The organism is Mycobacterium sp. NPDC003449 (genome assembly GCF_053588415.1).
The window spans coordinates 1-47,448 of the sequence record NZ_JBSFPX010000032.1; the positions used below are offsets into that span (position 1 = coordinate 1).

General features: G+C 68.5%; 44 protein-coding genes. 18 read left to right on the top strand and 26 right to left on the bottom strand.

The window, feature by feature from the left end; all coding sequences use genetic code 11:
* Positions 1–226: 226 nt before the first annotated feature.
* Genes urtE through urtA form a run of 5 tightly spaced genes read right to left on the bottom strand, consistent with a single transcriptional unit; the run spans position 227 to position 4,973 of the window.
* The gene (gene urtE, locus ACWDTP_RS11420; RefSeq protein WP_450019614.1) at positions 227–919 is read right to left on the bottom strand and encodes an urea ABC transporter ATP-binding subunit UrtE; all 693 of its coding nucleotides are present in this window, start codon (positions 917–919) and stop codon (positions 227–229) included.
* Positions 919–1,713, bottom strand: a complete 795-nt coding sequence (gene urtD, locus ACWDTP_RS11425; protein ID WP_450019616.1) for an urea ABC transporter ATP-binding protein UrtD — start codon at positions 1,711–1,713, stop codon at positions 919–921. Before urtD ends, urtE begins: the two co-directional genes overlap by 1 nt.
* Positions 1,710–2,810 carry an urea ABC transporter permease subunit UrtC gene (gene urtC, locus ACWDTP_RS11430; RefSeq protein WP_450019618.1) on the bottom strand — a complete coding sequence of 367 codons (1,101 nt, stop codon included), beginning with the start codon at positions 2,808–2,810 and terminating at the stop codon, positions 1,710–1,712. The genes urtD and urtC overlap by 4 nt, the downstream gene beginning before the upstream one ends.
* Complete coding sequence (gene urtB, locus ACWDTP_RS11435; protein ID WP_450019620.1) at positions 2,807–3,691, bottom strand: urea ABC transporter permease subunit UrtB; 885 nt, start codon at positions 3,689–3,691, stop codon at positions 2,807–2,809. Before urtB ends, urtC begins: the two co-directional genes overlap by 4 nt.
* Before the next feature lie 13 nt (positions 3,692–3,704).
* Entirely contained in the window at positions 3,705–4,973 is a 1,269-nt protein-coding gene (gene urtA, locus ACWDTP_RS11440) for an urea ABC transporter substrate-binding protein (RefSeq protein WP_450019622.1), read from the bottom strand.
* Between the two features lie 245 nt (positions 4,974–5,218).
* Between urtA and ACWDTP_RS11445 the strand changes: the two genes are divergently transcribed.
* Entirely contained in the window at positions 5,219–5,650 is a 432-nt protein-coding gene (locus ACWDTP_RS11445) for a hypothetical protein (protein ID WP_450019693.1), read from the top strand.
* Positions 5,651–5,665: 15 nt separating this feature from the next.
* Here ACWDTP_RS11445 and ACWDTP_RS11450 read toward each other — a convergent pair whose 3' ends face one another.
* On the bottom strand, positions 5,666–7,081 hold the full coding sequence (locus ACWDTP_RS11450) for a hypothetical protein (protein WP_450019624.1): 1,416 nt from the start codon (positions 7,079–7,081) through the stop codon (positions 5,666–5,668).
* A 55-nt stretch (positions 7,082–7,136) separates the two neighbouring features.
* Here ACWDTP_RS11450 and ACWDTP_RS11455 point away from each other — a divergent pair, with 55 nt between their 5' ends.
* Positions 7,137–8,240 carry a hypothetical protein gene (locus ACWDTP_RS11455; RefSeq protein WP_450019626.1) on the top strand — a complete coding sequence of 368 codons (1,104 nt, stop codon included), beginning with the start codon at positions 7,137–7,139 and terminating at the stop codon, positions 8,238–8,240.
* A gap of 141 nt (positions 8,241–8,381) precedes the next feature.
* Here ACWDTP_RS11455 and ACWDTP_RS11460 read toward each other — a convergent pair whose 3' ends face one another.
* Genes ACWDTP_RS11460 through ACWDTP_RS11470 form a run of 3 tightly spaced genes read right to left on the bottom strand, consistent with a single transcriptional unit; the run spans position 8,382 to position 12,316 of the window.
* Complete coding sequence (locus ACWDTP_RS11460; protein WP_450019694.1) at positions 8,382–9,995, bottom strand: FumA C-terminus/TtdB family hydratase beta subunit; 1,614 nt, start codon at positions 9,993–9,995, stop codon at positions 8,382–8,384.
* Positions 9,996–10,008: 13 nt separating this feature from the next.
* Complete coding sequence (locus ACWDTP_RS11465) at positions 10,009–11,355, bottom strand: amidase (RefSeq protein ID WP_450019628.1); 1,347 nt, start codon at positions 11,353–11,355, stop codon at positions 10,009–10,011.
* 49 nt (positions 11,356–11,404) lie between these two features.
* Positions 11,405–12,316, bottom strand: coding sequence for a nitrilase family protein (locus tag ACWDTP_RS11470; RefSeq protein WP_450019629.1), 912 nt, complete (start codon positions 12,314–12,316; stop codon positions 11,405–11,407).
* Positions 12,317–12,471: 155 nt separating this feature from the next.
* Here ACWDTP_RS11470 and ACWDTP_RS11475 point away from each other — a divergent pair, with 155 nt between their 5' ends.
* Positions 12,472–13,506, top strand: a complete 1,035-nt coding sequence (locus ACWDTP_RS11475; RefSeq protein ID WP_450019631.1) for a LacI family DNA-binding transcriptional regulator — start codon at positions 12,472–12,474, stop codon at positions 13,504–13,506.
* A 57-nt stretch (positions 13,507–13,563) separates the two neighbouring features.
* Positions 13,564–14,574: an Rv2578c family radical SAM protein gene (locus tag ACWDTP_RS11480; protein WP_450019633.1), complete on the top strand. Its 1,011-nt coding sequence runs from the start codon at positions 13,564–13,566 to the stop codon at positions 14,572–14,574.
* On the opposite strand, the gene ACWDTP_RS11485 is transcribed toward ACWDTP_RS11480, so the two are convergent.
* From ACWDTP_RS11485 to ACWDTP_RS11495, 3 genes are read right to left on the bottom strand one after another with little or no spacing between them, the layout of a single operon-like run.
* Positions 14,571–15,839 (bottom strand): acyl-CoA dehydrogenase family protein, encoded by a 1,269-nt coding sequence (locus tag ACWDTP_RS11485; protein WP_450019635.1) that lies wholly within the window; start codon positions 15,837–15,839, stop codon positions 14,571–14,573. The genes ACWDTP_RS11480 and ACWDTP_RS11485 overlap by 4 nt on opposite strands.
* Positions 15,836–16,984: an acyl-CoA dehydrogenase family protein gene (locus tag ACWDTP_RS11490; protein WP_450019637.1), complete on the bottom strand. Its 1,149-nt coding sequence runs from the start codon at positions 16,982–16,984 to the stop codon at positions 15,836–15,838. The genes ACWDTP_RS11485 and ACWDTP_RS11490 overlap by 4 nt, the downstream gene beginning before the upstream one ends.
* A complete protein-coding gene (locus tag ACWDTP_RS11495; protein WP_450019639.1) occupies positions 16,984–18,213 on the bottom strand; it encodes an amidohydrolase family protein in 1,230 nt (409 codons plus the stop codon). Before ACWDTP_RS11495 ends, ACWDTP_RS11490 begins: the two co-directional genes overlap by 1 nt.
* Before the next feature lie 76 nt (positions 18,214–18,289).
* Between ACWDTP_RS11495 and ACWDTP_RS11500 the strand changes: the two genes are divergently transcribed.
* On the top strand, positions 18,290–19,126 hold the full coding sequence (locus tag ACWDTP_RS11500; RefSeq protein WP_450019641.1) for an LLM class flavin-dependent oxidoreductase: 837 nt from the start codon (positions 18,290–18,292) through the stop codon (positions 19,124–19,126).
* A gap of 2 nt (positions 19,127–19,128) precedes the next feature.
* Complete coding sequence (locus ACWDTP_RS11505) at positions 19,129–20,013, top strand: acyl-CoA thioesterase (protein ID WP_450019643.1); 885 nt, start codon at positions 19,129–19,131, stop codon at positions 20,011–20,013.
* Here the strand turns inward: ACWDTP_RS11505 and ACWDTP_RS11510 are convergent.
* From ACWDTP_RS11510 to ypfJ, 4 genes are read right to left on the bottom strand one after another with little or no spacing between them, the layout of a single operon-like run.
* Complete coding sequence (locus ACWDTP_RS11510; protein WP_450019645.1) at positions 19,969–20,451, bottom strand: SRPBCC family protein; 483 nt, start codon at positions 20,449–20,451, stop codon at positions 19,969–19,971. The two genes, ACWDTP_RS11505 and ACWDTP_RS11510, sit on opposite strands and share 45 nt — an antisense overlap.
* Positions 20,451–21,359, bottom strand: a complete 909-nt coding sequence (locus ACWDTP_RS11515; protein ID WP_450019647.1) for an RNA polymerase sigma-70 factor — start codon at positions 21,357–21,359, stop codon at positions 20,451–20,453. The genes ACWDTP_RS11510 and ACWDTP_RS11515 overlap by 1 nt, the downstream gene beginning before the upstream one ends.
* A 55-nt stretch (positions 21,360–21,414) precedes the next feature.
* Positions 21,415–21,951, bottom strand: a complete 537-nt coding sequence (locus tag ACWDTP_RS11520; RefSeq protein ID WP_450019649.1) for a DinB family protein — start codon at positions 21,949–21,951, stop codon at positions 21,415–21,417.
* The gene (ypfJ, locus tag ACWDTP_RS11525) at positions 21,938–22,828 is read right to left on the bottom strand and encodes a KPN_02809 family neutral zinc metallopeptidase (protein WP_450019651.1); all 891 of its coding nucleotides are present in this window, start codon (positions 22,826–22,828) and stop codon (positions 21,938–21,940) included. Before ypfJ ends, ACWDTP_RS11520 begins: the two co-directional genes overlap by 14 nt.
* Before the next feature lie 73 nt (positions 22,829–22,901).
* Between ypfJ and ACWDTP_RS11530 the strand changes: the two genes are divergently transcribed.
* Positions 22,902–24,377 carry a carboxylesterase/lipase family protein gene (locus tag ACWDTP_RS11530; RefSeq protein WP_450019653.1) on the top strand — a complete coding sequence of 492 codons (1,476 nt, stop codon included), beginning with the start codon at positions 22,902–22,904 and terminating at the stop codon, positions 24,375–24,377.
* Here ACWDTP_RS11530 and ACWDTP_RS11535 read toward each other — a convergent pair.
* From ACWDTP_RS11535 to ACWDTP_RS11550, 4 genes are read right to left on the bottom strand one after another with little or no spacing between them, the layout of a single operon-like run.
* The gene (locus ACWDTP_RS11535) at positions 24,371–24,877 is read right to left on the bottom strand and encodes an SRPBCC family protein (RefSeq protein WP_450019655.1); all 507 of its coding nucleotides are present in this window, start codon (positions 24,875–24,877) and stop codon (positions 24,371–24,373) included. The genes ACWDTP_RS11530 and ACWDTP_RS11535 overlap by 7 nt on opposite strands.
* Before the next feature lie 36 nt (positions 24,878–24,913).
* Positions 24,914–25,801, bottom strand: coding sequence for an oxidoreductase (locus ACWDTP_RS11540; RefSeq protein ID WP_450019656.1), 888 nt, complete (start codon positions 25,799–25,801; stop codon positions 24,914–24,916).
* Positions 25,802–25,833: 32 nt separating this feature from the next.
* Positions 25,834–26,250, bottom strand: a complete 417-nt coding sequence (locus ACWDTP_RS11545; RefSeq protein WP_450019658.1) for a hypothetical protein — start codon at positions 26,248–26,250, stop codon at positions 25,834–25,836.
* Positions 26,247–26,753, bottom strand: coding sequence for a nucleotidyltransferase domain-containing protein (locus ACWDTP_RS11550; RefSeq protein WP_450019660.1), 507 nt, complete (start codon positions 26,751–26,753; stop codon positions 26,247–26,249). Before ACWDTP_RS11550 ends, ACWDTP_RS11545 begins: the two co-directional genes overlap by 4 nt.
* A gap of 308 nt (positions 26,754–27,061) precedes the next feature.
* On the opposite strand from ACWDTP_RS11550, the gene aspS reads away from it, so the two are divergent.
* The 3 genes from aspS (at position 27,062) to ACWDTP_RS11565 (ending at position 30,884) form a co-directional block, all read left to right on the top strand.
* The gene (aspS, locus tag ACWDTP_RS11555) at positions 27,062–28,837 is read left to right on the top strand and encodes an aspartate--tRNA ligase (protein ID WP_450019662.1); all 1,776 of its coding nucleotides are present in this window, start codon (positions 27,062–27,064) and stop codon (positions 28,835–28,837) included.
* Positions 28,834–29,280 (top strand): nitroreductase family deazaflavin-dependent oxidoreductase, encoded by a 447-nt coding sequence (locus ACWDTP_RS11560; RefSeq protein ID WP_450019664.1) that lies wholly within the window; start codon positions 28,834–28,836, stop codon positions 29,278–29,280. The genes aspS and ACWDTP_RS11560 overlap by 4 nt, the downstream gene beginning before the upstream one ends.
* A gap of 101 nt (positions 29,281–29,381) precedes the next feature.
* Positions 29,382–30,884, top strand: a complete 1,503-nt coding sequence (locus ACWDTP_RS11565; RefSeq protein ID WP_450019666.1) for a DUF222 domain-containing protein — start codon at positions 29,382–29,384, stop codon at positions 30,882–30,884.
* 6 nt (positions 30,885–30,890) lie between these two features.
* On the opposite strand, the gene ACWDTP_RS11570 is transcribed toward ACWDTP_RS11565, so the two are convergent.
* Positions 30,891–32,078 (bottom strand): thiolase family protein, encoded by a 1,188-nt coding sequence (locus ACWDTP_RS11570; protein ID WP_450019668.1) that lies wholly within the window; start codon positions 32,076–32,078, stop codon positions 30,891–30,893.
* A gap of 95 nt (positions 32,079–32,173) precedes the next feature.
* On the opposite strand from ACWDTP_RS11570, the gene ACWDTP_RS11575 reads away from it, so the two are divergent.
* A complete protein-coding gene (locus ACWDTP_RS11575) occupies positions 32,174–32,644 on the top strand; it encodes a winged helix-turn-helix transcriptional regulator (RefSeq protein ID WP_450019670.1) in 471 nt (156 codons plus the stop codon).
* Between the two features lies 1 nt (position 32,645).
* Here the strand turns inward: ACWDTP_RS11575 and ACWDTP_RS11580 are convergent, their stop codons facing one another.
* Complete coding sequence (locus tag ACWDTP_RS11580) at positions 32,646–33,035, bottom strand: MmcQ/YjbR family DNA-binding protein (RefSeq protein ID WP_450019671.1); 390 nt, start codon at positions 33,033–33,035, stop codon at positions 32,646–32,648.
* Positions 33,036–33,058: 23 nt separating this feature from the next.
* Between ACWDTP_RS11580 and ACWDTP_RS11585 the strand changes: the two genes are divergently transcribed.
* On the top strand, positions 33,059–33,973 hold the full coding sequence (locus ACWDTP_RS11585; RefSeq protein ID WP_450019673.1) for a DUF389 domain-containing protein: 915 nt from the start codon (positions 33,059–33,061) through the stop codon (positions 33,971–33,973).
* 4 nt (positions 33,974–33,977) lie between these two features.
* Here ACWDTP_RS11585 and ACWDTP_RS11590 read toward each other — a convergent pair whose 3' ends face one another.
* A complete protein-coding gene (locus ACWDTP_RS11590) occupies positions 33,978–34,721 on the bottom strand; it encodes a GAP family protein (protein WP_450019675.1) in 744 nt (247 codons plus the stop codon).
* Positions 34,722–34,822: 101 nt separating this feature from the next.
* Here ACWDTP_RS11590 and ACWDTP_RS11595 point away from each other — a divergent pair, with 101 nt between their 5' ends.
* The 6 genes from ACWDTP_RS11595 to ACWDTP_RS11620 all read left to right on the top strand — a co-directional run bounded on the left by ACWDTP_RS11595 (position 34,823) and on the right by ACWDTP_RS11620 (position 44,589).
* Positions 34,823–37,477 carry a circularly permuted type 2 ATP-grasp protein gene (locus ACWDTP_RS11595; protein ID WP_450019677.1) on the top strand — a complete coding sequence of 885 codons (2,655 nt, stop codon included), beginning with the start codon at positions 34,823–34,825 and terminating at the stop codon, positions 37,475–37,477.
* A complete protein-coding gene (locus ACWDTP_RS11600) occupies positions 37,474–38,394 on the top strand; it encodes a transglutaminase family protein (protein ID WP_450019679.1) in 921 nt (306 codons plus the stop codon). Before ACWDTP_RS11595 ends, ACWDTP_RS11600 begins: the two co-directional genes overlap by 4 nt.
* Entirely contained in the window at positions 38,387–39,364 is a 978-nt protein-coding gene (locus tag ACWDTP_RS11605; protein ID WP_450019681.1) for a zinc-binding metallopeptidase family protein, read from the top strand. The genes ACWDTP_RS11600 and ACWDTP_RS11605 overlap by 8 nt, the downstream gene beginning before the upstream one ends.
* 64 nt (positions 39,365–39,428) lie before the next feature.
* Complete coding sequence (locus ACWDTP_RS11610) at positions 39,429–40,259, top strand: DUF3097 domain-containing protein (protein WP_450019682.1); 831 nt, start codon at positions 39,429–39,431, stop codon at positions 40,257–40,259.
* A gap of 33 nt (positions 40,260–40,292) precedes the next feature.
* On the top strand, positions 40,293–41,636 hold the full coding sequence (locus ACWDTP_RS11615; protein ID WP_450019684.1) for a replication-associated recombination protein A: 1,344 nt from the start codon (positions 40,293–40,295) through the stop codon (positions 41,634–41,636).
* A gap of 193 nt (positions 41,637–41,829) precedes the next feature.
* Positions 41,830–44,589, top strand: coding sequence for an ATP-binding protein (locus ACWDTP_RS11620; RefSeq protein ID WP_450019686.1), 2,760 nt, complete (start codon positions 41,830–41,832; stop codon positions 44,587–44,589).
* Here the strand turns inward: ACWDTP_RS11620 and ACWDTP_RS11625 are convergent, their stop codons facing one another.
* The 3 genes from ACWDTP_RS11625 to ACWDTP_RS11635 are packed head-to-tail and all read right to left on the bottom strand — an operon-like array spanning position 44,590 to position 47,178.
* A complete protein-coding gene (locus ACWDTP_RS11625) occupies positions 44,590–46,140 on the bottom strand; it encodes a UbiD family decarboxylase (RefSeq protein WP_450019688.1) in 1,551 nt (516 codons plus the stop codon).
* A gap of 9 nt (positions 46,141–46,149) precedes the next feature.
* Entirely contained in the window at positions 46,150–46,743 is a 594-nt protein-coding gene (locus ACWDTP_RS11630) for a UbiX family flavin prenyltransferase (RefSeq protein WP_450019690.1), read from the bottom strand.
* A 12-nt stretch (positions 46,744–46,755) separates the two neighbouring features.
* Positions 46,756–47,178, bottom strand: a complete 423-nt coding sequence (locus ACWDTP_RS11635; protein WP_450019692.1) for a hydrogenase — start codon at positions 47,176–47,178, stop codon at positions 46,756–46,758.
* Between the last annotated feature and the right edge of the window lie 270 nt (positions 47,179–47,448).

Sequence of the window (47,448 nt, forward strand, 5' to 3'; positions counted from 1 at the left end):
TAGAGTAATACAAGATGGACGCCCACGGCCGGGGCGGCCGCCCGCCCTCCAGCGCGCCGCGGTCCCAACACCGATGAGGTGCTGACCGAGGCCGGGTTCTCCGCTGCGGAGATCGCGTCGCTGCGGGACAGCCAGGCGATCTGATGTGCACCGCGAGCGACCGCAAAGTGCCGGGGTTTCACGGCGTGTCGGCGGACAAACACGGTCGCTCGCAATGCAAAAGGGATCAGATGGCCATGGCGGCGCGGACGTCGGCCTCCGAGGCGGAACCGCCGGCACCGGTTGCGGTGATCCGGCCCGATTCCAGGATGTAGTAGCGCTGCGCGGACTCCAGCGCGAACCCGATGTGCTGCTCGACAAGCAGCACACCCAGGTCACCGCGCCGGGTCAGGGCGGTGATGGCCGCCTCGATCTCGGCCACCACCGACGGCTGGATGCCCTCGGTCGGCTCGTCGAGGATCAGCGCCCTCGGGCCGGTGATGAGCGCGCGGGCGATCGCCAGCTGCTGACGCTGCCCGCCCGAGAGCAGACCGGCCCGCCGCGTCAGCAGTTCCCGCAGCGCCGGGAACAGGTCGAGCTGCTCGTCGATCAGCGCTTTGCCGTTGCGCCGGCCGTCGGCGACCACCTGCAGATTCTCGGCCGTGGTCAGCTGACCGAACGACTGCTGGCCCTGCGGCACGTAGGCCAGCCCGCGAGCCACCCTGGCGCTGGGCCGCAGCCCGGTGATGTCCTCGCCGTCGAAAAGCACCTTCCCGCCGGTGCATTTGAGCAGTCCGACCGCCGCTCGCAGCAGCGTGGTCTTACCGGCGCCGTTGTGCCCCATCACCGCGGCGACCCCGTCGGACGGCACCTCGATTCCCGCGCCGTGGATCACCTCGGAGCGGCCGTAACCGGTACGGACGTCGATGAGTTCGAGCATCAGCAGACTCCTTCGGCACCGGCGGCCGCGGTGCCCAGATAGACCTCTTGCACCCTCGGATCGGCCTGCACCTCGGCCACCGAGCCCTCGGCGATCACCCGGCCCCTGGCCAGCACCGTCACCGAGGTGGCGAATGCCCGCATGAAGTCCATATCGTGCTCGACGACCACGACGGTGCGGGCTCCGCCGATGCGGCGCAACAGGTTTCCGGTCTCCTCGCGTTCCTCGTGGCTCATCCCGGCCACCGGTTCGTCGAGCAGCAGCACATCGGCGTTCTGCACCAGCAGCATGCCGATCTCCAGCCACTGCTTCTGGCCGTGGGCCAGCACGCCTGCCGGTTTGTCGGCCAGCGCGGTCAGGCCGACGGTTTCCAGGGCCTCTTCGATCGACGGCAGGATGCCCCGCCTGCGCCGGAGCAGTGTCCAGGGTGAGCGGCCCGCGCCCGCGGCGATGTCGAGGTTCTGCAGCACGGTGAGCTGTTCGAAGACGCTGGCGGTCTGGAAGGTGCGCCCCACGCCGTGTCGGGCGATCCGATGCACCTTCCTGCCGAGCAGTTCGACACCGGACTTGTTCACCGAACCCGTCGCGGGCACCAGCCCGGTGATGGCATCGATCACCGTCGTCTTACCGGCCCCGTTCGGGCCGATGAGGAAACGCAGGTCACCCTGGAACAACGTCAGGTCGACATCGTCGACGGCTTTGAAACCGTCGAAATCCACAGTGAGACCTCGGACTTCGAGATACTCCGTGCCCATCCCGGCGTTCCCGCCGGGAACGGGGTCGCGGTCTGTCATGTGCTGGCTCCCACCTTGGCTTCGGGTTCGTTCGCCATCTCCTCCTGCGCCGGGGCCCCGGCCTTCCGCCGCCGCGCGAACAGCACCCCGAGACCGGCGAGGCCGGCCGGGAAGAATCCGACGACGACGATGAACAGCAGACCCTGCGCATAGGTCCACTCGGACGGAAAGCGTTCGGAGAACAGGGTTTGTGCCCAGGCGACGCCGATCGCGCCGAGCACCGGCCCCAGCAGGGTGGTGCGGCCGCCGATGGCCACCCCGATCAGGAAGGCGATCGACGGCACGATGCCCACCTGAGACGGCGCGATGAATCCGACGATCGGGGCGAACAGGGCGCCGGCGATGCCGGCGAACAGCGCCGCCAAGGTGTAGGCCACCACCTTGATGTTGGCCGGGTCGTAGCCCAGGAACCGGACGCGTTCCTCGCCGTCGCGGACCGCGACCAGCAACTCGCCGTAGCGGCTGTACATCAGCTGGCGCACGACGGCCACGATGATCAGCAGCGTGGCGGCCGCGATGAAATACAGCATCCGCTTGTTGACCGGATCGTTGAGGTTGAATCCGAAGAATGTGCGGAAGTTGGTCAGACCGTTGCTGCCGCCGACGCTGGTCTGGCCGACCAGCAGGACAGCCAGGGCCGCGGCCAGCGCCTGCGACAGGATTGCGAAATAGGCACCCTTGACCCGTCGTTTGAACACGCCGAACCCCAGCAGTGCGGCGATCCCGGCCGGAATCACCAGGATGGCCAGCAGGGTGAAGGTGGGGGAGGCGAACGGCGCCCAGTAGCCGGGCAGCTCGCGCACCCCCTGGATCTGCATGAAGTCGGGCACGGCGTGGTGACGGATCTGAGCGTCGGCGATCTTGAGGTGCATACCCATCATGTAGCCGCCGAGCCCGAAGAACACGCCCTGGCCCAGCACCAGCATTCCGCCTCGGCCCCATGCCAATCCGATGCCCACGGCCACGATCGCGAAGCACAGGAACTTGCCCAGCAGGCTGAGCCGGAAATCCGAGAGCACTGCGGGCGCGACCCCGAAGAGCAACACCGCAGCGACGCCGAACCCGGCCCAGCTCTGCCAGCGTCCAAGGACGGTCATACGAGACTCCTTGTCCGAACCGTGAACAGGCCCTGCGGGCGCACCTGCAGGAAGATGACGATCAGCACGAACACGATGACCTTGGCCAGCGACGCCGTGGTGCTGTACTCGATGAACGAGTTCAGGAAGCCCAGCGCCAGGGCCGCGATGACGGTGCCCTTGATCTGCCCCAGGCCGCCGATGACGACCACCAGGAATGCGTCGATCAGGAAGCTCTGCCCGATGGTCGGGCTGGTGGACCCGATCAGGGTCAGCGCCACCCCGGCCACCGAGGCCAGACCCGAGCCGATGAAGAACGTGGTGATGTCGGTCCTGCGGGAGGAGATTCCGCTGGTTTCGGCCAGATCCCGGTTGGCCACCACGGCCCGGATCCGCCGGCCCATCGGGGTGGTCTTGAGCACCGTGGCCAGGACCGCGACGCACAGGATCGCCAGGACCAGGATGAAGATCCGGGTCTTGGGGACGACGGCGCCGAGGATCTCGACGCCGCCGGACAGCCACGCCGGGGCCACCACGTTGACCGCGGGGGCGCCGAAGACGTCGCGGGCGATCTGCTGCAGGATCAGGCCGACCCCGAACGTCACCAGCAGGGTGTCCAGCGGCCGGTCGTACATCCGCTGGATCAGGGTGATTTCGAGCAGCGCGCCCATCGCGCCGCCGACCACGAACCCCACCACCAGCGAGATCAGCAGGGAGGCACCGGCGCTGGTGATGATCTGTTGCACCACATAGGCGGTGTAGCAGCCGGCCATGATGAACTCGCCGTGCGCCATGTTGATCACGCCCATCTGACCGAAGGTCAGCGACAGGCCGAGTGCGGCCAGCAACAGGATCGAGCCGAGGCTCAATCCCGTTGCCAGCTGCCCGATGAGGATGTCCACGCCGTGTCCCGGGTCAGCCGGACAGCCCGGAAGCCCACCGGTAGGACTTCAGGTACGGATCCGGCTCGATCGGTCCCTTCGACTCCCAGATGGTGTAGATCAGGCCGTCGGGATGGATCTCACCGATGCGGGCGGTCTTGGTGATGTGGTGGTTGTCGCCGTCGATGGTCACCGTGCCCTCGGGGGCCTCGAAGCTCACCCCGTCGGCGTTGTCCTGAATCGCCTTGACGTCGAACGACTTAGCCTTCTCGACGGTGTTCTTCCACAGGTACACCGACGCGTAGGCGGCTTCCATCGGGTCCGAGGTCGGCTTCTTGGGATCCTTGACGAAGTCCTGATAGGCCTTGACGAACGCCTTGTTGACCGGGGTGTCGATGGTTTCGTAGTAGTTCCATGCGGTGAGCTGACCGGCGACGTTCTGCACGCCGATACCGCCGACCTCTTCCTCGGCGATGGACACCGAGACCACCGGCATCTCCTGCGGCGTCAGACCCACATTCTTGTATTCGCGGAAGAACGCCACGTTGGAGTCGCCGTTGAGGGTGTTGAACACCGCGTCGGCGTTCGCGGCGCGCACCTTGTTGACGATGGTGGAGAAGTCGGTGGATCCGAGCGGCGTGTAATCCTCGCCCTTGATCTCGATGCCGTTGTCGTTGGCGTAGGCCTTGATGATGCGGTTGGCGGTCTGCGGGAACACGTAGTCGCTGCCCACCAGGTACAGGGATTTGACGCCCTTCTCCTTCAGGTAGTCGAGCGCGGGCACGATCTGCTGATTGGTGGTGGCCCCGGTGTAGAAGATGTTCTTGCTGGACTCCAGGCCCTCGTACTGCACCGGGTAGTACAGCAACGAGTTGGCGCTCTCGAAGACCGGCAGCATCGCCTTGCGGCTCGACGAGGTCCATCCGCCGAACACCGCCGCGACGCAGTCGGCACTGATCAGCTTCTCGGCCTTCTCGGCGAAGACCGTGGGCTCCGACGCGCCGTCCTCGCCGATGAGCTCGATCTGCTTGCCCAGCACACCGCCCTCGGCGTTGATCTCCCCGACGGCGAGTTTGATGGCGTCGCGGACCGTGACCTCGGAGATGGCCATGGTGCCCGACAGCGAGTTCAGCGAGCCCACCTTGATCGAGGGACCCGCCGTGTCCACGCAGGATTGAGCATTTGCTGTTTCGGTATCGCTTGCCCGGCTTCCGCATCCGGTCAGCAGCAACCCGGCCACCGCGATCACGCTTGTGGTGGCCAACGCCGATCTGCGGAACGTGGCCCGCCGTGAAACTCGCATGAACAGCCCTTCCCTTTAATTGCAGCGCTTTTCGACCGATGTCGGTAGGCAGCGGCGCAAGAGGTTAAAGACACTGTGCTGGTGTCGAATCGGGACGTTAGAGGGCCGGTGTTACTGCGAAATGTCTATGTGTGACGAACAAATTAACCTCAAGCTAGACCGAGTTGGTTTGCCGTTGGAATGGTGCGGCGTCACGTGTTAGTCGCAGCTGTAACAGGGCGGTAGCCTGCCTCGATATGACGAACATGCGAAACGTGACAACCAAGGTCGGTGCGGCGCTCGTGGTGGCGGCCGCGGGGATGGCGGTCTCCAACGCAACGTCGTCGGCCGAGCCGGCGCCTGCGGCAGGAGGCCATCAGGTCCGCTACACGCTCACGACCGGGGCGCCCTACGACTTCGACCTCTACTACCTCGACGCCCAGCCGGAGAGCATGGAGGCCTACAACGCCGATGCGTACCGCTACCTGAAGAAGGCCGAAGTCAACGTGGCGCCCGAGGCGCCGTGGGTTTTCGAGGCCACCCTGCAGGACCCGCAGTGGGCCATCTTCACCGTATCCAGCACCACGCACGGCGGCCGGGGCGCGCCGAACGCGCACTGTGAGATCGCGGTCGATGGCCAGGTGGTTGTGCAGAACGACCATCCGTACAGCCCGCGGTGCCAGCTCGGGCGTTGGTGAGCTGAACCCGCCACGCTATCCGGCGAGATATTCGCCGGATAGCGAGTAGACCGCGGCTCCGCCGTGGGCGTCGTTGTAGTCCACCTCGATCACCACCTCGTCCTCCCGGTCACCACCCTCGCTGCCCCATTCGCCGATGGTGATGTCGGCCTTGCCGCGATCGACCGGGTCGACGTCGTAGCGGCGCATCGCATCGTCACGCGCGGCGGAAAGGACATCGGCCGAGACGTCGGCGAACCGGAAACGGGAGAACTCGCCTTCCCCGATCAGATCGTCGGCGCTGGCGAACCTGCCGGCGTGGGCCCTGGTCCGGTAGTACGGGACGCCCCGGTAGAAGTCGAGGGTGAAGTCGTGGTCGGCGGAGAGATCGACCTCCTTGATCACCGCGGCATCGGTGGCTATCCCTCTGGCGGCCAAGGCGGCCTCGACCTGGTGGAGGCCGGCCGCGACGTCGTCCTGTGGCCACCACGCTGCGATGGTGCCGTCCATTTTTCCGTCCATCGGGATGCTCGGGTCGCCGAACCTGCCTTCGGCCAGGACCGGACGCTCGACGCCGAAAATGTCGTCGGTTTTGCGCTCGATCTCCAATCGGGAGGCCTCCCGATGGTCAGGGGGCAGCATCGTGGCCGCCCCGGCCAGGAAATCCCGCGCGGAGAACTCCTGCAGGTCGGCGATGGTGAACGTGTCCCGGCTGCGCGACGGGGTTGTCGTCTCGCTGGTTTCCCAGCCGTCGGCGTCGCCGGCGTACACCCGCATCCGGTCGGCGCCGAGGTACACCTCGACGTCCACGTCGGTGTCGGTGACATCGAGGCTGAGGAGCGCGTTCTGCGCTTCGGGTGATTCGGCCCGCAGGTGGGCGATGGCCTCGTCGTACCACTGCCACAGCGGCCGCGCGTCGGGATCGGCGGCGGCGACCTCGGGGACCGCCGCCGACACACTGCTGGTGAGCGGGTTGAGGTCCCAGACATGGCTCGGCGGCACCAGCATGGTCGCCCACATCGCGGCCACGGCGGTCAGTGCCGCCGGGGCGCGGGTCCGCATCGTCCGGTGCTCGGTGACCGCCGCGTCGCCCGGCGTGCCGAGCGCATCGACGGGCAATTCGCCCCGCCCGTCGCCCACGATGTGGGCGACCTGGGCGGGGGCGAGGTTGGCGTGGGTGTGAAACCGGAACGGTGCGTCGCCGTCGGGACGGGCTTCGCCGGCGACGATGGTCGATCGCGGTGCGGACCGGTCGATCAGGTCGACCGTCACGGGTACGAGTTCCCCGGTGGGGCCGGGCGCGGGCGAGCGGATGAGTGCGCCGGCGACGATCCCGATGCCGATCGCCCCGAGCGCCACGGCGAGCAGGAGGAACCAGCCGCCGGAGTAGGCGCCGATGGCGATTCCGCTGCCGACGCACACGCCGCCCACGACTGAGCGGACCTCGGGCATGGACCAACCATACGCAGCAACCACTGGTCAATGGCAGCGCGGTAGGGTATGCGGCGTGCCGCCCGACCAGGATCTGGCGCTGGTCGCCCGCGCCGAGTATCCCGACGCCGCGGTCCGCATTCGTCGAACCGTCTGCACCGCGCTGCTGCTCGGGTCGGTGCCGTTGCTGCTCATTCTGGTGGCCGCCGGGGTCGCACCGCAGCTGGTGTTGTTCCTGGTCGGTGGCCTGGTCACCGGCTCGTTCACGGTGGGCTTCGTCGGACCGCGGGCCGGGCGGCGGACGGCCGTGCGATTGGGGCTGGTCGACGGGCAGATCCTGATCGGCACCGAGGGAACCGAGGACACCGTCCGGCCGCTGGCTGACCTCACCGACGTCGTGTTGTCCGCCGGACCGTCCGAGGACACCCGCATCTCACCGGGCGGCGAGGACCTCCGGGTCGAGGGCCTGCGCTGGGTGCACCTGACCTTCACCGACGGCGTGGGCTACCGGGTCGCGGTGGTGGAGACCGATCCGGTCGGGGCCGAGATCCTGCGGCGCCTGGAACGCGCGGTCCCGGCGAAGCCAAAGGCGGAGCCGGTCGGGCGGCCCGAGCCCGAGCCCCGGGTTTCGGCTTCCCCGGCGGCCGATGTCCGGTTGTGGGAGGCCGCCCGCGCCGTCCACCGCCGGGTGTTGTCCGAATACGGCGCCTACGAACTCGACCCCGCGCTCTACCTTCGCTACCCCGGAGTCACCGATATCACGCGCGATCCGGTGATGGACTTCCACACGGCGCTGGAGGAGGCGCAGGCGTTGGCGACCGACACCTATCCGGGCGACGGCGCCTATGCCGGCCGCTACCGCAAGGCTGCCGATGTGCTGCGCCGTCAGTGGGCCCGGTGCGAGCGCGAGGGCAAGGCCACCGGCACCAGCTATCTGGTCGAGGCCGACCGCGCCGACCTCGACACCGCCGCCAAGCTCTACAACCATGCTCAGGCCACCGACCAGGCCGGGGAGAAGACGTCCTACCTGCGCAAGGTGCAGCAGATCGTCGTCGATCTCGACGGCAGGGGCCGGGTGCACCTGCCCCGGCCGGTCGTCGCCGCGATCGAATCCCAGGTGCGTCTGGCCCTCGAACCGGGCAGCCGCGCGGGTGATCCCACGGGTTGGGACGGGCCTTGACTACAGGTATCGAACGGGTGTTCGATACCTGTATGCGTTTCGGACGGTTCCGCTGCCGGCCCGATCCGCATTGACTGGGCGAATTGCCCACGGCGGGCGCCGGTGCCGTACCCGAAACCGCGGCATCGGCGCACCCGCGCACTATCCGATCGTCAGTAGCGTGCGGTTGTCGCGATGGTAGAAGTCGTTGCCCTTGTCGTCGATCACGATGAACGCCGGAAAGTCCTCGACGCGGATTTTCAGCACCGCCTCCATGCCGAGTTCGCCGTATTCGAGCGTCTCGACCGAGGTGATGCAATCGGAGGCCAGCCGGGCCGCGGGTCCACCGATCGAACCCAGATAGAACCCGCCGTGCGATCGGCAGGACCGCCGCACGGACTCCGACCGGTTGCCCTTGGCGAGCGTCACCAACGCCCCACCGGCGGCCTGGAACTGCTCGATGTAGGAATCCATTCGCCCGGCGGTCGTCGGCCCGAACGATCCGGAGATGTAGCCCTCGGGTGTCTTCGCCGGTCCGGCGTAGTACACCGGATAGCGGCGCAGGTAGTCGGGCAGCGGTTCCCCGGCGTCGAGCCGGTCGCGGATCTTGGCGTGGGCCAGATCCCGTGCCACCACCATCGTCCCGGTCAACGACACCCGGGTGCCGACCGGATGGGCCGACAATTGAGCTCGGGTATGGGCCAGGGATTCGCCGAGGTCGATCCGTACGGCGGGCTCGATGTGGTCGGATTCGTCGGCGACGTCGGGCAGGAATCGCGCCGGATCGGTCTCGAGCTGCTCGAGGTATACGCCATCGCGGGTGATCTTGCCGAGGATATGACGGTCGGCTGCGCACGACACCGCCACCGCGATGGGAAGCGAGCCGCCGTGCCGCGGCAACCGAACCACCCGCACGTCGTGGCAGAAGTGCTTGCCGCCGAACTGCGCACCGATTCCGAGTCGCTGTGTGGCGGTGAGGATCTGCTGCTCGAAGTCGCGATCGCGGAACCCGTGTCCGGTGACCGAGCCGGAGGTGGGGAGCGTGTCGAGATGATGGGCGGAGGCGAGTTTCGCGGTCCTGAGGGCGAATTCGGCGCTGGTGCCTCCGACCACGACGGCAAGATGATAGGGCGGGCAGGCCGAGGTGCCGATCTCGGCAGCCCTGGCGACGACGAAATCCAGCAGTCGGGCCGGGTTGAGCAGTGCCGGTGTCTGCTGGAACAGGAAGCTCTTGTTGGCGCTGCCGCAGCCTTTCGCGATGAACAGGAAGCGGTAGCTGTCGTCGTTCTCGGCGAGGATCTCGATCTGGGCGGGCAGGTTCGTCCCGGTGTTGCGCTCGTCGAACATCGACAGCGGTGCCAGCTGTGAGTAACGCAGGTTCAGCGTCGAGTAAGCGCGGGCGATACCCCGCGAAAGGTGCTCGGCGTCGCGCCCGTCGGTGAGGACATGCCGGCCGCGCCACGCGTGCACGATGGCCGTTCCGGTGTCCTGACACATGGGCAGCACACCGCCCGCGGCCACGTTGGCGTTGCGCAGCAACTCGGTGGCGACATAGCGGTCGTTCGCCGACGATTCCGGGTCGTCGAGGATCGCCGCGACCTGACGGAGGTGGCTGGTGCGCAACAGATGTGACACATCGCGGTAGGCCTCGAAGGCCAACCGCTCGAGGGCGTCGGGAGAGACGTCGAGAAATTCGCGGCCCGCGGCTCGTACGGTGTGCACCGGGCCTGCCTCGACCCCGCGGTAGTCGGTGCTGTCGGGCCCGCTGGGCAGCAGGGGGGGTAGGCGGTCACGACCGTTCGATCCGCCGGGCCAGGTCGAAGATCAGGTGTTCGTTGCCCGGCGTGGTGATCAACTGCAGGCCGACGGGCAGCTGCGAGACCGTGCCGGCCGGGACGCTCAGGGCCGGATGTCCGGTGAGGTTCCACGGACAGGTCAGGGACAGCAGTGCCGACCGCACCTCGACGGATCGGCCGTCGATGTCGTGGGCCCGCTGGTCGATCCGGGTCGCCACGGTCGGAACGGCAGGCATCGCGAGCACGTCGAACCGGCCGAACAGGTCGGCGGCCGCGGCGCGCAGCCCGTCCCGCCGGCGCTCGGCGTGTACGTATTGCCATGCCGCGGTGTCGCGCCCGCTGCGGAGTCGCTCGAGCACCTCGGCGTCGATGCTCTGCTCGTGGCCGGCCACATCCTCGATGTGCTCGGAATAGGCCTGGCTGGATTGCAGCACGCTCAGCATCGAGAACACCTCACCCGCGGGCAACGGGAGCCCCGCGGTGGGCTCGACGCCGATGCCCGCCCGCGCGAGCGCGTCGCGCACGGTGGCGACGATCGCCGGATCGCACGGCCCGATGCCGGTCGGGTCGATCCACCCGACGTGGACCGGGCCGTCTCCTCGGCTCGGCGAGTGACCCGACAGGGCGGCGTAGGCGTCCGCCACCCCGGATGTGGTGCTGGCGAACACGCCGACATGATCGAGTGATGCCGCCAGCGGGCGGACGCCCAGGGTGGAGACGGCGCCGTAGGCGGGCTTGAATCCGACCACGCCGCACAGCGCGGCGGGCACCCGCACCGAGCCCGCGGTGTCGGTCCCGACGGCCAGCGGCACCATGCCCGCCGCCGTCGCCACGGCGCTACCACCACTTGACCCGCCACTGATCCTGCTGGTATCCCAAGGGTTTCGGGAGGCTCCGTGGGCCGACCGGTCACCGGTCGCGCCGTAGGCGAACTCGTGCAGAACGTTCTTGCCGACGATCACCGCTCCGGCGGTGCGCAGCCTGCGGACGCATTCGGCGTCGCTTTCGGCCCGGTGTGGCCCGACCAGCGATCCCGACGTGGTGATCTGGCCGGCGACATCGATGAGGTCCTTGACCGAAACCGGAATGCCGTGCAGCACACCACGGTCACCTCCACGGGCCAGTTCCCGGTCGGCATCGCGGGCGGCGGCCAATGCCCCTTGCGGGTCGACGGCGGTGAACGCGTTGAGCATCGGGTCGAGCCGGGCGATCGCGGCGAGGCTGTGCTCGACGAGTTCCACGCTCGTCGTCCGCCCGGCGCGCAGATCCTCGGCGAGGGAACGGATGTCGCGGTCACGGAAATACCCACCGCGCACCGCGGTGTCGGTCATATCGGTCATATCAGAATCCTGGGAAGAGTTGCAGCGGCGGGATGGTCATGTCGCGGCCCTACCGGGGGAGCGCCGGGCCACCGCGGTACCCGAGGAGCTGGTCATAGAGGTCGGTGCGCCGGTCCCGGTGCAGATCGTTGAACTGATTCCAGATCGGTGCGCCGCGCGAGGCCGTGATGTCGATATCGGCGTAGAGGATGGTGTCCTCGTCCGAGCCGGCGATCCGGTCGATCGGCCACCCGTTGGTCCCGGCGATCAGCGAGTTGCCCATGAAGCCCGAGGCCCGTTCGGTGCCGATGCGATCGGCGGTCGCGATGAAGACGTTGTTGACGTGCGCGGCCGTCATGGTCAGATACGCGGCCATGCAGGTGCCGCTCGCGTCGTAGAGCGGCGGTGGGGTCCACACCCAGCCGGTCGGGATGCAGATGATGTCGGCACCCTGCTGGGCGACGATCCGCGCGGTCTCCGGGAACCAGATGTCCCAGCAGACCAGTAGCCCGATCCGGCCGATCCTGGTGTGGAACACCGGGTAGCCCAGATCGCCGGGGGAGAAGAACAGCTTCTCCTCGTTCCACAGGTGGGTCTTGCGGTACTTGCCGACGTAGCCGTCGGGTCCGATCAGGACCGCGGTGTCGAAGAGTTCGGCGCCGTCGAGCTCGGGCAGGCAGCCGACGATGTACACGTCGTGCGCCGCGGCGAAGTCGATCCAGCCGGCGACGGTCGCCCCGGACGGTACGGCCTCGGCGTGCGCATAAGCCTCCTCGCGGGATTCGAAGGTGTAGCCGGTGGTCGCCAGCTCGGGCAGCACGATGAGGTTGGCGCCGTCGGCTACCGCCGCGGTGAGGCGTTCGTACACCGCCTCGGAGTTCGCCTTGAGGTTCTCGACTCCCACCTGGGGGTTGAACTGCACGACGGCCACCCGCGCCGGGCTGTACCGGTGAGTGGCAGATGAGGCGTTCTGATCGGGCATGACGCGTCCTTTTCCGAGGGTTGGCGAGGGTGATGCGGATCTTCCGACACGTCCGGCTCCATTGCCCGAACGTTCGGGCCGAACGTTCGGGCTATACTGCTCCCAGTTCGGTGCAGCTGTCAAGAGCCGGCGGTCCAGCAAACAGAAGGATTCAGGTGGGGAAGTCGAAACAGGCGACGTTGCAGTCGATCGCCGACGATCTCGGCTTGCACGTTTCGACCGTCGCGCGGGTGCTCAACGGTATGCGCGAAGGTGAACGCGCCGCATCTGGCGCCACCGCGGAGCGCATCCGCCAACGGGCGGCGGAGGTGAACTACCGGCAGAACCCGCACGCGGCCAGCCTGCGGACCAGGCGCACCAACCTGATCGGCGTGCTGGTTCCCCGGCTGAGCGACGTCGTCCTGGCCACGGTGTACGAGGGCATCGAGTCCGCCGCAGCGGAGCGGGGCCTGACGGCGTTCGTGGCGAACACCCAGGACGAGGTGGCGGATCAGCGTGGGCGGATCGAGATGATGCTGGACCGCCGGGTCGACGGGCTGATCCTGGGCGATGCGCGGTCCGACGACCACACGGTGCTCGAGGAACTGAGCCGGCGCGAGGTGCCGTTCGTCCTGGTGAACCGAAGCGTCGCCGACTATCCCGCGGCCACCTGTGACAACTATCTCGGCGGCCGGCTGGCGGCCGAGCATCTCCTCGGGCTGGGGCATCGCCGGGTGGGGATCATCGGGGGACTCGCCCACGCGAGCACCGGAATCGACCGGCCCGCAGGCTTTGTCGACCGATTCCGGGAGGCCGGCATCGAGGTGCCCGCTGACAACATCGTGTTCACCGGGCTGGACAGCCGCGGCGGCCATGACGCCGCGGACCGGATGCTCGACGCGCCGTCACCGCCGACGGCGCTGTTCGCGGTGAACGACTTCGCCGCGATCGGCGCCGCCGGCTCGATCCGCGATCATGGGTTTCGGGTCGGCGAGGACGTATCGCTGGTCGGCTTCAACAACATCGCCCTGACCTCGGAGATGCACGTGCCGCTGACCTCGATCGAATCGCACGCCTTCGATATGGGCCGCGACGCGGTTGAGCTGTTGGCCGGTGTGCTCTCCGGTGCGTCGCCAGGGCAGCGGCGGACCGAGCCGGTGCTGGTGGTGCGGGCGTCGACGCGTGAGGCCTCGCTGTCACGACTGGCGTGACGCCGCGTCCCCGCGCGCTGGATTGACAGAATTGTCGAACAAGCGTTCGATGGCGGTATGCGGTGGGACGGTCAGGCGGTCGGCGTGGACGACGGCGCATTGCCCGGTCTGCAGCGGGTCGGTTTCGTCCGCAGCGTGCGCTCGCCGCAGTTCGAGGGCGTCACGTTCCATGAGGTGCTGTGCAAATCGGCGCTCAACAAGGTGCCTGCCGCGTCGATGCTGCCGTTCCGGTACACGGTCAACGGCTACCGCGGTTGCAGTCATGCGTGCCGATACTGCTTCGCGCGGCCCACCCATGAATATCTCGAGCTGGATTCCGGTACGGATTTCGACACCCAGATCGTGGTCAAGACCAACGTGGCCGAGGTCCTGCGCCGGGAGCTGGGGCGACGGTCGTGGACGCACGAGGCGGTGGCGCTTGGCACCAACACCGATCCCTATCAGCGCGCCGAGGGCCGCTACGCGTTGATGCCAGGAATCATTGCGGCGCTGGCGGATTCGTATACGCCGTTCTCGATCTTGACCAAAGGGACCTTGCTGCGCCGCGATCTGCCGTTGATCGCCGAGGCCTCGCGACGGGTCGAGGTGAGCGTCGCGGTATCACTGGCGATCGGCGACGCCGACCTGCACCATGGCATCGAGCCCGGCACACCCACGCCGCAGGCCCGCCTGGGTCTGATCGCCGCGATCCGCGACGCGGGGCTGGACTGCCACGTGATGGTTGCGCCGGTGCTGCCGTATCTCACCGATTCGGCCGAACATCTCGACGACCTGCTGGCCCGGATCGCGGCGGCGGGGGCCAACGGCGTGACCGTGTTCGGCCTGCATCTGCGTGGGGCGACCAGGGGCTGGTTCATGTCCTGGCTGCGGCGTGAACATCCCGAGCTGGTCGGGCCGTACCGGAGGCTGTACCGGAGTGGGGCCTATCTTCCTGCCGACTATCGCGATGTGCTGCGAACCCGGGTGGCGCCGCTGGTGGCCCGGTACGGGTTGAGCGGTCCGGCGCCCACCGCGCGGGTACGTCGGCGACCCGAACCCGAGACGCCCGCGCAACCGATGCTGTTCTAGCGCTTGACCTGATTGAACGGGACCCCGCGGTCGGCGGCGTGCTCACGCGGGAACCCGAGGATCCGCTCACCGATCACGTTGCGGGCCATCTCCGATGTCCCGCCGCCCAGCGAGCCGGTCTGCCGGGACAGGTACCGCACGCCGATATCCAGCAGCCCGGCCAACTCCGGATCATCCTCCGAGCCCTCGTCGACGACCCCGGCCGTGCCCGCGATGGCCAGGGCGGTATCGACCTCGAGTTCGGTGGTCTCGGCGTGAAACAGCCGGATCAAGGTGCCGGCATTCGGTGGCAGCGACCCGTTGCCGATGGCCGTGCCGACGTGATCGATGAGCTGTTTCTTGACGATTCGCCGCACCAGCGCGCGTCCGGCCAGATCCTGCACCCTGGCATCGTCGCCCTGCCCGGTGGCCTCGGCCAGCCCGATGTGGTCGGGCGGCATCTCATTGGCGTTCTCGGCGCCGGTGCCGCTGGCGAACTCGGAGCCGCCGCCGACGGCGCGCCGTTCGTGGTGGAGCTGGCGCGAGGCCACCGTCCACCCGTCGTTGACCTCACCTACCACTGCATCCGCGGGGAGCTCGAGGCCGTCGAAAAACTCCTCGCAGAACTCCTCGTTACCGTTGACTTCCTTGATCCGGCGCATCGTGATGCCCGCCGCGTCGAGCGGCACCAGGAACATGGTCAGGCCCTCGTGTTTGGGCACGGTCCAGTCGGTGCGAGCCAGCATGAGTCCGTAGTCACCGGCGAAGGCGCTGGTGCTCCAGGTCTTGGCGCCGTTGATCACCCAGGTGCCGTCGTCGCGGCGGTCGGCGCGGGTGATCACACCGGCCAGATCGGAACCGCCGTTGGGCTCGCTGAGCAACTGCACCAGGATCTCCTCGCCGCGGATCGCGGCCGAAATGCGGTCCCGTTTCTGGCTTTCGCTGCCCATGTCGAGAAGCGTTGCGCCGCATATGGTGAACGACGGCGTGTTGAGGATCAGCGGCATCTCGTAGAACACGCATTCGTCGTTGAACGCCTTCTGGTACGAGAGATCGAGCCCAAGGCCGCCGTACTCGCGCGGGAAGCAGATTCCGGCGAAGCCGCCCTGGTGCAGCCGCTTCTGCAGCTCCTTGGCCCGTTCCCAGGATTCGGTTTCGGCGCGCACCGAGAACGGCGGATTCTCCGGGTCGATCCTCGGCATGTTCTCGGCCAGCCAGGCGCGGGCCCTGGCGGCGAACTCGGCCACCGATTCCGTGGTGCCCGCCGAGATCGCGGTATCGGTCATGGGTGGGTCTCCTCGGAGTGGGTCTTCTTGCGGCTCAGCGCATACACCGCGCGGTGGTGGTCCTCGGGCGATCCGAACATCGCGCGGTTAAGCGCGACCCGCCGCAGATACAGATGCAGGTCGTGCTCCCAGGTGACCCCGATGCCACCATGTAACTGCACGCAGTCCTGCAACATCACCGGAGCACGTTCGGCCACATAGGCTTTGGCGACGCTGACCGACAGTTCGGCGTCCGCCGAGCGGCCTGCCACCGCGGCGACGGCGCCGGCGGTGGTGCCCCGGCACGCCTCGAACCACATCTTCATATCCGCGGCACGGTGCTTGAGCGCCTGATAGGAGGCGAGCGGGCGCCCGAAACTGTGCCGGTCGAACAGCCACTGATTGGTCATGGTCAGCACCACGTCGAGAATCCCGACCGTCTCCGCGCATTGCAGTACCAGGGCGATCTGGCGCTGATGTTCGATGATCGCCGGGGTCTGCTCGACGGTGCCCACCGCGGCCGACTCGTCGACCTCGACACCGTCGAACCGCACCCTGGCGTGGCGCTTGACCATATCCACCGATGCCTGCGGGGTGACCGTCACGCCGGGGGAGTCGGTGGGGACGAGGAACTGTCGCAGCTGTCCGTCGCAGGTGGCGGTCATCAGCACCGCACCGCTGTTGTCTCCCGCCTCGACGCGGTCCTTGGTGCCGTCGATCCGAAAGCCCGATGCGGTACGGGTCGCGGTGGTGGCCGCCTGGAGGGGGGTGAACGGCTGATGGGGCTCATAGACCGCCCAGGACGCCACCGACTCGCCGGAAACCAGCGACTCGATCAATTCCTCATGCCCGCTTGGTGCTTCGGCCAGCCCGGCCAGCACGACGCTGACCGGATGCAGCGGGCCCGGTGCCACCGCACGACCGGCCTGCTCGGCCACCAGGGCCAGATCGGCCACGCCGTTCCCCGACACGCTGCCGCCGCCGAGTTCCTCGGGCACCAGCAGGCCGGCCCAGCCGAGTTCGGCCGCCCGTCCCCACCATCCGGGGTCGAAGGACAGACCGTCGGTGTTGAGCTGACGCACGCGGCTCAGCGGTACTTCCTTGTCCAGGAACGCCTGTGCGGTCGATGCGAACAGCATCCGTTCCGGGTTCGCCACCTCGGTCATCAGCCGAGCACCAGCGCGGGTGCGTCGGGCTTGTGCACCTTCTGGGCGGGCACCCCGAACAGATCGACCATATTGCCGCCCATCACCTTTCGCACTCCTTGCTCGCCGAGGCCCTGCGCCTGCAGGTCCCCGACCAGGTTGATCGGGTCGGCCAGCCCCTCGGGATGTGGCCAGTCCGAACCGAAGATGATGCGGTCGATGCCGCACAGTCCGGCCATCTCGTTGAAGTCGTCCTCCCAGAACGGTGCGACGTAGACCCCGCGCTTGAAGGCCTGGATCGGATCCTCGTCGAACTCCTGCGGCATTTTCGAGTACACGTCTTTGAACTGGTGGAACAGGTGGGGCACCCAGGATGCGCCGTTCTCGATGGACAGGATGCGCAGATCCGGGTTGCGGGTCAGCGCGCCGTGGCAGACCAGGGCGGCCATGGTGTCCTCGATCGGCCGTTTGCCCATCGCCACCATGCGGAACGAGGTCGGCTTGAACGGCAGGAACTCCTCGGCCGGTTCCCAGTCGTTGAGGTACTCGGCGTAGCCGCTGTCCGAGGCGTGCATGCACACCGGGATGCCGGCCTTGACGCAAGCGTCCCAGAACGGGTCGAACTCGGCGAAGCCCAGTGACCGGGTGCCGCGGTAGCCGGGCACCGGCGCCGGCCGGACCAGCACGGTCTTGGCGCCGCGTTCCAGGCACCACTGCAGTTCTTCGAGGGCGCGGTCGACGACGCCCAGGTTGATCACCGGTGTGGAGAAGATCCGGTTCTCGTAGTCGAACTGCCAGGTTTCATACATCCACTGGTTGAGCGCATGGATGACGTCGAGGATCAGATCGGGGTCGTCCTTCATCCGCTCCTCGACGAGGCTGGCCAGGGTCGGGAACATCAGGCTGTAGTCCAGGCCGAGGCTGTCGAGAACCTCAAGGCGCGCTTGCGGATCGCCGAATGCCGGGATCGCCTTCATCGGCTTTCCCATCACCTCGCGGAAGCTCTTGCCGCCGCTGCCGTGCCGGAAGTACTCCTCCTGCGCGCCGGGGCGGGCGACCACTTCGAACGTCGGGTTGGGGATGTAGTCACTGATGTGGTTGCGGACCACGATCTTGGTCCGGCCTCTGACGTCGATGTAGTCGATGACGCCCTTGCGGTGCTCCGGCAGGAACTGGGTCAGCGCTTCCTTGGGCTCGTAGAAGTGGTTGTCGGCGTCGAATACCGGATAGTCGAGGACGCGGGACGGCATGTTCGCCTCCTAGGAGAGTAGTGTTCGACAAAACCGGAAATGACATTACCAGTCTAGTAGAGCGATCGGCGGGCCGATGACCGAGTGGTTCCTGTTTCTGCCCCAGGTGCGGCTGGGTGTGGACGGCATCGTGGAACGCGCCACGGTGGCCGAGCAGGCCGGGTTCGACGGCATCGCGTTCATCGACCATCTGGAGGCGCCAGGGGCCACCCACCAGGACATCTGGGAGGCGATGACGATCGCCACCTGGGTGGCGGCCCGCACCGAACGGCTGCGGATCGGGCACCTGGTGCTGTGCGACGGGTTCCGCCACCCGGCCGTGCTGGCCAAGCAGGCCGTCACGCTGTCCGCGGCCTGCGGCGGCCGGTTCGAGCTGGGCCTCGGGTCTGGATCCTGGCCGCAGGAATTCGAGCGGTTCGGTATCGACGGCGCCGACGACGCCGTCGCCCGGGTGAGCCGCCTGGCCCGCGATCTCGCCCTGCTGCGCGGGTACTGGGACGGCGACGACGCACAAGTGCCCCGGCCGTCCCATCGAATTCCGTTGGTGCTCGGTGGAACCGGGAAGCGCACCATGGAACTTGTCCGCACCTACGCGGACTGGTGGAACATCCCGTCGCATCAACTCGACCGGCTGCCCCGGCTGCTGCCCGCCGCGGGTGCGGCCCGGGTGTCGCTACAGCAGATGGTCGGCTTCGTGGGCTCCGGGGCGGACCGCGAGACCGTCACCGAGCGCAGCGCCCGGCTCTTCGGGCACCTGGGAACCGGGCTGGTGTGCGGCGATGCCGCCGAGATGGCCGAGCATTTCGCCGGGCTCACCGCCAAGGGCGTCGAACGCTTCTACGTCTGGTTCACCGATTTCGCCGCGCCACAGACACTTTCCGAATTCACCGACACCGTGATCAGAAAGGGATGACCATGACCACCGAATCCGCCGAATCGACCCAGTGGACGCTGCAGACGCTGCTGGACCTGTTCGACGCCGAACCGGCGGGGGAGAACCGGTTCACCGTGCCAACCGGCATCGCCGGTGCCGATGAACGGCAGGTGGTCGAGGGCACCCAGATCCTGGGCGCGGCGATCGTCGCCGCGGCGAAGCGTTTCCCGGACAAGTCGGTGCGGTCGGCCCATGCGGTGTTCGCCCGTGCCGTAACGGTCGGCCCGCCGGTCGAACTCGACCTCGACGTGATCAGCGAAGGCCGGTCCACCGCCACTGCCGTGGTCTCCGCATCGCAGAACGGCAAGCGCTGCATCACCGTCACGGTCTTCACCGACGTGCCGTCCGGTGACGTGATCCGCCACCACCTGCCGCGGCCCGATGTGGCGGGCCCGGCCGACGCCAACCTCGCCGAGATGCCGATGACCGGACGGGAACTGCGCCTGGTCGACGTGGTCGACGTGAACAGCCCCGACGAGGTCGGCCCGCCGGAACTGTATGCCTGGCTGCACTACGACCCGATCCCGGCCCGCGACGACCTGGCCAAGGCGCTGATCGCGTATTTCACCGGGCACCTGGGTATTTCGACCACCATGCGGGCCCACGAGGGGATCGGCACCGCGCAGGCGCACCTGACGGTCTCGACCGCGCCGATGACCGTCACCGTGAGCTTTCACGAGCCGGTCCGCTGGGACGGGTGGATCCTCTACTCCCATGAAAGCACGCAGGTCGGTGCGGGCATGTCGTATGTGCGGGGTACGGTGCACACCGAGGACGGTGAGCTGCTGGCATCGTTCGCCCAGGACGCGTTGATCCGCCCGCTACGGACCACCGACACCGGCATCTCCGCGCAGTCGCGGCTCTAGGGTCAGGTCGGTGCCCGCGGCGTCCAGCACATCGTTGAACACCTTGGCGAGCATCGGTTTACCGACCCAACGGGTCATCGCCGCACCGAGCACGGGCAGCTTCACCCGGAACGTGGTGGTCCACACGACGTGGGTGCCGCCGGGGACCGCGGTGCAGGTCACCCGGCCGTGCCGGTGCTCGGACGGCGGGAAACTGCGTTCGACCGAGTACTCGAACGAGTGGGGCGCGTCGTAGGCGGTGATCCGCTCCCGGAACACCCCGATCACCCAGACCAGGATCCGCAGCGCGCCCGGTCCGTACGGGGCTTCGCGGCCGGGCTCGGCCAACCGCTGATGCAGCACCAGCGGCGAACGAGTGAAATTGCCTGCATTGCTCAGGAATTCGAATACCGTGTCAGACGGGGCGGCGATGGTGCGTTCGACGGTGACGGTCTGCATCAATCCTCCTGGTGTCGGGTCAACATGCGATGGGAATTCGCGTCGCGGAGCTTGTCCGGATTGCGGATCGCGTACAGGCCGGTGACCGATCCGTCGGTCACCTCGATGAGCAGGATCGAGTCGAGAACACCGACGCGGCGGAACAGGACGGCAGGCTGGGCGTTGTAGGTGTCCAACTCGAGGTCGCACCCGGCCATGGCGCCCTGGGCCAGCCCCGCGATGAAATGTGCGACGCGCGCTGCCCCGACGACGGGGCGGCGCGCCGCCGAGACCTGCCCGCCGCCATCGGACAGCGCGACGACGTCGGGCGCCATGACCGCGACGAGGCCGTCGATGTCGCCGGTGTGGGCGGCTTGCAGGAACTTCTCGACGGTGTCGCGGGCGGCCCGCGCGTCCGGCGTGAACCGCCGTCGTCGGGCGCGTACGTGTTCGCGTGCGCGGTGGGCGATCTGGCGTACCGCTGTATCGGTCTTGCCCACCACGCGGGCGATCTCGGGATGGGTGTAGCCGAACACCTCGGCGAGGATGAAGACCACCCGCTCATCGGGGCCGAGCGTCTCAAGCACCAGCAGCATCGCCATCGACACCGATTCGGCGAGCACCGCGTCCTCGCCGACGTCGGGGGCGGTCTGGATCGGCTCGGGCAGCCAGTTGCCGACGTAGTCCTCGCGGCGGCGCCTGCCCGCGCGCAGCGCGTTGAGGGACTGCCGGGTGACGATCTGCACCAGGTAGGCGTGCGGGTGGGTGACCTCGCCCGCGTTGATCCAGCGCAGGTAGCTTTCCTGCACCACGTCCTCGGCGTCGGCGGCGCTGCCCAGAATCTCGTAGGCCAGCGTGAACAGCAGTGGACGGTGCTCGGCGAAAACCTTGGTCGCGTTCAGTCCTGCCTCCTGGCTCTCGGTGGTCACACTCTCAGACACCGTCGGGCAGGCAGACCGTGACAGGGCTCGGCTATGGGCTGCGTCACATATCGGCGACGTCGTGCGCGTGGTGCACGACGTCGTGCAGGTGGTAGAGCGCGATCGAGGCCACGGTGAACTCGCTGCCGTTGCTGCGCAGGCCGCGGCGTGCCCAGCCCGCGCCGGTCACCTCGTCATAGGTGCCGGCCACCGCGGACGCGGCGTCGAACAGCTCGGTGGCGACGACGGCGGGATCCTGGGATCCGTAGTCGTCGGCGACCGCCGTGGCGTCCTGATCCCAGTTGGGGAACCGCGGGGCGAGTTCGGTCAGCATCAGCCGGACGCGGTGCTCGAAGATTCGGTGCACATCGCGGATGTGGCAGCCGTACTCGAGGACCGACCACCTGTCCGGTCTGGACCGGGCCGCGGCACCGGGCCGGCCCAGCCGCGCTACCCACGCCGCGGCATCGTCGCGGATCCTGGCGGGCACCTGGCCTGGCGGCGTGGTGGCCGCCTCGAATCCGCATTCCGGGCAGGCCCGGGACAGCACCCAGGTCCAGTCCTTGGTGTCGGGTTCGAGCGGGCGCCTACCCGAGGTCATTCGATGCGAAGGTGTCGCACTTGTTCGGGTCGCCGGTCCGGTACCCCTCGGTGAACCACTTCTGGCGTTGCTCGGACGAACCGTGGGTCCAGGCCTCCGGATTCACCCGGCCGGTGGACTGCTGCTGGATGCGGTCGTCGCCCACCGATGAGGCCGCCGACAGTGCGTCGGCGATGTCCTTGTCGCTCAACGGTTCCAGGAACGGAACACCGGTGCTCTCCTGTTTGGTCACCGAGGCGTAATGGGCCCAGACACCGGCGTAGCAGTCGGCCTGCAACTCGGTCCGAACCCCGGCGCCGGTCGCCCCCTCGGGATCCTGCTGGGCGCGGCCCAGCACCCCGAGCAGGTTCTGCACGTGGTGACCGAACTCGTGGGCGACCACGTACTCCTGGGCCAACGGGCCTCCGCTGGAACCGAACTGCGTCTTGAGCACCTCGAAGAAGTCGGTATCGAAATAGGCGGTCTGGTCGACCGGGCAGTAGAACGGTCCGACATCGCTGGTGGCGGGCCCGCATCCGGTCTGCACCTGTCCGCTGAACAGCCGGACCTGCGGGCGCTGGTACCCCTTGAGGAGCTGCTGCCACACGCCGTCGACCGAGTTGCCGGTGGCGACCACCCGGCACTGCACGATGTTGTTGGCGTCGGCGCCGGTCTTGCACTGGCTCAGGTCGAATCCCTGGGCGTCGGAGCCCTCGGTGCCGATTTGCTGCTGCTGCGGCATGAGCGTGCCGGGGTCGATGCCGAGGAACATCGCCACCACGACGATCAGCAGGCCACCGATCCCACCGCCGATGGCCATACCGCGGCCGGGCCCGCGGCCGCCGCCGCTGCTCGACGTGGTGCTCGTGTCGATCTGCATACCCTCGTTGAAGGTCATCGCATCGCTCCATCGCATTCGCCGGTAGGTCGTACTCGACAGCCCGTTCAGCTTGCCACACTACGATTCAGGCGTGTCCGTCGTCGCGGAACATTCGACCATCGCCCACACCTCGCTGGGGCGGCTACGCGGCACCGTCGAAGACGGTGTCGGCGTGTGGCGAGGTGTTCACTACGCCCAACAACCCGTCGGTCAGCGGCGCTTCCTGGCGCCACAACCGTTGTGGCCGTGGACGGGGGTGCACGACGCGATCGATCACGGCCCGTTGCCGCCACAAGGCCGTTCGTTCGTCGGCGGCGGCCGCGACGACCCCAAGATTCGTGACGAGGCCTGCCTGACCGTCACGGTCTGGTCGCCCGACACGCGGGGTTCGCTGCCGGTGATGGTGTGGATTCCGGGCGGCGCGTTCGTGTACGGCGCCGGGCAGCTGCAGCTGTACAACGGGTCGAGGCTGGCCGCCAACGGCAACGTCGTGGTCGTCAACGTCACCTACCGGCTCGGCGTGTTCGGCGGATTCGACCTCGGCGACCTCGGCGACGGGTTCGACGACAACCTGTGCCTGCGCGATCAGATCGCCGCGCTGCGCTGGGTGCGCGACAACATCGACGCGTTCGGCGGGGATCCGCGGCGGGTGACGGTGTTCGGCGAGTCCGCCGGTGCGACCTCGGTGCTGGCGTTGCTGGCCAGCCCCGCCGCCAAGGGCCTGTTCGCCAGGGCGATCGCGCAGAGCCCGGCTCTGCCGCTGATCGCCGACCGCGAGACCAGGGCCCGGCAGGCCCGGCGGTTCATGCACCTGCTCGGCGTCGGGGCGCAGGTGCTCAAGGCCCTGCCGCAGCGGCAGTTGCGGCGGGCCGCCGGTCAACTCCAACTGGAGAGCGCCGAGCAGACGCCCACGTTGGCCTACGGGCTGACCCACGGCGTGGACCTGTTGCCGCTGCACCCGATCGACGCCGCGAGGGCGGGCGCGGTGTCGCCGATACCGCTGATCGTGGGCACCAACAGTCACGAGGCGTCGATGTTCGCGTGGGGTAAACCCCCGATGCTGCCGACCACCCTCGACGGTGTGGAGAGCTACTTCCACCGGAACGCGCCGCAGGCCAGGGACCGGGTGCTGGGCGCCTATCCGGCGTTTCCGCGCCGCCGGGCGTTGATCGCGTTCGGGTCCGACGTCATGTTCGGCGCGCCGACCTGGGCCTTCTCCGATGCCTACAGCCGGCATGCGGACACCCACGTGTACCGGTTCGACCACACCACCTGGACGCTCAAGGCGCTCGGGCTCGGCGCCACCCATGGCAGCGAGATCGTGCACATCCAGCACAGCTACGGCTCGTATCTGGGCCGCAAACTGCATCCCCTCGGCCGCCGGGTGCAACCCTCGGTCGGGCGGCGGATGCAGCGGACCTGGCTGGATTTCGCGACGGCACAGGTGGCGGAGTGGCCGCACTACACCGAGGAGCACCGCCTGACCAGGGTGATCCGCTCCACCCGCGATGAGACCGTGGCCGATCCGGACGTGGTCAGGCGGGCGGCCTGGGACGGGCTCTACTGAACCGGGTACCGCTCATCGGTATAGCGGCGCAGGTTGTGCAGGAACCGCTGGAACAGCCAGGCCATCACCGGTTGCCCCAGCGTCATGCCGACCCGCCCGGCCAGGCCGCTCGGCTTCATCGCCATCACCCAGGTCAGCCGGCAGCCCTCGCCGGTTTCGACTACGTGATAGTCCTCGGCGAAGGCCGAGATCGCGTTCGATGTGCTGGTGTTGAATCGGAAAGCCATGTGGGAGAACGGCTCCCAGGCGAGAAACTCCTCTTCGCCGACGATGAAGCCACGCATGGTGACGGTGCGGGTGGTGCCGACGCCACGCGGTTGCGGACTGGTCCAGCGCACATCGGTGATCACCGTGGCCCAGTGTGGCCAGGAGGTCTCGTCGGCGAGCACCTCGAACAGTTGCTCGGGCGTGATCGCCAGGTCGACGGTGCTGACGAAGCGGAACGGTGCGTGGTCGACGAAGTCCAGCCCGACCCGTTCACATTCGTAGGTCCGCGCCATGGGTAGACACCATAGGTGAAGGTGTCTACCGGCCGGTCACCCCGGCCCGTCGCCCGCGGCGGCCAACAGCGGCACCAACACCTCGCTGATCGGGGCGGCCAGCCCGTGCGCCGCGGCCATTCGTGCGATGACGCCGTTGCGGACGTCCCATTCCAGCGGTCGGCCGGCCTGCCGGTCGGTGAGCATCGACGTGGTGAGATCGACCGGCCCCGAAGCCAGCATCCCGACGATCTCCTCGATCACCCCGTCGCCGAGATCCGCGCCATCGGCCCGCGCCACCGCGAGACATTCGGCCAGATACCGGCGGGCCAGCTCGGCCACATCGTCGCGGCGGAACATGCCCGCGCGCCGGCCGGCCAGCACCATGAATCCGACCACCGCGTTCACCAGCAACTTGCGCCAGGCCGCGGTGCTGAAGTCCGGATCGAGTTCGACGTCGATCCCGGTCCCGTCCAGCGTCCGAGCCACGGTGCCCGCCGCGGCCGTGTCCGGCAACACCAGTCGGGTCTGGGTGCGGACCCGCACCCAGCCTTCCGGCTGCGTCTCCGAGGAGATCCACACGGCCGCGGGCACCACCCGTTCGGGGTCGCAGAATCTGCCCACCCGCTCGACCTGTTCGACGCCGTTCTGCAGGGCGCACACCACGGTGCCGGTGCCGCACAGCCGGGTCAGCCAGGCGCCGGCCTGTTCGTTCTGGGTGTCCTTGACCGCGAGGAACACCACCTGCACCGGACCGTCGACGGTCGCGGGGTCGGTGTGCACCGGGCCGGGCACCACGATCGGTGCCCGGTGGTCGGGCCGTACCTCGATCGAGTCGCGCGGGGTGCGGCCGGCCAACAGCACGGGCCGGCCGGCATCGTGGAGCAGGGCGGCGACGGTGGATCCGATGGCGCCGGGGCCGATGACCGCGATGGGGGAGTTCACCGTCGCCAAGGTACTGGTGATCGCTGGGAATCTCAGCGGGTGTGAACTGCGGCGGCGTCCACGAGGCGGCGAGCTTGTCTGAGTGCTGTTTTGGTGCGTTGTGTACTGATATGCAGTGTGCCGTAGTGGGCGTCATCCTTGATTGCGAGTAGACGCTCAAGGTCGAGCGCCAAGGTCCGCCCGTCGGGTGTGATCTGGCGGAGCAAGGTCGCTGCTTGGCGGTGATCTTGTCCGCGAGAGCGTTGTCCGAGGACCGCGCAGCACACTGCATCGCAGGCGGCGATCCCGGCGAGGACGGCCAGTGCGGCCGCAACACCGGGTGTAGCCAGTGGGTCGCTCTCGCCGCCGGCCAGTTCGGCGACATCAAGGAATGCTTTTGCTTGGTCCAGTCGAGCGAGAGCTTCCGACGCGCTACATTGCTCGATTCTGCCGCCGGGCCGGGGGCTCACCGTTTGCCTCCCTCAATCGGGAGATGCCGCACGACGGCGTGCAAGTCATCGCCGGCTAGTCGAATCTCGTCGCGGAGCCACGAGTCGACCAGCGGATCCTTGGCTTCCACATGCTCACCAAGGCGATGTCGATCGATTTCGAATGCGTGGCAACGGTTTCCTGTCCACCTGTCGACGTGTTGACGTAGCCGGTCGACATGTTCGTCCCATGACGGATCGTCCTCCGCCACGTCGTCTGGCCGAATGATCAGGACATCGATATCGGATGCGGAATCGGCGTCTCCCCGTGCAGCGGACCCAAATAGCGAGGCATGAAGAGGAGCGGGCCGCCAGGTTGACAGCTCGTCGCGAATACGCTGGATCAGCGTGCTCCGCATGGCGGTGAGGCTTTCCACCGCGGGCCACGCGAGATGGTCGCGGTTGGCCGTGTAATAGACGGCGGTCGAGCGTTGCTCGGCGTGGACGACGCCTTGGTCGGCTAACCGGGCGAGCGCCAACCGCACGCCGTTTGGTGAGCCTGCCCGGGTTAATTGCTGCACTTCACGGCCAGTAAGGGACCGTGTGGTGCGGGACAGGACCTCAAGAACTGGTCCATCGAGAGTCGGAATCACGGCTCGTATCGGATGGCTAAGGTCCATGTCAGCCTCGCAGAATTCTGTGCATTTGTGCACTTTAATGAGTGTGTGCGCATAATACTGCGCATAATGGCGACGGCCTGCCAGAGCGGCAGGCAGTGGATCGCCCAGCTGCCGCCGTGCATGCGACCTCTACACTGTTGCAGTCATCATCAGGTCTCTCACTAGGAGTTTTTGTGCTGCGCAGTCATGCCGCCGGTTCGTTGCGGGCCTCCGACGCCGGTCAGACGGTGACGCTGGCGGGCTGGGTGGCACGTCGCCGTGACCACGGCGGGGTGATCTTCATCGACCTGCGCGATGCGTCGGGCGTCTCCCAGGTGGTGTTCCGCGACGCCGAGGTGCTCGCCGCCGCGCACCGGTTGCGCGCCGAATTCTGCGTCGCGGTGACCGGTGTGGTCGAGACCCGGCCCGAGGGCAACGAGAACTCCGAGATTCCCACCGGCCAGATCGAGGTCAACGCCACCTCGCTGACCGTGCTCGGCGAGAGTGCGCCGCTGCCGTTCCAACTCGACGAGACCGCGGGCGAAGAGGCCCGGCTGAAATACCGCTACCTCGACCTGCGCCGGGAAGGGCCGGGCAACGCCATCCGGCTGCGGTCCAAGGTGAACGCCGCCGCGCGCGGAGTGCTGGCCGGACACGATTTCGTCGAGATCGAGACACCGACGATGACGCGCTCCACCCCCGAGGGGGCCCGCGACTTCCTGGTGCCCGCCCGGCTGCAGCCCGGATCGTTCTACGCACTGCCGCAGAGCCCGCAGCTGTTCAAGCAGCTGCTGATGGTGGCGGGCATGGAGCGCTACTACCAGATCGCCCGCTGCTACCGCGACGAGGATTTCCGCGCCGACCGCCAGCCCGAGTTCACCCAGCTCGACATGGAGATGAGCTTCGTCGACGCCGACGACGTCATCGCGGTCTCCGAGGAGGTGCTGCGCGCGTTGTGGGCACTGGTCGGGTACGACCTGCCGCTGCCGCTCCCGCGGATCAGCTACGCCGAGGCGATGAGCCGATTCGGTTCCGACAAGCCCGATCTGCGCTTCGGTCTGGAGCTGGTCGAGTGCACCGAGTACTTCAAGGACACCACGTTCCGGGTGTTCCAGGCCCCGTACGTGGGGGCGGTGGTGATGCCCGGTGGTGGGTCGCAGCCGCGCCGGACGCTGGACGGCTGGCAGGAGTTCGCCAAGCAGCGCGGCCACAAGGGGCTGGCCTACGTGCTGGTGGGCGAGGACGGAACGCTCACCGGCCCGGTCGCCAAGAACCTGACCGACGCCGAGCGCGACGGCCTGGCCGCGCACGTGGGTGCGTCGCCGGGGGACTGCATCTTCTTCTCGGCCGGCCCGGCGAAGGGGGCGCGGGCCCTGCTGGGCGCCACCCGCATCGAGATCGCCAAACGCCAGGACCTGATCGATCCGGACGCGTGGGCGTTCACCTGGGTGGTGGACTGGCCGCTGTTCGAGGGCACCGATGAGGCCACCGCATCGGGCGACGTCGCGGTCGGCTCGGGCGCCTGGACCGCGGTGCACCACGCGTTCACCGCACCCAAGCCCGAATCCGAGGACACCTTCGACACCGATCCGGGCACCGCGCTGGCCGATGCCTACGACATCGTGTGCAACGGCAACGAGATCGGCGGCGGGTCGATCCGTATCCATCGGCGCGACATCCAGGAACGGGTGTTCGCGATGATGGGCATCGACCACGATGAGGCTGCGGCAAAGTTCGGATTCCTGTTGGACGCCTTCACCTTCGGTGCACCCCCGCACGGCGGCATCGCGTTCGGCTGGGACCGGATCGTCGCGCTGCTGGCCGGGGTGGACTCGATCCGCGAGGTGATCGCCTTCCCGAAGTCCGGCGGCGGGGTCGATCCGCTGACCGATGCTCCGGCGCCGATCACCGCGCAGCAGCGCAAGGAATCGGGAATAGACGCCAAACCCGAAGAGCTCGAGAAGGCATGACCGAGATCGACAAAGAGAACCTCGTGAACGACACGGCGGCCATGCACGACTTCAACCGCAATATCGTCGAGGAGTTTCGCGCCAACGGCGGAAAGGTGGCGGCGTTCGGGGACGGCACCCTGTTGCTGTTGCACACCACCGGCGCCAAGTCCGGCAAGCCGAGAATGTCGCCGCTGGCCTACCTGACCATCGACGGGAAGATGATCATCATCGGGTCCTATGCCGGCGCGCCGAAGGACCCGGCGTGGGTGCACAATCTGCGGGTCAACCCGCAGGTGCGTATCGAGGTGGGTACCGACGCCTACGACGCCACGGCCCGGGAACTGCCCGCCGCCGAACGTGACGCCACCTATCCGAGGGTCACCGAACTCGCGCCGGTGTTCGCCGAATACCAGGCCAAGACCACGCGGTCGATCCCGCTCTTCGAGCTGGTCCGCGCGTAGTCGCCTGTCGACCGTGCGGTGTTTGCCCGCCTGGTGAGCGACAATTCAGCGACTCTCGAAAACCGTTGCCGACCTGCGGTGATAAGGGTAGTGTCGAATGTATGTTCGCATTGCTCGATCTGCCGTCACTGACCGACGCCGCGCTGATCGACGCACTGGAGAACAAGACCCGCGCCGAGGCGGTCGCGGCGGCCGAACGTCTGGCTCTCATCGGCGAGATCGTGGCCCGGCACTGCGATGACGAGGACGATGCCCGCGCGCACCTGGCCATCGACGGGTGGGAGATCGCGACCGCGGCGGTCGGTGCGGCGTGCAATCTGGGGCGCCACGCCGCCTCGGCCCAGATGCGCATCGCACACGCCCTACGCGAGCGGCTTCCGAAAGTCGCGGACGAGTTTGCGCGGGGCGAGATCTCGGCGAAGGTGACAGCCACCATCACCTGGCGCACCCAGCTCGTCATCGACCCCGAGGCGCTGGCGTTGGTCGACGCGGCGCTGGCCGGAACGGCCCGCAGCTACGGAACCCTGTCGGTGGACAAGGCCGAGCAGGCCATCGATGTGTGGGTGGAGAAATTCGATCCCGCCGCGGTCCGGCGTGCCCGCCACGGTGCCCGCGGCCGGGACGTCAACTTCGGTGACCCCGACGATCCCAACGGCACGGTGTCGATCTGGGGCCGGCTGCTGGCCACCGACGCCGCCATGCTGAAGAAGACGCTGACCGAGATCGCCGGCACCGTATGCGACGCCGATCCGCGCACCATGGCCCAACGGCGCTCGGATGCCCTCGGCGCGTTGGCGGCCGGCGCCCAGCGACTCACCTGCCTGTGCGGTACCGCCGACTGCCCCGCCGCGGGCGCCGACCCGCGCTCCAGCAGCGTGGTGATCCACCTGCTCACCGATCAACTCCCCACCGAGGACACCACCGCCGACGACGCCGCACCACCATGCGCCCCGCGATCCACGGCTACACGGCGACCCCAAGGATTTCGGCGCCGACCACACCCCCAAGGTCACCGGCAGTCCCGCCGTCATCCTCGGCGGCGGCATCGTGCCCGCACCGTTGTTGGCCGAACTGATCGCCACCGGCGCCACCGTGAAACCCGTCGCAGACGCCGGCACACTCGGCGCCGGGGCCGTTACCGGATCCCGGCGAAACTGGCCGCGTTCGTCCGGCTGCGCGATATGAAGTGCATGTTCCCCGGCTGCGGTGTCGCAGCGCAGCATTGCGATCTCGACCATGCCATTCCCTGGCCGCAGGGGCCCACCCATCCGGGCAACCTCGGTGCCAAATGTCGAAGCCATCATCTCTTGAAGACACTCCCGGCGGCCGAGGGTGGCTGGGCCGACGTTCAACATCCCGACGGCAGCCACACCTGGACCGCCCCGACCGGGCATACCTACCGCACCACGCCGTTCGGTCAGATCCTGTTCCCGCAGTGGCAAACCCAGACCACACCACCACCGGCCGGGCCGGCACTCACGCCGCGGGTCAACCGGGACGTTAAGATGCCCGCCCGGATACGCACGCGAGATCAAACCCGCACCCAACGCATCAACGCCGAACGCCGGCTCAACGGCGAAGGCGGCAAAGCCCCGCCGTACTGACGGAGATCAGGAAAGCCGCTCGATGATGGTGGCGTTGGCCATGCCGCCGGCCTCACACATCGTCTGCAGGCCGTAGCGGCCGCCGCGCTGCTGCAGCGCGTTGACCAGTGTGGTCATGATCCGCACCCCGCTGGCGCCCAGCGGGTGGCCGATCGCGATCGCTCCGCCGTTGACGTTGGTGCGCGACAGATCGGCTCCGACGTCATGCGCCCAGGCCAGCACCACCGGGGCGAAGGCCTCGTTCACCTCGAACAGGTCGATGTCGGAGAGCGCCAAACCCGCACGCGCCAACACCTTTTCGGTGGCCGGGATGACGCCGGTCAACATGTAGAGCGGGTCCGAGCCCACCACGGTGGTGGTGTGAATACGCGCCAGTGGCCGCAGTCCGAGCCGTTTGGCGGTCTGGCCGCTGGTGATCATCACCGCCGCGCTGCCGTCCGACAGCGGCGACGAGTTGCCCGCGGTGATCTCCCAGTTGATCTGCGGGAAACGGGCCGAGTACGCCTCGTTGTAGAAGGCGGGTTTCAGGCCGGCCAGCGATTCCACCGAGCTGCCGGGCCGGATGATCTCATCGCTCGACAATCCGGCGATCGGGGCCAGTTCGGCCTCGAACAGCCCGTCCTTGGTGGCGCGGGCCGCCTTTTCGTGGCTGGCGGCGGAGAACTCGTCGAGTTCGGTGCGCGACAGCTTCCACTTGGCGGCGATCAGCTCGGCGCTGATGCCCTGCGGGACAAGGCCGTCCGGGTACCGCTCGGCGAACCCCAGCCCGAACGGATCGCTGCCGGGCAGTACCGCGCTGCCCATCGGCACGCGTGACATGGACTCCACGCCGCCGGCGATCACGATGTCGTAGGCGCCGGCCACCACACCCTGGGCGGCGAAGCTGATCGCCTGCTGGCTGCTGCCGCACTGCCGGTCCACCGTGGTGCCGGGTACCGACTCGGGAAAACCGGCACCCAGCAGGGCGTTGCGGGAGATGTTGACGGATTGATCGCCCACCTGCGTCACGGCGCCCGAGATGACGTCGTCGACCAGCGCGGGGTCGACCCCGGTGCGTGCGATGAGCTCGCGCAGGCTGTGTGCGAGCAGGTCGGCGGGGAGGACGTCGTGCAGCGCGCCGCCGGCCTTCCCCTTGCCGATGGGGGTGCGGACCGCACCCACGATGACTGCATCCCGGTCGGTGTATCCGGCCATCTCTGCCTCCTGATGCTCAACGCTGAGTATTCTTATATGTACCCAGATATACCACCTGGGTATAGTAGGAACAACTCAGAAAGGGGGTTGATTCCGTGGGAATGCTGCAGGGCAAGCTCGCTGATCGGGATGCCTGGTCGGCGGTGGGGCACTGCCCGATCGAGAAGACGATGGGGCTGGTCGGCACCAAATCCGGGATGCTCATCATGCGCGAGGCCTACTACGGCACGACGCGGTTCGAGGACTTCTGGCGCCGGGTCGGGGTGACCAAGGCCGCCGCGTCCGCGCGGCTGACCGATCTGGTCGGGGCCGGCCTGCTGGAGCGCAGGCCCTATCAGGAGCCGGGTCAGCGCAGCCGCGACGAGTACGTGCTGACCGAGGCGGGCACGGACTTCATGCCCGTGGTGTGGGCCCTGTTCGAGTGGGGCCGCAGGCACGTGCCCAACGACTCCCCGCTGCGGCTGGTCCACGACGGCTGCGGATCCGAGGCCACCGTCGAAATCCGCTGCGGGAATGGTCATCTCGTTCCCGCCGACGAGCTCGGCGTCCGGGTGCAGCGATCGTGAATCAGTCCGGTGGCCGGGCGTCGGACAGGAATGCCTTCGCCAGTGTCTTGGGTGCCTGCACCAGCCAGGCCTCGGTCATCAGCTCGGTCAGTTCATTCACCTCGATCGCCTCGAGCCGGACCAGCACCGACGGATAGCCGTCGAAGTGCGGGGTGGTGAAGTACACCGCCGGGTTGTCGGCGATCAGGGCGAACTTCACCCCCTCGTCGGCCACCCTGGCACCGAGGATGTCGCCGCCGGGAGCGTCGTCACCGAGGGCCTCGAAGTCGGCCTTACGCAGCGGACGCTCCCACACCACCAGCTTCTTGCGCACCCGCCACGCGCGCGGGGTGAGTTCCGCGGTCTCGGGCAGACCCGCCGCGATTCTGGCCACATCGTCCCAGTTCGCCACCCCCCGAACGCTACCCTCGGGCCGTGCTGCACCTTCGCCTGATCGCCCCCGCCGATCTCCGCGGCCCGATTCTCAACGTGCTCGAACGCGAACCAGGCGTGGCCCACATCGTCATCCATCCCGGTGCGGCCATCGAGCCCGCGGGCGACGAGATCACCGCCGACGTCGCCAGGGAGGCGGTCAACGACGTCGTGGAACGGCTCAAGTCGCTCGATCTGCACCACGACGGCGCGATCACGCTGGAATCGCTCGACACCGTCCTGTCCAGCGCCGCCTATCACGCCGAGGACGAGGCCGACGGCGACGCCGCCGACGCGGTGATCTGGGATGAGCTGGTTGCCCGCACCCGCGAGGAATCCCACCTCAACGTCACCTTCGTGCTGTTCCTGTGCATCGCGTGCCTGCTGGCCTCGGTCGGTGTGGTCACCGACTCGCCGGTCACGGTGGTCGGGGCGATGGTGGTCGGGCCGGAGTTCGGTCCGCTCGCGGCCCTGGCGGTGGCGCTGGTCCGCAGGAAAGTGTCGCTGGCGCGGCGCGCGTCGGCGGCCCTGCTGATCGGGTTCCCGCTGGCGATGGCCGTCACCTGGGTCGCCACGCTGGCCTTCGAGGCGCTGGGCTGGGTGACGTTGACCAGCACCAGAGAGCTTTCGAGTGTCGATTTCATCTTCCAGGTCGGCCCGTTCTCCTTTGTCGTCGCGCTGCTGGCCGGGGCGGCCGGGATGCTGTCGCTGGTGTCGGCGAAATCGGCCGCGCTGGTCGGTGTGTTCATCTCGGTCACGACCGTCCCGGCCGCCGGTTTCGCGGTGGTGGCAGCGACCGTCGGCGAATGGGACGTGGCCGCGGCGTCGGCGGTGCAACTCGGCGTGAACCTGGTCGGCATCACGCTGGCCGGCGTCCTGGTGCTGGCGCTGTACCGCAGGGCCGGACTGGGCCGCTGACCGGTCAGAGGTGGCCGATGCCCATCGCCAGGAAGAACACCCCGACCGCGCCGGCTATCACCGACACCACGAGCCGATGATGGGTCCGCATCGCGGCGTAGATGCGCTCGACGACCGACCGGGTGGCGTCCGGGGCGATCCAGAAGCTGACGATCGGGATGAGTGCCGCGGCGAAGGCGATCAGGTTGAACACGATCAGCGCCGCCAACTGCTGCCCGACCGCCGCCCCCGAGGTCAGCGCCGCCGCCATCGCCGCAAGGTAGTACGGGGTGGGGATGCCGTTGCTGAGCCCCAGCAGGCCCGCGGCCCAGGCCGCTTCACCGCGCAGCGCGGCTTTGATGCTGGCCGGCAGCTTCGAGACGATCGGCAGGGTATCCAGGGTCGGCGGTGTCACCCGGTCCTGCCCGGGCGCGCCGGGTGTGGCGGCGGGCACCGGGTCGTGCCGCCCGCGCAGCCGGTCGAATCCGCGCTCCAGCACCCCGGTCGCCGCAAGAACCGCGATGAGCAGGGCGATCGCACCGACGGCGATCTCGGCGGCCGCGGGTATCCCGGCACCGCCGCCGACGCTGACGTCGCGAAGGCCGAACAGGACCACCGCACCCACGACGACGTTCACGGCAAAGCCGACGAGAAGGAACGGCAGCAGCAGCCGCACCGGCCTGCGGCGCGACACCATGTAGGCGACCACCCCGATGCGCAAGGGGTCGGTTCCGGCCACCGCGGCCATCACCAGCACCGTGCTCCACATGGCGGCGGCATCCCTTCGTCGTTGTCGTCCCGCTGCATTGAACCAGCTTGTGCCGACGCGCAAATGCGTCGGTTCGGCCGGGTGCGTACCGTTCTCGTCTGATGGTGCTAGATGCGAGCGGTGTCGACGGTGTCGGCGTCGACGTTGACGGGGTGCTGGCCGGCTATCGCAGGACGCGGGCCCAGCAGGCCCTGTTCGACGTTAGGGACGCGCGCCCGGGCGGCGGCTACGACGAGTTCGTCGACCTCGGCGGCAACGTCCGCCCGGCCTGGCGCGAGCTGGCCGAATGCATCGGTGAGCGGGGTCGCGACGGGCTGGACCGGTTACGCGCCGAGGTGCGCGGCCTCGTCGACATCGACGGCATCACCTACATCCAGGTCGACCGCCACGGCGACGCGGTCACCAGCGGCGACGGCACCGCGATGCCGGGACCCTGGCACCTGGACGCCCTGCCGCTGGTCATCTCGGCCGCGGACTGGGACACCCTGGAGTCCGGTCTGGTGCAGCGGTCCCGGCTGCTCGACGCGGTGCTCACCGACATCTACGGCGAGCGGCGGTCCATCACCAGCGGCGTGCTACCCGCCCAGTTGTTGTTCGCCCATCCCGGCTATCTGCGGGCCGCGCGCGGCATCGTCCTCCCCGGGCGTCATCAGCTGTTCCTGCACGGCTGCGATGTCAGCCGCGGCGAGGACGGCGCCTTCCTGGTCAACGCCGACTGGACGCAGGCCCCGTCGGGTGCCGGCTACGCGCTGGCCGACCGCCGGGTCATCGCCCACGCCGTCCCCGACCTCTACGAGCGGATCGGGCCGCGGCCGGCCTCGCCGTGGGCCCAGGCGCTGCGGCTTGCCCTGATCGACGCCGCGCCAGAGGCCGCCGAGGAACCGTTCGTGGTGGTGCTCAGTCCCGGTATCCACTCCGAGACCGCGTTCGACCAGGCCTACCTGGCCAGCGTGCTGGGTGTGCCGCTGGTGGAGAGCGCCGACCTGGTGGTGCGCGACGGCACCCTGTGGATGCGCTCGCTGGGCACCCTCAAACGGGTCGACGTGGTGCTGCGCCGCCTCGACGCCGAGTACGCCGACCCGCTGGATCTGCGGCCCGATTCGCGGCTGGGGGTGGTCGGCCTGGTCGAGGTGTTGCGGCGCGGCGCGGTGACGGTGGTCAACACCCTGGGCAGCGGTGTGCTGGAAAGCCCCGGGCTGACTCGGTTTCTGCCCGAGCTGGGCAGGCTGCTGCTCGACGAGGATCCGGCGCTGGCGACGGCCCCGCTGTACTGGGGCGGCATCGACATCGAGCGTTCGCACCTGGTGACGAAGCTGTCCTCGCTGCTGATCCGGTCGGTCGGCGGTGGCGAACCCATCGTCGGTCCGGCGCTCACGGCGGCCGAGCGGGAGGCGCTGACCGCGCGGATCGAGGCCACGCCCTGGCAGTGGGTCGGCCAGGAGCTGCCACAGTTCTCCACCGCGCCGACCGACTACCAGGCCGCGGGGTTGGCGGCGGGCAGCGTCGGCATGCGGTTGTTCACCGTCGCGCAGCGTGGTGGGTACGCCCCGATGGTCGGCGGGCTCGGCTACCTGATGGCGCGGGGTAACGCCGCATACCGGATGAATACCGTTGCAGCCAAGGATGTCTGGGTGCGGTCACCGACCAGGGCGACCGCGGAGCGGCTGCCGGGCCCTGCGGTGGAGGTGATCGCGGCCCCGGTGGCCTCCAGTCCCACCCGGGCGGTCAGTTCGCCCAGGGTGCTGTCGGATCTGTTCTGGATGGGCCGCTACGCCGAACGCGCCGAGGGGATGGCTCGCCTGCTGACGGTCACCAGGGAGCGCTACCACGAGTTCCGCTACCGGCGGGATAGCTCGGAAAGCCAGTGCGTGCCAGTGTTGTTGGCGGCCATCGAGTCCATCACCGGCACCGGCACCGGCGCCCGCGACGACGCCGAGATGATCGCCGCGGCGCCGACGACGCTGTGGTCGGTGACCGCCGACCGGTACCGCCCCGGCTCGCTGGCGCAGTCGGTGGAACGGCTGGGGCTGGTGGTCCGGGCCGTTCGCGACCAGATGTCCAACGACACCTGGATGGTGCTGGCCGGTGTCGAACGCGCGGTGCTGCGGTCGGCGACCCCGCCCGAGTCCCAGGCCGCGGCCGAGGGATACCTTGCCGGCGCCCACACCCAGACGTTGGCCGGAATGCTGGCGTTGTCCGGTGTGGCCGCCGAGTCGATGGTCCAGGACATCGGCTGGACGATGACCGACATCGGCAGGCGCATCGAGCGGGGGCTCGGCCTGACCGCCCTGCTGCGGTCCACGCTGACGCAGGCGTACGGCCCCGGCGCGCAGCGTGCCGTCGCCGAGTCGGCCCTGATCGCCTGCGAATCCTCGGTGATCTACCGGCGGCGCAACCCGGGCCGGATCAGCATCGCCGCGATCGCCGAACTGGTGCTGTTCGACGCCGAGAACCCCCGCTCGCTGATCTACCAGTTGGAACGGCTGCGGGCCGATTTGAAGGCGATGCCCGGATCCTCCGGATCATCGCGCCCCGAACGTCTCGTCGACGAGATGACCACCCGGCTGCGCCGGCTCGACCCGGCCGATCTCGAGGTCGTATCGTCGGACGGCACCCGCAGCGAACTCGCCGCGCTGCTCGACGGGATGCAGTCGGGTCTTCGTGACCTGTCGCGGGTGATCACGGCCGCGCATCTGTCGCTGCCCGGCGGGATGCAGCCGCTGTGGGGGCCCGATGAGCGGCGGCTGGTTCCGTGACCGCGCCGACGCCGGGCGGCGCGGCCCGATGCTACGAGATCACCCATCGCACGGTGTACCGGTATTCCGCGGACGTCACCAGCTCCTACGGGCGCGGTTTCCTGACCCCGCGCGAACTGGCCTGGCAGCGTTGCCTGTTCCACGAACTGGTGATCGAACCCGAGGCGGCCGACAGCTCGACCAGCCGCGACGCCTACGGAAACACCAGCTCCTACTTCCATGTGACCGAGCCGCACCGCACGCTGAGCATCACCAGCCATTCGATCGTCGAGGTGGACCCGCCCGCCCCGGACCGCTATGAGGGCGCCTCGGCGGGGGCGCCATGGGAGCTGGCCCGCCCGGTCGGTGCCGACGGTGCGCTGGCCGCCGAGTTCACCCAGGACCTGGCACCGGCCGAAATCACCGATGCGGTACGTGAATACGCGGCACCGAGCTTCGCTCCGGAGCGGCCGCTGATCGAGGTATTGCGGGAGCTGACGACGAGGATCTGGACCGACTTCACCTACCGATCCGGTTCGACGACGGTGTCCACCAAGGTTTCCGAGGTGCTGGCGGCGCGTGAGGGGGTGTGCCAGGACTTCGCTCGGTTGGCCATCGCGTGCCTTCGGGCCAACGGGCTGGCGGCCAGCTATGTGTCGGGATATCTGGCCACCGATCCGCCCCCGGGCAGGGAACGCATGATCGGGGTCGACGCCACCCACGCGTGGGCGTCGGTGTGGACCCCGCGCAATGTGTGGCTCGGTCTGGATCCCACCAACGACCAGCTGGTCGACGAGCGTTACATCGTGGCCGGTTTCGGTCGCGACTACGCCGACGTGCCGCCGTTGCGGGGCATCATCTACACGGACTCGGACAGCAGCGCGATCGATGTGGCCGTCGATGTGGCGCCGTATCGGGAGAGGCTGTCGGATGCGTGATTTCACCTGCCCGAACTGCGGGCAGCGGCTGGCCTTCGAGAACTCGCTGTGCCTTGCGTGCGGCAGCGCGCTGGGATTCTCGCTCGACGATATGGCGCTGCTGGTGATCGACCGGGGAGAGTACCGGCTCTGCGCGAACCTTCACCTCGCGGAATGTAATTGGCTGGTCCGGGGCGATCGGTTGTGTATGTCGTGCGCGCTCACCCGGACCCGGCCCGCCGATACCGACACGGCGGCCATGCCCGCGTTCGCCGAGGCGGAACGGGCCAAGCGCCGGCTGATCGCCGAACTGCACGAACTGAAGCTGCCGATCGTCGACCGTACCGAGGACCCGGAGTTCGGGCTGGCCTTCGATCTGCTCTCCAGCGGACACCAGCAGGTGTTCACCGGCCACCAGAACGGGGTGATCACCCTCGACCTGGCCGAGGGGGACGACGTGCACCGGGAGCAGCTACGCATCGCGATGGACGAGCCCTACCGCACGCTGCTGGGGCATTTCCGCCACGAGATCGGCCACTACTACTTCTACCGGCTGGTGGCGCCGTCGGCGGAGTTCACCGCCCGGTTCGGCGAGCTGTTCGGCGATCCGGACGCCGACTACCAGGCGGCGCTGCACCGCCATTACGACGAGGGGCCGCCCGCGGGCTGGGCGGACGATTTCGTATCGTCCTACTCCACGATGCACCCCGCCGAGGACTGGGCCGAGACGTTCGCCCACTATCTGCACATCCGCGACACCATGGACACCGCTGCGGCATTCGGCCTCGCCCCGGCCGGTGCCACCTTCGAGCGCAGGATGTTGGGGCCCAGCGGATTCGACACGCTGATCGAGATGTGGCTGCCGATGGCCTGGGCGCTGAACATGGTGAACCGGTCGATGGGCCGCGACGATCTGTATCCGTTCGTCCTGCCGCCCGCGGTGCTGGAGAAGATGCGGCTGGTGCACACCGTGATCGGTCGCGCGGCCTAACAGCACGGTCACGATCGTATGTCGCAACGCCGGTATCGCCGTCGGGGTTCCTAGGATCGGCCGCGTGACAGATCGCTATGGCTCCGACGTACTCGCCCGAAACCCGCACACCCCGAAGCGGATCCGGTCCACCGACCAGCCCGCCGAACGGGGCCTGGTCGTCGAGGACGCCCAGAGCGGTTTCGTCGGCGCGGTGGTACGCATCGAAGGCGGCCGCGTCGAACTCGAGGACCGCAACGGCAAGGTCAGGGCGTTTCCGCTGGGGCCGGGTTTTCTCATCGACGGCAAGCCGGTGAAGCTCACGGTACCGAAACGGGTGAGCGCACCGGCGCGGACCGCGTCCGGATCGGTGGCGGTGCCGGGGGCCAGGGCCAGGGTGGCACTGGCCAGCCGGATCTACGTCGAGGGCCGCCACGACGCCGAGCTCGTCGAACAGGTGTGGGGCGCGGACCTGCGGATCGAGGGTGTGGTCGTGGAGTACCTCGGCGGCGTCGACGATCTGGTCGGCATCGTGGCGGAATTCACCCCTGGACCGGGACGGCGGCTGGGTGTGCTGGTCGACCACCTGGTCACCGGGTCCAAGGAGGCCAGGATCGCCGAGGCGGTGCGCCGTGGACCTGGCGGTGCGCACACCCTGGTGGTCGGGCACCCGTTCGTCGACATCTGGCAGGCGGTCAAACCGGCCCGGCTCGGGATCGAACGGTGGCCGGCGATCCCGCGCAGTGTCGAATGGAAGCACGGCATCTGCCAGTCGCTGGGCTGGCCGCACCGCGACCAGGCCGATATCGCCAGGGCCTGGCAGCGGATCCGGGGTCGGGTGCGTGACTGGAACGATCTCGACCCGGCGTTGATCGGCCGGGTCGAGGAGCTGATCGATTTCGTGACGCAGCCTTAGCCGCGGGTCCGACCCGCGTGGTATGTCTGGAGCGTGTCCGACAGTCTGTTCGACGTGCCCGGCGAGGCCGAGGCGGCGGCGCCCGGTGCGGCGCAGGCCGCGGCGTCCCCGCTCGCCGTGCGGATGCGTCCGGCCGGCCTGGACGAGGTCGTCGGGCAGTCACATCTGCTCAAGCCCGGCTCGCCGCTGCGCCGGCTGGTCGAAGGATCCGGCGCGGCGTCGGTGATCCTCTACGGTCCGCCCGGTACCGGGAAGACCACCCTGGCATCACTCATCTCGCAGGCCACCGGGCGGCGTTTCGAGGCGCTCTCGGCGCTCAGCGCGGGGGTCAAAGAGGTGCGCGCGGTGATCGACACCGCGCGCCGCGCGGCGATGCACGGCCAGCAGACCGTGCTGTTCATCGACGAGGTGCATCGGTTCTCCAAGACCCAACAGGACGCGCTGCTGGCCGCCGTCGAGAACCGGGTGGTGCTGCTGGTCGCCGCGACCACGGAGAATCCGTCGTTCTCGGTGGTGGCCCCGCTGCTGTCCCGGTCGCTGATCCTGCAGCTGCAGCCGTTGACCGCCGAGGATGTCGGCACGGTGGTCCGCCGGGCCATCGCCGACCCGCGGGGGCTCGGCGGCGCGGTCGCGATCACCGACGACGCGATCGACCTGTTGGTGCAGCTTTCGGCCGGCGACGCCCGCCGCGCCCTGACCGCCCTTGAGGTCGCCGCCGAAACCGCCGGATCGCCGGGTGGCGTCATCACCGTCGAGGTGATCGAGCAGTCGCTGGACCAGGCCGCGGTGCGCTACGACCGCGACGGCGATCAGCACTACGACGTGGTCAGCGCGTTCATCAAGTCGATCCGCGGATCCGACGTCGACGCGGCCCTGCACTACCTGGCCCGGATGCTGGTGGCGGGGGAGGACCCGCGTTTCGTGGCGCGCCGGCTGATGATCCTGGCCAGCGAGGACATCGGGATGGCCGATCCGAGTGCCCTGCCGACGGCGGTCGCGGCCGCCCAGACGGTGCAGCTGATCGGGATGCCCGAGGCGCAGCTGACGCTGGCGCACGCCACCGTGCACCTGGCCACGGCGCCCAAGTCGAACGCCGTGACGACCGCCCTCGGTGCGGCGATGAACGACATCAGGGCCGGTAAGGCCGGCCTGGTGCCACCGCATCTGCGCGACGGCCACTACTCGGGCGCACAGAAGCTGGGCAACGCCGTCGGCTACCGGTACTCCCACGATCACCCCGATGGGGTTGTGCCGCAACAGTATCCACCCGACGATCTGGTGGGTGCCGATTACTATCAGCCGACCGGGCGCGGGGCGGAACGTGAGATATCGACCCGGCTGGACAAGCTGCGCGCCATCATCCGCCGCCCGCGCTGACGTCGGGCTGACGCCGCTCGGTGAACCCGAACGCGGGCACCGTCGTTACTGCGGTGTGTCGGTCATCTGGGGCCAGCGCCCGGCGGGCGGAATGGCTATTGACGAGGATCTTCGGCAAGCTCAGGATTACCTCGCGGCGCGGGCTGCGCACCGCCCCGGCAGCTGTCGAATGGATCGCGACGGATACGGACCGATGATCAAGCGCCCCCAGAAGGGCCTGCTGGGCAGGCAGCATGAGCAGGAGGTGCTGGCCCAGCTGCTCGACCGGGCCCGCGACGGCCACAGCGGCGTGCTGGTCATCCGGGGCGGGGCGGGCATCGGCAAGACCGCGCTGCTCGAATACGCCATGGCCCGGGCTTCCGGACTGCGTTCACTGCACGTCAGTGGTTCGGAATCGGAGATGGAACTGGCATACGCCGGTCTCCATCAGTTGTGTGGACCGTTGCTGGACAGACTCGATCGGCTGCCGCCCCCGCAGAATCGTGCGCTGTCGGTTGCCCTCGGCCTCGTTGACGGTGAACCGCCGGACCGGCTCATCGTCGGGCTGGCCGTGCTCACCCTGCTGGGCGACGCGTCCGGTGAGCGTCCGACGATCTGTGTCGTTGACGATGCCCAGTGGGTCGATACGGCGTCGCTGCAGGCGCTGGCTTTCGTGTCGCGCCGCCTGCTCGCCGACCCCGTGGTGATGATCTTCGCCGCCCGCGAGCCCGGGCTCGACAACATCCTCGACGACCAACCCCAGCTCGTCCTCGGCGGACTCGACATATCCGATGCGCGCACACTGCTGACCTCGATCCTGCCCGGCCGGCTGAACGAACAGGTACGCGAGAACATCCTCGCCGAGGCGGCGGGCAATCCGCTCGCGCTGCTCGAACTGCACCGCGTCGTGACGCCCGCGGAACTGGCGGGCGGCTTCGGACTCGCCGGTGCCGGTCAGTTGGTCAACCGCCTGGAGCAGGGCTTCCGCGACCGGCTCGGCCGGCTGCCGGACCCGACCCGGACGCTGCTGCTGATCGGCGCGGCAGATCCGACGGGGGAGCCGAGCTGGCTGGCCTCGGCCGCCAAGAACCTCGGTGTCCCAACGGATGCCATCGAGGCCGCCGAGGCGGCCGACCTGGTCTCGGTCGGCAGTCGGGTCCGGTTCCGCCACCCCCTCGTGCGGTCGGCGGTGTATCGGAGTTCGCCGCTGTCCGAACGCAGGCGGGTACACCGGGCGCTTGCCGACGTCGTCGACGGCCCCAATGGCGGTGCGCACCGCGCCTGGCACCTCGCCAACGCCGCGCCCGCACCCGACGAGGGAATCGCCGAACAGCTCGAGCGTTCGGCCGAGCACGCGCATGCCCGCAGTGGTGTCGCGGCCGCGGCGGCCTTCCTGGAATTCGCCGTCGAATTGACGCCGGACCCCGAGCGCCGAGCGCGGCGCACACTGGCCGCGGCGCAGGCCAAATTGGACGCCGGAGCCCCCGAGGCGGCGTCCAAGCTGCTGATCGGTGCGCGCCACGCCACCTCGGACACGCTGCTGAGCGCGCGGATCGACCTGCTGCGGGCACGGTCGGCGTGCCCGTCCGGGCGTGGCGGCGATATGACATCGCTGCTGCTGCAGACCGCGGGCCGGCTCAGGGATATCGACACCGAACTGTCCAGGGACACCTACTGCGAGGCGCTGGTGGCGGCGATACTGGCCGGGCGGCTGGCCGGTGCTGCGGACACCACGGCCGTCGCCGTGGCGCGGGCCGCCCGCGACGCGGCGCCCCCGGTGGAGGCGCCGCGGATGGTGGACCTGCTGCTGGATGCGCTCATCGCGCGGATCGTCGACGGCTATGTCAGCGCCGCACCGCTGCTCCGACGGGTGGTGCGGAAGTTCCTGTCGGAGGACGCGGCCGACTCGGTCGACAAGCGGTGGTACGACGCGGCCGTGCAGGTCGCCATGGATCTGTTCGACCATGACGCGTTCGAACGGATCGCCAACCGTCAGCTCGAATTGCTGCGCGGTGCAGGGGTTCTGGCGCAACTGCCGGTGGGGCTCGGCTCGCGCGCGACGATCGACGTGTACCGGGGGCGTTTCGTGGAGGCGGCCGCGTACCTGGCCGAGGCGGAGGCCGTCGCCACCGCGATCGGTGGTCATGTGCTGCGCCGCAGTGACCCGCTGCTCGCCGCGTACCGCGGGCAGGAGCAGTACTGCAAGGACATGGTGCGGGCCACGACCGAGTCCGAGGCCATCGAACACGGTCAGGGCTTCTCGATCGCCATCGGGGTGTACGCACTCGCGGTCCTGCACAACGGGTTGGGGCATTATGCCGAGGCGTTCACGGCCTGCGAGACCGCGCTGCAACACGACGATCCCGGCGTGGCCGGGCATGTGCTGGTGGAAATGGTGGAGTCCGCGACCCGCTGCGGTGACCTGCGGGCGGCGGGTGCGGCGCTCGGTCGGCTCGTCGAGCGGGCGCAGGCCGCCGGTACCGACACCGGTCTCGGGCTCGCCGCGCGGTCCCGCGCGCTGGTCGGCGACGGACCGGCCGCCGAGGACGAGTACCTCAGCGCCATCACGCATCTCGAGCGCAGCCCAGCGGTCGTCTACCTGGCCCGCACCCACCTGGTGTACGGGGAATGGCTGCGGCGCCAAGGCCGCCGGGTCGAGGCCAGGACGCGGCTGCGCACGGCGCACGGCATGTTCACCGGGATGGGTGCCGACGGCTTCGCCGAACGGAGCCGCCGCGAGTTGGAGGCCACCGGCGAATCCGTCCGCAGGCGAAACACCGATGCGGCCGGTGCACTCACCACGCAGGAGAGCCTCATCGTCCGGCTGGCCGGGCAGGGCCACACCAACTCCGAGATCGCCGCGCAGTTGTTCATCAGCCCGCGCACCGTCGAATGGCACATGGGCAGGATCTTCACCAAACTGGGTATCTCCTCGCGTCGGGATCTGCGCACCGCCGCGGTGCCCGCCGGGTGACTACACGTCCGGCAGCCGTCGGCTGAGCCGCTCCATGGTCAGCAACTCCCGCCGGGCATCGTCGAGATAGGGGATCCCAATTCCGTATTCCTCCCAGCGGGCCGCGATCCGGGCCTCCAGCTCCGGGGAGATCGTGTTGACCGCGGGGTAGTGGCGGCCACCCCACTCCGGCCTGGGTTCGAACTCCCAGCTTCGGGTGGCGTCGATGAGCACCCGATGCCATTCGCCGGAGCCGTATTTGGCCATATTCGACTTCTCGTGCGGGGTGGACGGGTCCAGCGGTGAGCCGAGTGTCGGTCCGTAGAACGTGATGTCGCCGTAGCCGGCGTTGACCCGGTACGCCAAGGCCCAGTCGAGCGCCTCGGGATCGTGGATGTCGATGTCCTCCTCGACGACCAGGACGTTCTTGTAGAACCAGATCGATCCGCTGGTTCCCCACAGCGCGGACGCGACCTGCTGGGCGTGACCGCGGTAGGCCTTGTGGATCTGGACGACGATGTTGGTGCCGTTGGACACCTGCGACATCCACACGTCGGTGACGCCGCGCACCCCGAGGCTGTCCAGCAGGTTCCAGGCGATCGCCGAGCGCGCGTAGTTGATCATCGAATCCTCGACGAGGAAGCCCGGCCGCATCCCCTCGAGCGAACCGCGCAGCACCGGGTCGTCGCGGTGGGTGATCCGGGTGACCCGCAGGACCGGAGTCGGGGCGGCGTGGCGGTCGAGGTATCCCGGATATTCGGCGAACGGGCCCTCCACGGCGAAGGTGGCCGGGTCGGGATCGAGATAGCCCTCGACGACGATCTCGGCGTTGGCGGGCACGTGCAGCGGTACCGTTTCGCAGGCCACCAGGTCGACCGGCCGGCCCAACAGCGCGCCCATCATGTCCCACTCGCAGACGTCTTTGGGGAACGGGCTGCCGGCGCAGAACGGCAGCACGTCGTGCCACCCATAGACGACCGCGACCGGCATCGGCTCCGGTTTGTACTGCTGCAGATGGCCGCCCCAGCCCTGGATCGGTGCCAGCAGTTTGACGATCTTGTCGCGGTCGATGATCTGGCCGCGGTACAGACCGATGTTGTCGCGTCCGGTCACCTTGTCCTCGGTGACCACGCCACAGAACGTGTCGAGGTAGCGACCACCATCGGTGCCATGCCATTTCGGGGCCGGGAACTGCCAGAGGTCGATGTCCCCGCCCTCGACGATGTTGTCCCTGACCGCACCGGTCGGCACCACGCGTGGCCGGATGGGTTTCGTGAAGGCCTCCTTGAGGTGACGCACGATGGCCGCATCGCCGGTGTCCGCGGGCAGGCCGAGCATCAGCAGGATCTGGCGCCGGTTACCGATCCCGGCGGTGAAGAACTTTCGGCACAACGTCTTCTCGTGGTCGGCGATGTTCTCGAACAGCAGCGCGGGACCGCCGAGCGACAGATTGACCCGGGTGATGGCGCCGATCTCCTCATCCCAGTCGACGGCGGCGGTGACGCGGTGCAATTCGCCTGCCGCGTCGAGCGTGGCCAGCCAGCTGCGCAGGTCCGGGTCGGTTGTGCTCATATGCTCTCCTCAGACGAGTTCGGCGGGTTCGCCGTTCACGGACGGCCGATCGTCCTTCCAGCGCTCGATCAGCGAATGTTCTATCCCGAACTGGTCGAGGACCCGGCCGACCACGTGGGTCGTCACCTCCTCGATCGAGGTGGGTCGGGTGTAATAGGCCACGGTCGGCGGAAAGATCACGGCGCCGGCGCGGGCTAGGTGATGCATGTTCTCCAGGTGGATTTCGCTCAACGGGGCCTCGCGCGTCACCAGGACCAGCCTGCGGCGCTCCTTGATCGTCACATCGGCGGCGCGGGTGATCAGGTTGTCGCTGAAACCGATCCGGATGGCGCTCAACGTCTTCATGCTGCACGGGCAGACGACCATGCCGTCGGTGCGGAACGACCCGCTGGAAATGCCCGCGGCGAGATCGCCCGCGCTGTACACCCGGGAGGCGAGAGCCCTGACCTCGTCGACGCAGTGGTCGGTTTCGAGCTTGATCGTGGCCCTCGCCCAGTCGCTGAGAACCAGATGGGTCTCCACGCCGAGCGTGGCCAGGGCCTGTAACAGCCGGATCCCGAGGGCCGCGCCGGTCGCTCCGGTCATGGCCACCACCAGACGCATCGCCGTCCCCTCTCAGCGACTCTGGCGGCCGGTCAGGCCCCACAGGATCAGCACGACGGAGGTGAGGAACGCGTAGCGCATGCTGCGGAAGCCGAGCAGCACAACGCGTTCCTGCCGCGGCGTTCCGTGATGGCCCTCCGACAGCGTCGGGTTGGCGGCGGCGGTACCCAGCGCCGCACCCAGTGTGGTGAACAGCCAGTTGCCGTACGTGCCGTACAGCACGGTCCACCGGGCCGCCCGCTTGACCTGCGGCGGTAGGTCCACCTGGTCCCATACCGCACCCAGGGCCATCACGAAGGTGCCGTTCATGACGCCTTCCAGATGCGCCGACAGCGCCATCCGCATGTTGACGAACCGCCGCTGCTGCGTGCCGGTCACCAGGCCGAGCAGAAACAGGACCACGCCGTGGCGGATCATGCGCCGGTCAGATGTCATGACCCGACCCTGGCACCGCCGTGGTGCGAAAGCACCCGTAGAAAACCCGGGTTCACCGAACCCGGGCCGGCTACGGGTGCTCGCGGGCCGTTGTCGGTGATTGAGTTGTCACACACCCTGGAAGGAGACATCGTGACGGTGAACTCGAATGGAAATGGTCGCCCGGCCACGCCGGGCGGCAGGCTCACCACGATCGCCGGCGCACCGGTCGTGGACAACAACAATGTGCAGACGGCCGGGCCGCGCGGGCCGATGCTGCTGCAGGACGTG

Bases quoted from the DNA above. Each gene is read 5' to 3' on its own strand.
- urtE (WP_450019614.1), bottom strand. From the start codon at position 919: ATGCTCGAACTCATCGACGTCCGTACCGGTTACGGCCGCTCCGAGGTG.
- urtD (WP_450019616.1), bottom strand. From the start codon at position 1,713: ATGACAGACCGCGACCCCGTTCCCGGCGGGAACGCCGGGATGGGCACG.
- urtC (WP_450019618.1), bottom strand. From the start codon at position 2,810: ATGACCGTCCTTGGACGCTGGCAGAGCTGGGCCGGGTTCGGCGTCGCT.
- urtA (WP_450019622.1), bottom strand. From the start codon at position 4,973: ATGCGAGTTTCACGGCGGGCCACGTTCCGCAGATCGGCGTTGGCCACC.
- ACWDTP_RS11445 (WP_450019693.1), top strand. From the start codon at position 5,219: ATGCGAAACGTGACAACCAAGGTCGGTGCGGCGCTCGTGGTGGCGGCC.
- ACWDTP_RS11450 (WP_450019624.1), bottom strand. From the start codon at position 7,081: ATGCCCGAGGTCCGCTCAGTCGTGGGCGGCGTGTGCGTCGGCAGCGGA.
- ACWDTP_RS11465 (WP_450019628.1), bottom strand. From the start codon at position 11,355: ATGACCGATATGACCGACACCGCGGTGCGCGGTGGGTATTTCCGTGAC.
- ACWDTP_RS11470 (WP_450019629.1), bottom strand. From the start codon at position 12,316: ATGCCCGATCAGAACGCCTCATCTGCCACTCACCGGTACAGCCCGGCG.
- ACWDTP_RS11480 (WP_450019633.1), top strand. From the start codon at position 13,564: ATGCGGTGGGACGGTCAGGCGGTCGGCGTGGACGACGGCGCATTGCCC.
- ACWDTP_RS11485 (WP_450019635.1), bottom strand. From the start codon at position 15,839: ATGACCGATACCGCGATCTCGGCGGGCACCACGGAATCGGTGGCCGAG.
- ACWDTP_RS11490 (WP_450019637.1), bottom strand. From the start codon at position 16,984: ATGACCGAGGTGGCGAACCCGGAACGGATGCTGTTCGCATCGACCGCA.
- ACWDTP_RS11495 (WP_450019639.1), bottom strand. From the start codon at position 18,213: ATGCCGTCCCGCGTCCTCGACTATCCGGTATTCGACGCCGACAACCAC.
- ACWDTP_RS11500 (WP_450019641.1), top strand. From the start codon at position 18,290: ATGACCGAGTGGTTCCTGTTTCTGCCCCAGGTGCGGCTGGGTGTGGAC.
- ACWDTP_RS11505 (WP_450019643.1), top strand. From the start codon at position 19,129: ATGACCACCGAATCCGCCGAATCGACCCAGTGGACGCTGCAGACGCTG.
- ACWDTP_RS11510 (WP_450019645.1), bottom strand. From the start codon at position 20,451: ATGCAGACCGTCACCGTCGAACGCACCATCGCCGCCCCGTCTGACACG.
- ACWDTP_RS11520 (WP_450019649.1), bottom strand. From the start codon at position 21,951: ATGACCTCGGGTAGGCGCCCGCTCGAACCCGACACCAAGGACTGGACC.
- ypfJ (WP_450019651.1), bottom strand. From the start codon at position 22,828: ATGACCTTCAACGAGGGTATGCAGATCGACACGAGCACCACGTCGAGC.
- ACWDTP_RS11535 (WP_450019655.1), bottom strand. From the start codon at position 24,877: ATGGCGCGGACCTACGAATGTGAACGGGTCGGGCTGGACTTCGTCGAC.
- ACWDTP_RS11560 (WP_450019664.1), top strand. From the start codon at position 28,834: ATGACCGAGATCGACAAAGAGAACCTCGTGAACGACACGGCGGCCATG.
- ACWDTP_RS11565 (WP_450019666.1), top strand. From the start codon at position 29,382: ATGTTCGCATTGCTCGATCTGCCGTCACTGACCGACGCCGCGCTGATC.
- ACWDTP_RS11570 (WP_450019668.1), bottom strand. From the start codon at position 32,078: ATGGCCGGATACACCGACCGGGATGCAGTCATCGTGGGTGCGGTCCGC.
- ACWDTP_RS11590 (WP_450019675.1), bottom strand. From the start codon at position 34,721: ATGTGGAGCACGGTGCTGGTGATGGCCGCGGTGGCCGGAACCGACCCC.
- ACWDTP_RS11595 (WP_450019677.1), top strand. From the start codon at position 34,823: ATGGTGCTAGATGCGAGCGGTGTCGACGGTGTCGGCGTCGACGTTGAC.
- ACWDTP_RS11605 (WP_450019681.1), top strand. From the start codon at position 38,387: ATGCGTGATTTCACCTGCCCGAACTGCGGGCAGCGGCTGGCCTTCGAG.
- ACWDTP_RS11620 (WP_450019686.1), top strand. From the start codon at position 41,830: ATGATCAAGCGCCCCCAGAAGGGCCTGCTGGGCAGGCAGCATGAGCAG.
- ACWDTP_RS11625 (WP_450019688.1), bottom strand. From the start codon at position 46,140: ATGAGCACAACCGACCCGGACCTGCGCAGCTGGCTGGCCACGCTCGAC.
- ACWDTP_RS11630 (WP_450019690.1), bottom strand. From the start codon at position 46,743: ATGCGTCTGGTGGTGGCCATGACCGGAGCGACCGGCGCGGCCCTCGGG.
- ACWDTP_RS11635 (WP_450019692.1), bottom strand. From the start codon at position 47,178: ATGACATCTGACCGGCGCATGATCCGCCACGGCGTGGTCCTGTTTCTG.